This window comes from Sphingomonas lenta (genome assembly GCF_002288825.1).
GTDB lineage: Bacteria > Pseudomonadota > Alphaproteobacteria > Sphingomonadales > Sphingomonadaceae > Sphingomonas > Sphingomonas lenta.
Window position 1 is genome coordinate 443523 of sequence record NZ_NSLI01000002.1, and the last position, 57671, is coordinate 501193.

Annotated in this window: 48 protein-coding genes and 1 pseudogene (1 of these 49 only partly in view); 25 read left to right on the plus strand and 24 right to left on the minus strand. The window is 68.9% G+C overall.

The features are described 5' to 3' along the window. The first annotated feature begins 123 nt into the window (after positions 1-123). Positions 124-1083 (plus strand): glutathione synthase, encoded by a 960-nt coding sequence (gene gshB, locus CKY28_RS05375; RefSeq protein WP_095997302.1) that lies wholly within the window; start codon positions 124-126, stop codon positions 1081-1083. A 37-nt stretch (positions 1084-1120) separates the two neighbouring features. Then, positions 1121-1729 carry a DedA family protein gene (locus CKY28_RS05380; protein ID WP_095997303.1) on the plus strand — a complete coding sequence of 203 codons (609 nt, stop codon included), beginning with the start codon at positions 1121-1123 and terminating at the stop codon, positions 1727-1729. Here the strand turns inward: CKY28_RS05380 and CKY28_RS05385 are convergent. Further along, complete coding sequence (locus CKY28_RS05385; protein ID WP_095997304.1) at positions 1714-2598, minus strand: tyrosine recombinase XerC; 885 nt, start codon at positions 2596-2598, stop codon at positions 1714-1716. The genes CKY28_RS05380 and CKY28_RS05385 overlap by 16 nt on opposite strands. Positions 2599-2837: 239 nt before the next feature. Between CKY28_RS05385 and CKY28_RS05390 the strand changes: the two genes are divergently transcribed. Further along, positions 2838-5006 (plus strand): primosomal protein N', encoded by a 2169-nt coding sequence (locus CKY28_RS05390; RefSeq protein ID WP_095997305.1) that lies wholly within the window; start codon positions 2838-2840, stop codon positions 5004-5006. Between the two features lie 142 nt (positions 5007-5148). On the opposite strand, the gene CKY28_RS05395 is transcribed toward CKY28_RS05390, so the two are convergent. The 8 genes from CKY28_RS05395 to CKY28_RS05430 form a co-directional block, all read right to left on the minus strand. Beyond that, positions 5149-5400: an ATP synthase F1 subunit epsilon gene (locus CKY28_RS05395; RefSeq protein ID WP_095997306.1), complete on the minus strand. Its 252-nt coding sequence runs from the start codon at positions 5398-5400 to the stop codon at positions 5149-5151. A gap of 5 nt (positions 5401-5405) precedes the next feature. Next, a complete protein-coding gene (locus tag CKY28_RS05400; RefSeq protein WP_095997307.1) occupies positions 5406-5687 on the minus strand; it encodes a hypothetical protein in 282 nt (93 codons plus the stop codon). Positions 5688-5723: 36 nt separating this feature from the next. After that, positions 5724-7196: a F0F1 ATP synthase subunit beta gene (gene atpD, locus CKY28_RS05405; RefSeq protein ID WP_095997308.1), complete on the minus strand. Its 1473-nt coding sequence runs from the start codon at positions 7194-7196 to the stop codon at positions 5724-5726. Between the two features lie 60 nt (positions 7197-7256). Further along, complete coding sequence (locus CKY28_RS05410; RefSeq protein WP_176472964.1) at positions 7257-7532, minus strand: DUF2442 domain-containing protein; 276 nt, start codon at positions 7530-7532, stop codon at positions 7257-7259. Then, positions 7532-7792: a DUF4160 domain-containing protein gene (locus tag CKY28_RS05415; protein WP_095997309.1), complete on the minus strand. Its 261-nt coding sequence runs from the start codon at positions 7790-7792 to the stop codon at positions 7532-7534. Before CKY28_RS05415 ends, CKY28_RS05410 begins: the two co-directional genes overlap by 1 nt. Positions 7793-7799: 7 nt before the next feature. Beyond that, positions 7800-8681: a F0F1 ATP synthase subunit gamma gene (locus CKY28_RS05420; protein ID WP_095997310.1), complete on the minus strand. Its 882-nt coding sequence runs from the start codon at positions 8679-8681 to the stop codon at positions 7800-7802. Between the two features lie 372 nt (positions 8682-9053). Beyond that, positions 9054-10583: a F0F1 ATP synthase subunit alpha gene (gene atpA, locus CKY28_RS05425; protein ID WP_095997311.1), complete on the minus strand. Its 1530-nt coding sequence runs from the start codon at positions 10581-10583 to the stop codon at positions 9054-9056. A gap of 2 nt (positions 10584-10585) precedes the next feature. Continuing rightward, complete coding sequence (locus CKY28_RS05430) at positions 10586-11167, minus strand: F0F1 ATP synthase subunit delta (protein WP_245841613.1); 582 nt, start codon at positions 11165-11167, stop codon at positions 10586-10588. A gap of 191 nt (positions 11168-11358) precedes the next feature. Here CKY28_RS05430 and CKY28_RS05435 point away from each other — a divergent pair, with 191 nt between their 5' ends. Both CKY28_RS05435 and CKY28_RS05440 read left to right on the plus strand, forming a co-directional pair. Continuing rightward, positions 11359-12387, plus strand: coding sequence for a bifunctional transcriptional activator/DNA repair enzyme AdaA (locus CKY28_RS05435; protein ID WP_095997312.1), 1029 nt, complete (start codon positions 11359-11361; stop codon positions 12385-12387). 54 nt (positions 12388-12441) lie between these two features. Then, positions 12442-14058: a hypothetical protein gene (locus CKY28_RS05440; protein ID WP_095997313.1), complete on the plus strand. Its 1617-nt coding sequence runs from the start codon at positions 12442-12444 to the stop codon at positions 14056-14058. 10 nt (positions 14059-14068) lie between these two features. On the opposite strand, the gene CKY28_RS05445 is transcribed toward CKY28_RS05440, so the two are convergent. After that, positions 14069-15580 carry a gluzincin family metallopeptidase gene (locus CKY28_RS05445; RefSeq protein ID WP_095997314.1) on the minus strand — a complete coding sequence of 504 codons (1512 nt, stop codon included), beginning with the start codon at positions 15578-15580 and terminating at the stop codon, positions 14069-14071. 123 nt (positions 15581-15703) lie between these two features. Here CKY28_RS05445 and CKY28_RS05450 point away from each other — a divergent pair, with 123 nt between their 5' ends. The 3 genes from CKY28_RS05450 (at position 15704) to CKY28_RS05460 (ending at position 19330) form a co-directional block, all read left to right on the plus strand. Then, a complete protein-coding gene (locus tag CKY28_RS05450) occupies positions 15704-17230 on the plus strand; it encodes a TadA family conjugal transfer-associated ATPase (RefSeq protein WP_176472965.1) in 1527 nt (508 codons plus the stop codon). Between the two features lie 47 nt (positions 17231-17277). After that, positions 17278-18462 carry an aspartyl protease family protein gene (locus tag CKY28_RS05455; RefSeq protein WP_095997316.1) on the plus strand — a complete coding sequence of 395 codons (1185 nt, stop codon included), beginning with the start codon at positions 17278-17280 and terminating at the stop codon, positions 18460-18462. A 67-nt stretch (positions 18463-18529) separates the two neighbouring features. After that, complete coding sequence (locus CKY28_RS05460) at positions 18530-19330, plus strand: class I SAM-dependent methyltransferase (protein WP_095997317.1); 801 nt, start codon at positions 18530-18532, stop codon at positions 19328-19330. 45 nt (positions 19331-19375) lie between these two features. Here CKY28_RS05460 and phaR read toward each other — a convergent pair whose 3' ends face one another. Further along, a complete protein-coding gene (gene phaR / locus CKY28_RS05465) occupies positions 19376-19915 on the minus strand; it encodes a polyhydroxyalkanoate synthesis repressor PhaR (protein ID WP_095997318.1) in 540 nt (179 codons plus the stop codon). Positions 19916-19928: 13 nt separating this feature from the next. Here phaR and CKY28_RS05470 point away from each other — a divergent pair, with 13 nt between their 5' ends. Both CKY28_RS05470 and CKY28_RS05475 read left to right on the plus strand, forming a co-directional pair. Next, a complete protein-coding gene (locus CKY28_RS05470; protein ID WP_425442485.1) occupies positions 19929-21014 on the plus strand; it encodes an alpha/beta fold hydrolase in 1086 nt (361 codons plus the stop codon). A 176-nt stretch (positions 21015-21190) separates the two neighbouring features. Continuing rightward, a complete protein-coding gene (locus CKY28_RS05475) occupies positions 21191-25120 on the plus strand; it encodes a TonB-dependent receptor domain-containing protein (protein WP_095997320.1) in 3930 nt (1309 codons plus the stop codon). Positions 25121-25168: 48 nt separating this feature from the next. Here CKY28_RS05475 and alr read toward each other — a convergent pair whose 3' ends face one another. Then, a complete protein-coding gene (alr, locus tag CKY28_RS05480) occupies positions 25169-26200 on the minus strand; it encodes an alanine racemase (RefSeq protein WP_095997321.1) in 1032 nt (343 codons plus the stop codon). A gap of 28 nt (positions 26201-26228) precedes the next feature. Then, positions 26229-27836 carry an MFS transporter gene (locus tag CKY28_RS05485; protein WP_095997322.1) on the minus strand — a complete coding sequence of 536 codons (1608 nt, stop codon included), beginning with the start codon at positions 27834-27836 and terminating at the stop codon, positions 26229-26231. Positions 27837-28007: 171 nt separating this feature from the next. Here CKY28_RS05485 and CKY28_RS05490 point away from each other — a divergent pair, with 171 nt between their 5' ends. Genes CKY28_RS05490 through CKY28_RS05515 form a run of 6 tightly spaced genes read left to right on the plus strand, consistent with a single transcriptional unit; the run spans position 28008 to position 34245 of the window. Then, positions 28008-28493, plus strand: coding sequence for a (2Fe-2S)-binding protein (locus CKY28_RS05490; protein WP_095997323.1), 486 nt, complete (start codon positions 28008-28010; stop codon positions 28491-28493). Continuing rightward, a complete protein-coding gene (locus tag CKY28_RS05495; protein WP_095997324.1) occupies positions 28490-29482 on the plus strand; it encodes an FAD binding domain-containing protein in 993 nt (330 codons plus the stop codon). Before CKY28_RS05490 ends, CKY28_RS05495 begins: the two co-directional genes overlap by 4 nt. Continuing rightward, positions 29482-31758 (plus strand): xanthine dehydrogenase family protein molybdopterin-binding subunit, encoded by a 2277-nt coding sequence (locus CKY28_RS05500; RefSeq protein WP_095997325.1) that lies wholly within the window; start codon positions 29482-29484, stop codon positions 31756-31758. The genes CKY28_RS05495 and CKY28_RS05500 overlap by 1 nt, the downstream gene beginning before the upstream one ends. 14 nt (positions 31759-31772) lie before the next feature. After that, complete coding sequence (locus CKY28_RS05505) at positions 31773-32726, plus strand: alpha/beta fold hydrolase (protein WP_176472966.1); 954 nt, start codon at positions 31773-31775, stop codon at positions 32724-32726. Continuing rightward, a complete protein-coding gene (locus tag CKY28_RS05510; RefSeq protein ID WP_095997327.1) occupies positions 32723-33316 on the plus strand; it encodes a hypothetical protein in 594 nt (197 codons plus the stop codon). The genes CKY28_RS05505 and CKY28_RS05510 overlap by 4 nt, the downstream gene beginning before the upstream one ends. Then, complete coding sequence (locus CKY28_RS05515; RefSeq protein WP_141243854.1) at positions 33316-34245, plus strand: EamA family transporter; 930 nt, start codon at positions 33316-33318, stop codon at positions 34243-34245. Before CKY28_RS05510 ends, CKY28_RS05515 begins: the two co-directional genes overlap by 1 nt. 1 nt (position 34246) lies before the next feature. On the opposite strand, the gene CKY28_RS05520 is transcribed toward CKY28_RS05515, so the two are convergent. Genes CKY28_RS05520 through CKY28_RS05530 form a run of 3 tightly spaced genes read right to left on the minus strand, consistent with a single transcriptional unit; the run spans position 34247 to position 35156 of the window. Then, positions 34247-34510 carry a DUF5985 family protein gene (locus CKY28_RS05520; protein WP_095997329.1) on the minus strand — a complete coding sequence of 88 codons (264 nt, stop codon included), beginning with the start codon at positions 34508-34510 and terminating at the stop codon, positions 34247-34249. After that, entirely contained in the window at positions 34504-34779 is a 276-nt protein-coding gene (locus CKY28_RS05525; RefSeq protein ID WP_217989543.1) for a DUF5985 family protein, read from the minus strand. Before CKY28_RS05525 ends, CKY28_RS05520 begins: the two co-directional genes overlap by 7 nt. Then, positions 34779-35156, minus strand: coding sequence for a hypothetical protein (locus CKY28_RS05530; protein WP_095997330.1), 378 nt, complete (start codon positions 35154-35156; stop codon positions 34779-34781). Before CKY28_RS05530 ends, CKY28_RS05525 begins: the two co-directional genes overlap by 1 nt. A 201-nt stretch (positions 35157-35357) precedes the next feature. Here CKY28_RS05530 and CKY28_RS05535 point away from each other — a divergent pair, with 201 nt between their 5' ends. Together CKY28_RS05535 and CKY28_RS05540 are read left to right on the plus strand one after the other, a co-directional pair. Continuing rightward, positions 35358-40748 (plus strand): HAMP domain-containing protein, encoded by a 5391-nt coding sequence (locus CKY28_RS05535; protein WP_095997331.1) that lies wholly within the window; start codon positions 35358-35360, stop codon positions 40746-40748. Positions 40749-40775: 27 nt separating this feature from the next. Continuing rightward, complete coding sequence (locus CKY28_RS05540; protein ID WP_095997332.1) at positions 40776-42803, plus strand: response regulator; 2028 nt, start codon at positions 40776-40778, stop codon at positions 42801-42803. A gap of 565 nt (positions 42804-43368) precedes the next feature. Here CKY28_RS05540 and CKY28_RS05545 read toward each other — a convergent pair. Together CKY28_RS05545 and CKY28_RS05550 are read right to left on the minus strand one after the other, a co-directional pair. After that, complete coding sequence (locus CKY28_RS05545; protein ID WP_095997333.1) at positions 43369-44253, minus strand: NYN domain-containing protein; 885 nt, start codon at positions 44251-44253, stop codon at positions 43369-43371. A 433-nt stretch (positions 44254-44686) separates the two neighbouring features. Then, entirely contained in the window at positions 44687-45493 is an 807-nt protein-coding gene (locus CKY28_RS05550; RefSeq protein WP_245841615.1) for a response regulator transcription factor, read from the minus strand. 502 nt (positions 45494-45995) lie between these two features. On the opposite strand from CKY28_RS05550, the gene CKY28_RS05555 reads away from it, so the two are divergent. After that, positions 45996-47027 (plus strand): sensor histidine kinase, encoded by a 1032-nt coding sequence (locus CKY28_RS05555; protein ID WP_095997335.1) that lies wholly within the window; start codon positions 45996-45998, stop codon positions 47025-47027. A 183-nt stretch (positions 47028-47210) separates the two neighbouring features. On the opposite strand, the gene CKY28_RS05560 is transcribed toward CKY28_RS05555, so the two are convergent. Together CKY28_RS05560 and CKY28_RS05565 are read right to left on the minus strand one after the other, a co-directional pair. Further along, on the minus strand, positions 47211-47657 hold the full coding sequence (locus CKY28_RS05560; protein ID WP_095997336.1) for a hemerythrin domain-containing protein: 447 nt from the start codon (positions 47655-47657) through the stop codon (positions 47211-47213). A gap of 324 nt (positions 47658-47981) precedes the next feature. Next, entirely contained in the window at positions 47982-48368 is a 387-nt protein-coding gene (locus CKY28_RS05565) for a response regulator (RefSeq protein WP_095997337.1), read from the minus strand. A 488-nt stretch (positions 48369-48856) separates the two neighbouring features. On the opposite strand from CKY28_RS05565, the pseudogene CKY28_RS05570 reads away from it, so the two are divergent. Together CKY28_RS05570 and CKY28_RS05575 are read left to right on the plus strand one after the other, a co-directional pair. Next, positions 48857-49207: pseudogene (locus tag CKY28_RS05570) on the plus strand (YciI family protein); the annotation flags it as partial. A gap of 122 nt (positions 49208-49329) precedes the next feature. Then, on the plus strand, positions 49330-50592 hold the full coding sequence (locus CKY28_RS05575; protein WP_095997338.1) for an RNA polymerase sigma factor: 1263 nt from the start codon (positions 49330-49332) through the stop codon (positions 50590-50592). 263 nt (positions 50593-50855) lie between these two features. On the opposite strand, the gene CKY28_RS05580 is transcribed toward CKY28_RS05575, so the two are convergent. Further along, a complete protein-coding gene (locus tag CKY28_RS05580; protein ID WP_095997339.1) occupies positions 50856-51767 on the minus strand; it encodes an alpha/beta fold hydrolase in 912 nt (303 codons plus the stop codon). A gap of 149 nt (positions 51768-51916) precedes the next feature. Between CKY28_RS05580 and CKY28_RS05585 the strand changes: the two genes are divergently transcribed. The 4 genes from CKY28_RS05585 to CKY28_RS05600 are packed head-to-tail and all read left to right on the plus strand — an operon-like array spanning position 51917 to position 55290. Next, entirely contained in the window at positions 51917-52825 is a 909-nt protein-coding gene (locus tag CKY28_RS05585) for an ABC transporter ATP-binding protein (RefSeq protein ID WP_095997340.1), read from the plus strand. Then, positions 52822-53574, plus strand: coding sequence for an ABC transporter permease (locus CKY28_RS05590; RefSeq protein WP_095997341.1), 753 nt, complete (start codon positions 52822-52824; stop codon positions 53572-53574). Before CKY28_RS05585 ends, CKY28_RS05590 begins: the two co-directional genes overlap by 4 nt. 32 nt (positions 53575-53606) lie before the next feature. Further along, positions 53607-54674 carry a sensor histidine kinase gene (locus CKY28_RS05595; RefSeq protein WP_095997650.1) on the plus strand — a complete coding sequence of 356 codons (1068 nt, stop codon included), beginning with the start codon at positions 53607-53609 and terminating at the stop codon, positions 54672-54674. A gap of 10 nt (positions 54675-54684) precedes the next feature. Further along, positions 54685-55290 carry a response regulator transcription factor gene (locus CKY28_RS05600; RefSeq protein ID WP_095997342.1) on the plus strand — a complete coding sequence of 202 codons (606 nt, stop codon included), beginning with the start codon at positions 54685-54687 and terminating at the stop codon, positions 55288-55290. A 153-nt stretch (positions 55291-55443) separates the two neighbouring features. On the opposite strand, the gene CKY28_RS05605 is transcribed toward CKY28_RS05600, so the two are convergent. The 3 genes from CKY28_RS05605 to CKY28_RS05615 all read right to left on the minus strand — a co-directional run. Further along, positions 55444-55836, minus strand: a complete 393-nt coding sequence (locus CKY28_RS05605) for a hypothetical protein (protein WP_095997343.1) — start codon at positions 55834-55836, stop codon at positions 55444-55446. 83 nt (positions 55837-55919) lie between these two features. Further along, on the minus strand, positions 55920-56435 hold the full coding sequence (locus tag CKY28_RS05610) for a hypothetical protein (protein WP_141243855.1): 516 nt from the start codon (positions 56433-56435) through the stop codon (positions 55920-55922). Between the two features lie 171 nt (positions 56436-56606). Next, on the minus strand, positions 56607-57671 hold the 3' portion of the coding sequence (locus CKY28_RS05615) for a hypothetical protein (RefSeq protein ID WP_095997345.1). The gene runs 111 nt beyond the window's last position; 1065 of the gene's 1176 nt are visible here — the last part of the coding sequence; the start codon falls outside the window, past its right edge; the stop codon is at positions 56607-56609.

Here is a 57671-nt window from a genome sequence, read left to right on the forward strand (position 1 = left end):
CGCCCTTCCCGCCTACGTGACCCTCGTCACCCCAGCGGAAGCTGGGGTCGCTGGCCGAGAGCGCACCCGGTCCGAACCACGCGATCCCAGCTTGCGCTGGGATGACGAGAGAAGGAGAAGCTCGTGCCCCTCACCGTCGCCGTGCAGATGGACCCGCTGGAGGGAATCAACATCGCGGGCGACTCCACATTCGCGCTGATGGTGTCGGCGCAGGCGCGGGGGCATCGGCTGTTCCACTATACGGCGGACCGGTTGAACTACTCGGCCGGGCGGGTCTGGGCGCGGGCGAACCCGGTGACCGTCGAGCCGGTGCAGGGCGCGCATTTCCGGTTCGGGAAGGCGGTCGGCCTCGACCTGGGCGAGGACGCGGACGTGGTGCTGATGCGTCAGGACCCGCCGTTCGACCTGGGCTACATCACCGCCACGCACCTATTGGAGCGGATCGCCGACCGCACGCTGGTGGTGAACGACCCGGCGAGCGTCAGGAACGCGCCGGAGAAGCTGTGGGTGCTCGACTACGCCCGCTTCATGCCGCCGACGCTGATCACCCGCGAGCTGGACGAGGCGCGCGCCTTCCTGCGCGAGCACGGGGAGATCGTCGTCAAGCCGCTGCACGGAAACGGCGGCAAGGCGATCTTTCACGTCCGGGCCGACGGGGAGAACCTGTCGGCGCTCATGGAAGTGTTCAACGTCCAGTATCGCGAGCCGCACATGGTGCAGGCGTTTCTTCCCGCGGTGGCGAAGGGCGACAAGCGCATCGTGTTGGTCGACGGCGAGGTCGCGGGGGCGATCAACCGCATGCCGGGCGCGGGCGAGATCCGGTCCAACCTGGCGGTCGGGGGCTCGGCGGAGAAGACTGAGCTGACAGCGCGCGAGCGGGAGATCTGCGACGCGCTCGCGCCGGAGCTGAAACGGCGCGGGCTCCTGTTCGTCGGCATCGACGTGATCGGGGGCGAGTGGCTCACCGAGATCAACGTTACTTCGCCCACCGGCATCGTCGCGATCGAGCGGTTCGACGGGACGGACGTGGCGGGCATGATCTGGGATGCCATAGAGCGCGGAGTCGCCGAGCGGCGGGGTTGACGGAACCTCCCCCGCCCTCCCCGCGCTCTCACCTCCCGTGACCGACTTCATCATCCGCGCGATCGCCTGGGGCGGGTATTTCGGCATTTTCCTGCTCATGGCCGCCGAGAACGTCGTGCCGCCCATCCCGTCCGAGGTGATCATGGGCCTGGGCGGCATGGCGGTCGCGCGGGGGCATATGGACCTGTGGCCGCTGGTGCTGATCGGCAGCGCGGGCACGACGATCGGCAATTACTTCTGGTACTGGGTCGGGCGGAAATACGGCTACCGGGGGCTCCAGCCCTTCATCGACCGGCACGGGCGCTGGCTGACGCTGGAATGGGAGGACGTGGAGCGGCTGGTGCGCTTCTTCCGGCGCAAGGGGCACTGGGTCGTGTTCGTGTTCCGCTTCCTGCCCGCGTTCCGGACGATGGTGTCGCTGCCCGCGGGCATGGCGGCGATGCCGCGGATCAAGTTCTTCGCCTGGACCTTCGCGGGGTCGGTGATCTGGAACCTCATCCTGGCGCAGGCGGGGGTCATCCTTGGCACCGAGTTCCGCGAGCTCGACCGCTATGTCGGCCCGGTAGCAGTGGGGACGACGGTGCTCATCGTCGCGGTGTACGTGTACCGCGTGGTGACGTGGAAGCCGCGTCAGGCGCGGGGGTGAGCATTACGATAAACATCTATAAGGTGCGCGGCGTCGACGGCGGTGTAGATCTGCGTGGAGCTGAGGCTGGCATGGCCCAGCAGCTCCTGGAGCGCGCGGAGGTCGGCGCCGCGGCCTAGCAGGTGGGTGGCGAAGCTGTGGCGGAGCGCGTGGGGGGTGGTGCGGTCGGACAGGCCCAGCTTGGCGCGGGCGCGGCGGACGCCCAGGCGGATCGCGCCGGGCGATAGCGGGCCGCCTCGCACACCGCGGAACAGGGGTGCGTCCTTCGAGACGGGCCAGGGGCATGCCTGCGCATAGGCCTCCACCGCTTCGCGAACCTGGGGCAGCAGCGGGACGATGCGCGTCTTGTCGCGCTTGCCGGTGACGGACAGCGTTTCGCCCAGCGGGAGGACGGCGCCGGTCAGCCCCATCGCTTCGCCGATGCGCAGGCCCGCGCCGTAGAGGAGCATGAGCACCGCCCAGTCGCGCGCGGCCATCCAAGGTTCGCGCGCGTCCTCGGCGACCTCCTCGGCGAGCGCCAGCGCTTCGTTCGGTGCGATCGGGCGGGGGACGCCGGGCTTGACGCGCGGGCCCCGGAGGCGGGGTGCGGGCGTGCCCTCCCCCACCCAGGCGAGGAAGGCGCGCACGGCGGATAGCTCGCGGGCGGCGGACGCGTTACCCAGGCCGTCGCCGCGGCGGCGGGCGAGGTACGCGCGCAGGTCGGCGGCGGCGACGTCGCGCAGGCGCTCGCGGGCGACCGGGCCACCCCAGTGGTGCTGGAGGAAGTCGAGTAGGCGTTCGGCGGTGGCCTGGTAGGCGCGGACGGTGTGGATCGAGCGGCGGCGGTCGCGGAGGAGGTGGGCGGCGAAGGCGGCGGGGAGGTCGGTCACGGGTTCACCCTACCTGCCATCCACTTCCCTCGTCACCCCGGACTTGTTCCGGGGTCCACCGTCGTGCGTGCACTCCCGTTGACGAGCGCGCGCCATTGTCCGTCCAATGCTCATACACGGTTCGCCCGGACTACGATGGGTCCCGGAACAAGTCCGGGGTGACGGGTTTGGTTGTGGCAAGCACCGGAACAAAACAAAAACAGTTCACCTTCCGGCGCTTACGCCCCATATAGCGCCGCATGTCGCGCGTCCGCGTCCTCGTGCTGAACTCGGCCCTCGGCCCCCTCGACTATCGCGTGCCGCACGGGCTCGCCGTCGAGCCGGGGTCGATCGTCGTCGCGCCGCTAGGGCCGCGGCAGCTGCTGGGCGTGGTGTGGGAGCCCGACCGGCTGCCGTCCGAGAACGAGGTGGGCGACAACCGCCTGCGAAACATCCTGGCGGTCGCCGACGCGCCGCCCGTGGGCGAGCCGCTGCGTCGCCTGATCGAGTGGACGTCGGACTATTACCTCGCCCCGCCCGCGTCGGTAATGCGCATGACGCTCGCCTCCACCTCCGCTCTGGAGGGGACGCGCATGGTGGTCGAGTACCGCGCGACGGGCGCGACGCCGCCCCGCCTGACGCCGCAGCGCAGCCAAGCGCTGGAGCGGATCGGCACGCGCCAGGGGCTGATCCGCGAGCTCGCCGCCGTCGCCGACGTGTCGGAGGCGGTGATCCGCGGGCTGGTCAAGTCGGGCGCGATCGAGGCCGTCGAGGTCGACGTCGACAGCCCATATCCCGTTCCCGACCCGGAGCACGCGCCGCCCGAGCTGTCGCCGGAGCAGCGCGAGGCCGCCGACACGCTGGTCGCGGGCGTCGCGGCGCAGGCGTTCGAGCCGACCTTGCTCGACGGCGTCACGGGGTCGGGCAAGACCGAGGTCTATTTCGAGGCGGTCGCGGAGGCGGTGCGCGCGGGCAAGCAGACGCTGGTGCTGCTGCCCGAGATCGCGCTGACCGAGCCGTTCCTCAAGCGCTTCCACGACCGGTTCGGCTGCGAGCCGGTGGCGTGGCACTCCGGCCTGCGCTCGACGCAGCGCAGACGGGCCTGGCGCGCGATCGCGAGCGGCGAGGCGCGCGTGGTGGTCGGCGCGCGCTCGGCCTTGTTCCTGCCCTATGCGAACCTGGGCCTGATCGTCGTCGACGAGGCGCACGAGACGAGCTTCAAGCAGGAGGACGGCGTCCATTACCACGCGCGCGACGTGGCGGTGATGCGCGGGCGGTTCGAGGGCTGCCCGGTGATCCTGGCGTCCGCCACGCCCGCGATCGAGACGCGCCAACAGGTCGTGCTCGGCCGCTACAAGGAGGTGCGGCTCCCCGCGCGCTTCGGCGGGGCGGAGCTGCCGGAGATCGAGGCGATCGACCTGCTCGCCGAGCCGCCGGAGCGCGGGCGTTGGCTGGCACCGCGGCTCATCCAGGCGCTGGAGGACCGGATCGAGAAGCGCGAGCAGTCGCTCCTGTTCCTCAACCGCCGCGGTTACGCGCCGCTGACGCTATGCCGGACGTGCGGGCATCGGTTCCAGTGCCCCAACTGCACCGCCTGGATGGTCGAGCATCGCCTGACGCGCCGGCTCGCGTGCCACCATTGCGGGCATATCGAGCCCGTGCCGCGCGTGTGCCCGGAATGCCAAGCGGAGGATACGCTCGTCCCCTGCGGGCCGGGCGTGGAGCGCATCGCCGACGAGGTCGCGGCGCGATGGCCGGAGGCGCGGGTCGCGATCGTCACCTCCGACACGATCTGGTCGCCCGCCAAGGCCGCCGAGTTCGTAGGCCGCATGGAGGCGGGCGACATCGACATTGTGGTCGGCACGCAGCTCGTCACCAAGGGCTATCACTTTCCCAACCTGACGCTGGTGGGCGTGGTCGACGCGGACTTGGGCCTGGAAGGCGGCGACCTGCGCGCCGCGGAGCGGACGTTCCAGCAGATCCGCCAGGTGTCGGGCCGCGCGGGCCGCGGGGCCAAGCCGGGCCAGGTCTACGTCCAGACTCACAGCCCCAAGGCGGGCGTGATGCAAGCGCTGGTCACGGGCGACGCGGAGGCGTTCTACGACGCGGAGACGGAGAGCCGCCGCGAGGCGGGCGCGCCGCCCTTCGGCCGCTACGCCGCGATCATCGTGTCGTCGGAGGAGCAGGCTGCGGCGGCCGAGATCGCCGGGCTGATCGGGCGGAGTGCACCGCACGAGGAGGGCATGCACGTCTATGGCCCCGCGCCCGCTCCGCTGGCGATGCTGCGGGGACGGCACCGCTACCGGCTGCTGGTGCACGCCAGGCGGGCGCTGGACGTGCAGGACGTGATCCGGGAGTGGCTCGGCAACCTGGTGTGGCCGGCCAAGGTGCGGGTGACGGTGGACGTGGACCCGTACAGTTTTCTGTAGCTAGGCCGTCCTACCTAGGATCAACCCTGCCCCGGCGAAGGCCGGGGTCCAGCTACGGTGCGCTCCGAGAAATGCGTACCCACATCGGTCGCCGTGACTGGGCCCCGGCCTTCGCCGGGGAAAGAGGGGCCTTGCGAGCGCGTCAGTCCACCCGCTCGGCGAGCACGGTCAAACCGCGGGCGTTCACCTCCGCAAAGCCGCCGGAGATCGCCACCGTCTCGGGTTGGGCGTTGGGCGCGCGGTACACGGACAGCGCGCCGTCGCGAATCGTGGACATGAAAGGCGCATGGCCCTCAAGCACGCCGAAGTCGCCGTCCGTCCCGGGGACCACGACCATGTGCACCTCCTCCGAGCGGACGAGGCGTTCGGGGGTGACGAGTTCGAAGTGGAGCATTGGACCTACAGCTTGAGAATGGCGAGCACGATGCCAGCGATCGCGACCTGACTACCGACCAGTGAGAGCGTCAGCTGACTACGGAGTTTTTCCAAGTCGCTCCGCAATTCATGCTTCACGGCGTCGAGTTTGACATCAATCGACGTACGAAGGCTTTCCAGGTCCGCTTTGGACGCTGCACCCTCGTTGACCGAACGGCCGATCGCGGCGGCGATGGCCTCGGCGTGTTCCGGGGAGAGTTCGGCGGCGCGCAGGTCGCGCGCGATCGAGAGCGTGTCGATGTGCACGACCGCAGCTCTAGCCGAACTCCCGCCCTGAGTCGATCAAGCCTGCTGCGCCAGCTTCTCGGCCTTGGCGACCGCCTCGTCGATGCCGCCGACCATGTAGAAGGCGGCCTCGGGCAGGTGGTCGTATTCGCCGTTCACGACCGCCTTGAACGAGCGGACCGTGTCCTCGAGCTGGACGAACTTGCCGGGGATGCCGGTGAAGACCTCGGCGACGTGGAAGGGCTGCGACAGGAAGCGCTGGATCTTGCGCGCGCGGCTGACGGTCAGCTTGTCCTCTTCGGACAGCTCGTCCATGCCCAGGATGGCGATGATGTCCTGGAGCGACTTGTAGCGCTGGAGGATCGACTGGACGGCGCGCGCCGTCTCGTAATGCTCCTGGCCCACGGTGCGCGGCTCGAGCACGCGGCTGGTGGAGTCGAGCGGGTCGACGGCCGGGTAGATGCCGAGCTCCGAGATGGCGCGCGACAGCACGGTGGTGGCGTCGAGGTGCGCGAACGAGGTCGCCGGCGCGGGGTCGGTCAGGTCGTCGGCGGGCACGTACACGGCCTGCACGCTCGTGATCGAGCCCTTGTTGGTCGACGTGATGCGCTCCTGCAGGCCGCCCATGTCGGTCGACAGCGTCGGCTGGTAGCCCACGGCCGACGGGATGCGGCCGAGCAGCGCCGACACCTCCGCGCCCGCCTGGGTGAAGCGGAAGATGTTGTCGACGAAGAAGAGCACGTCCTGGCCCTCTTGGTCGCGGAAATATTCGGCGATCGTCAGGCCCGAGAGCGCCACGCGGGCGCGGGCACCCGGCGGCTCGTTCATCTGACCGAAGACGAGCGCCACCTTGGACCCTTCGGAGATCGCCTCGCCCGCCTCGTTCTTGGCGATCACGCCCGCGTCGAGGAACTCGTGGTAGAGGTCGTTGCCCTCGCGGGTGCGCTCGCCGACGCCGGCGAACACCGACGTGCCGCCGTGACCCTTGGCGATGTTGTTGATCAGCTCCTGGATGAGCACGGTCTTGCCGACGCCCGCGCCGCCGAACAGGCCGATCTTGCCGCCCTTGGCGTAGGGCGCGAGCAGGTCGATGACCTTGATGCCGGTGACCAGGATCGCGTTCTCGGTCGACTGGTCGACGAACTCCGGCGCCGCGGCATGGATCGGGGCGCGCATGGTGGTGCCCACGGGACCGCGCTCGTCGATCGGCTCGCCGACGACGTTCATGATGCGCCCCAGCGTCGCCGGGCCGACGGGCACCGAGATCTGCGCGCCGGTGTCGTTCACGGTCTGGCCGCGGGTCAGGCCCTCCGTCGAGTCCATCGCGATGGTGCGCACCGTGTTCTCGCCCAGGTGCTGCGCGACCTCGAGCACGAGGCGATTGCCGTTATTGTCCGTCTCCAGGGCGGAGAGGATCGGCGGCAGGTGGTTGTCGAAGTGCACGTCCACGACCGCGCCGATGACCTGCGCGATGCGGCCTACATTGTTGGTGCCCGTCTGCGGGCGGATCATTTCAGCGGCGGTCGCCATCGGTTCTACCTTCTCGTTCAGTCGTTCACGCTACCTGGGAAAATGGTAGCAGGATGTTGATCAGCCCAGCACGCATTCCCCGTGCGTGACGATGTCGTCGTGCATCCGGTCGGGCGCGAGGTCGAGTTCACCGGGCCAAGTGATCGCCCCCATCTCGACCCTGGCCTCCGCGAAATGAGCAGGCTCAGCCAAGTGGGTGAAAACGCCGCGGAAGAAACCGGAGCCGAACCGCACCACTCCCTCCACGCCGTCCACGAACCGCACCCTCATCGCGCGCTGGTCGACCCATTCCATGTCGGTGACGCGCCAAGGGGCGCCGCTTTGAAGCGCCGGCATCACGGCAGCGGAGCGATCTTCACGGGTGTCGCGCCCGCGCTCGCCGCCTCCCATGCCGCCATGAGCTCCGCCTGATGCTCGCGCGTCCATTCAAGCACCATAGCCAAGGCGCGCTTGGGAAGCGACCCGTTCAGAACCGAAGCCGACATGATCTCGATCTGCGCCTCGTGCTCCGCGTAGCGCGCGTGGAAGTGCGGCGGCGCATGATCGAACCAGTAGACCTGGACTACGATGCCGTAGAATATGCTGAGCGTGGGCATGCACGGCTCAGAGCGCCTCCGCGCCCGAGATGATCTCGACCAGCTCGGTCGTGATCGCGGCTTGGCGGGTGCGGTTATACTGGATGGAGAGGCGGTTGATCATATCGCCCGCGTTGCGGGTCGCGTTGTCCATCGCGTTCATGCGCGACCCCTGCTCGGACGCGGCGTTCTCCTGGAGCGCGCGGAAGAGCTGGACGGCGATGTTGCGAGGGAGCAGCTCGGCGAGGATCGCCTCTTCGGACGGCTCGTACTCGACGACCGCATCGGATGCGGCCGCGCCGGCCGCGCCGGCCGACGCGAGCGGGACCGGGATGATCTGCCGCTCGGTCGGTTCCTGGACGAGGGCGGACACGAACTTGGAGAAGAACAGGTGGGCGACGTCGAACTCGCCCGCCTCGTAGCGCGCGATCAGGTCGGTCGCGATCGCCTGGGCATCGCCGAAGCCCACCGTCTTGACCTGGCTCAGGTCGTGATCGCCCATCACCGCGTCGGGGTAGAAGCGGCGCAGCACGCGGCCCTTCTTGCCGGCGAAGTAGAAGCGCACGGTCTTGCCCTGCGCGCGCAGCTCCTCGGCGGTGCGGCGGGCGGCGCGGACGATGTTGGTGTTGAACGCGCCCGCCAGCCCGCGCTCGGAGGTGGCGACGACGAGCAGGTGCACCTGGTCGCGGCCGGTGCCCGCGAGGAGGCGCGGCGCGGTGGACGACGCGCCGACGCGGCTCGCGAGGCTCGCCATGACGCCCTCCAGCCGCTCGGCATAGGGGCGGCCGGCCTGGGCGGCCTCCTGCGCGCGGCGCAGCTTGGCGGCGGCGACCATCTTCATCGCCTTGGTGATCTTCTGCGTCGACTTCACGGAGCCGATGCGGAGCTTGAGCGCCTTGAGGCTGGCCATCTTAGTTCCTTGTACCGCTTCGTGAGCGGGCATTCTTCGCTTCTAATCGAGCTTCGAGTATAGCTGCGACCGCCTGCTCCCGGATTTCACGTCGGGCGCTTTCGACTGCCTTGTCCACGTACTCGGGCATAAATCCGTGAGTACCGTCTATGGTAAGCTGCTGAAACGCTCGCTTGAACTCAGCTTCCGGGCCAGAACATTTCCCGAAAGCACCAGCTAAGATCAGATCAGCAGCCTCATCCGTACCCGCATAATAGTTTGCATGAACGGCTACACACGTTCCCCATGCCGATCGTGTTTCGAAGCTACGCTGCAGAGCTTCTGGCGGTCCAAGCTGTGCTTGCTGTGACAGTAGCAGGACCGCCATAAAAATCATGCAAACGTCTTCGCGAACTGGTCGAGCGCGCTCTTCAGCTGACCCTTAACCTCGTCGCCCAGGTCGCGGCTGTCGCGGATCGCGGCGAGTACGCCCGGATGGTTCGCGCGCATGTCGGCGAGCATCGCCGCCTCGTAGCGCGTGACCTGCTGGACGGGCACGTTGTCGAGATAACCGTTGGTGCCGGCGAAGATCGACACCGTCTGCTCCTCGAAGGGCATCGGGTTGAACTGCGGCTGCTTGAGCAACTCCGTCAGGCGCGCGCCGCGGTTGAGGAGGCGCTGCGTGGAGGCGTCGAGGTCCGAGCCGAACTGCGCGAACGCGGCCATCTCGCGATATTGCGCGAGCTCGAGCTTGATTGAGCCGGACACCTTCTTCATCGCCTTGGTCTGCGCCGCGGAACCCACGCGAGAGACCGAGAGACCGACATTGATCGCCGGACGGATGCCCGCGAAGAACAGGTCGGTCTCAAGGAAGATCTGGCCGTCGGTGATCGAGATGACGTTGGTCGGGATGTAGGCCGACACGTCGCCCGCCTGCGTTTCGATGATCGGCAGTGCCGTCAGGCTACCGTTGCCGTTCTCGTCGTTCATCTTCGCCGCGCGCTCGAGCAGGCGCGAGTGGAGATAGAACACGTCGCCCGGATACGCCTCGCGGCCCGGCGGGCGGCGGAGCAGGAGCGACATCTGGCGATAGGCGACGGCCTGCTTCGACAAGTCGTCGTACACGATCACGGCGTGCATGCCGTTGTCGCGAAAATACTCGCCCATCGCGCAGCCCGTATACGGTGCCAGGAACTGAAGCGGCGCCGGCTCGGAGGCGGTGGCGGCGACGACGATGGAGTATTCCATCGCGCCGTTCTCCTCCAACGCGCGGACGATCTGCGCGACGGTGGAGCGCTTCTGACCCACGGCGACGTAGATGCAGTAGAGCTTCTTCGACTCGTCGTCGCCTGCGTTCACGGTGCGCTGGTTGATGAAGGCGTCGAGCGCGACGGCGGTCTTGCCGGTCTGGCGGTCGCCGATGATCAGCTCGCGTTGGCCGCGGCCGACGGGCACCAGCGCGTCGATCGCCTTGAGGCCGGTCTGCACGGGCTCGTGCACCGACTTGCGCGGGATGATGCCGGGCGCCTTCACCTCGACGCGGCGGCGCTCGGCGCCGACGATCGGGCCCTTGCCGTCGATCGGGTTGCCGAGGCCGTCGACCACGCGGCCGAGCAGGCCGCGGCCGACGGGCACGTCCACGATCGTGCCGGTGCGGCGCACGGTGTCGCCCTCGCGGATCTCGGCGTCCGAACCGAAGATCACCGCGCCGACGTTGTCGGCCTCGAGGTTCAGGGCCATGCCCTGCACGCCGTTGGCGAACTCGACCATCTCGCCCGCCTGGACGTTGTCGAGGCCGTAGATGCGCGCGATGCCGTCGCCGACCGACAGCACCTGCCCCGTCTCGGAGACCTGCGCCTCCGTGCCGAAATCGGCGATCTGTTGCTTGATGACGGCCGAGATCTCGGCGGCGCGGATATCCATGTTCAACCTTTCATCGCGTGGGCGAGAGTGTTCAGACGGGTGCGGATCGAGCTGTCGATCATCGTGGAGCCGATGCGGACGACGAGCCCGCCCAGGAGCTCGGGGTCGACGGAGAGGTCGACGCTGACCTCGCGGCCGAGACGTGCACGGAGCTGCTGCTTCAGCTCGACGACCTGGTCCTCGGTCAGCGGGTGCGCGGAGGTGACCTCCGCCGTGGTCTCGCCGCGATGGCGGCTGGCGAGCAGACGGAAGGCACGGACGATGGCGGGGAGCTGGCCCAGCCGGCGGTTCTCCGCGAGCACGCCCAGGAAGTTTGCTGTCGTCTGGTCGAGGCCGAGCGGGCCGGCGGCGGCCTGGACGGCGCGGCGCGCCTCCGTGCGGCTGACGAGCGGGCTGGTGGTCAGGCGGCGGAAGTCGTCCGACTGCTGCACGGCGTCACGGACGCGGGTGAGGCCCGCCTCGACGGAGTCGATGGTGCGGGCGTCGCGCGCGATCTCGAACAGCGCGGAAGCGTAGCGCCCCGCCAAGCTGGCCTGGATATCGCCGCCTACGCTGCCGCCAATGCTACCGCCGGATGCCTCCACGCGATCGGTTTCCTCGCAAGAACAATGGATAGGCCCGCCGGGCCCTGCGCGGGCGCAGGTCAGGGGCTCGGATTGGCGCGGCGGCTAGCATGGGGGCGGCGGCGATGCAACGGGGTGGTCGGCCCCGCCCTCCCCGCTTTGGCCGCAAGCCGCGGGATGCGGTCGGCGACGACTCCCGCCATAACGGCCGCATGACCAGCATCGACCTCGACGCCGCATGGGCGGCCTTCGACGCCCGCGACCGTTCCGCCGACGGGCGGTTCGTCGTCGCGGTCAGGACCACGCGCATCTACTGCAAGCCGTCCTGCCCGGCCCGGCGGCCCAGGCGGGAGAATGTGGAGATGCTGGCGGACGGTGCGGCGGCGCGGGCGGCGGGGTACCGCGCGTGCCTGCGCTGCCGCCCGGATGAGGCGGGGCGTGATAGCGTCGCCGTGGCCAGGGCCGTCGCGCTGATCGAGGCGGCGGAGGAGGTGGTGCCGCTGGCCGAATTGGCCGCGCAAGTCGGCTATGCGCCGCACCATTTCCAGCGCGTCTTCACCCGCGCGCTGGGCGTGAGCCCCGCGGCCTATGCGCGCGGGCTCCGGGCGAAGCGCGCCGAGACGGCGCTGGACGAGGAGGCGAGCGTGACGGACGCGATCTACGAGGCGGGCTATTCGGGCCCGAGCCGCTTCTACGAGGGCGTGGGATCCCGGCTCGGGATGACGCCGGGCGTCAGGCGCAAGGGAGCCGAGGGCGTGGCGATCCGGTGGACGGTGACGCCGACCAGCCTGGGGCCGCTGCTCGTGGCGGCGACGGACAAAGGGCTGTGCCGCGTGGCGTTCGAGGACGGCCCCGACGAGCTCGCCCGCCGCTTCCCCGGCGCGGACATCAGTTCGGACGAGGGCGGGCTCGCGCAGCTCGTCGCGGAGGTTGTCGACATGGTGGAGCGGCCCGGGCGCGACGCGGCGCTGCCGCTCGACGTGCGCGGCACCGCGTTCCAGGAAGCGGTCTGGGCGGCGCTCAAGGCGATCCCGCCGGGCGAGACCCGCACCTACGCCGAGCTGGCCGCGGCGGCCGGCAACCCCAGCGCGGTGCGCGCGGCGGGAACGGCGTGCGGCGCGAACCAGCTCGCAGTCGTGATTCCCTGCCACCGCGCGCTCAGGACGGGCGGCGGGCTCGGCGGCTACGCCTACGGCCTGGAACGCAAGCGGGCGCTGCTCGATCGGGAAAGGCGTGGTTAGCGGTTTCTAAAGCACGCGGGCCTATGCCGACACCCCTAGGAGGAGCGGCGTAGGATGAAGCACTGGCGACCCGACGAAGGCGGCGAGCCGATCGCGCTCGGGGACTCGAGCGTCCTGGAGGGCGGGGTCGCCGACGCGGCGATCCGGCGCGGAGCAACGCCCTGGTGGCGCTCGCCGCGCGCGCAGCTGGCGCTGCTGGCGGTCGCGACCTGGTGGTGGCTACGCGACGCCGCGGTGTCGCACGACGTGGTGTGGCAGTTCTGGATCGCCCGGCAGATGCTCGGCGGGTGGCGGCTCTACACCGACATACTCGAGCTTAATCCGCCGCTCTGGTTCTGGTCCGCCGTCCCCGTCCAATATGCGGCGGAGCTCGCCGGCGTTCCGCCCGTCAGGCTGCTGATCGGCGCGATCGTGGCCGGAGGCGCGGCCGGTGCGTTGCTGTTCGACGCCGTGTCGGGCGCGACCGACGCCGCCCGCCGACGCGACATGATGGTCGCGATCTTCCTGATCGGCGTCGTCATGCCGTTGTACAACCTAGGCCAGCGCGAGCCGTTGGCGCTGATCTGCGCCATCCCCTATGTCGGGCTGGCGGCGGCGCGGCGCGAGGGCCGGACGGTGGCGACCTCCGTCGCGCTCGCCATCGGCTTGTTCGCCGCTTACGGGTTCGCCCTTAAACACTATTTCATCGCGGTTCCCGCGCTGCTGGAACTCTGGATCCTGGCGGGGAGGCGCGGCGCTTGGCGGCCCCTCCGCCTCGAAACGGCCGCCCTGCTCGGCTGCGCGATCGCGTACGGCGCGTCGGTGCCGGTGTTCGCGCCCGACTTCCTGCGGGTCATGGTGCCGATGGTCGGGCTCGCCTATCACGGGTACGAGGTCCAGCCGTTCCAGATGTTCGACGAGCTGCCGCAGCTGGTCTGGCTGGCGGCCCTGGGTGCGCTGCTCCTCTATCGCCCCCGGCGGGGCGAGCCGTCGCAATCGATGTCGACCGCGTTCCTGCTCGCCGGGATCGGCTTCGCGGTCGCCTACTTCGCGCAGCGGAAGGGCTGGCACTATCACGCCGTTCCGGTGACGGGCATGCTGCTGCTCGCCGTGGTGGCGCGGCTGGCGCATGCGGGCGAAAAGCGGCGTCCGCTGGGTGCGGTGGCGCTCGCGCTGGGCGCGCTCGCCTCCTGGCACCTCGGCGCCTACCGAAACATGATCCGCCACGACAGCGACCCGCTTCTCCGGACCGTTCCGCGCGGCGAGGCGGTCACCTTCTGGGCGAGCGACCCGTCCTGGGCTTGGCCCATGGTCGAGGAGTACGGGCTTGTCTGGACGTCGGGCTACTACGCCCACTGGATGCTTCCCGCTATCGCCAGCGCCGAGATGGTCGGCCCGCGCAGCCCTGCGCTGGACGCGCTCGGCCGCGAGGTCCGCGACCGGACCTATCGCGAGATGCGCTGCCGTCCGCCCGCGGCGATCTTCTCGGAACGGGGAACGCCCTATTACTCCGTCCGTCCCGCCGGATTCGACACGACGGCCTTTTTCCTGCGCGATCCCCGCATGGCCGAGTTCGTCGAACGGCACTATGTCCGCGAGCGTTCGACCAGGTGGTTCGACGTGTTCCGGCTGAGGAGCGCGCCTCGGCCGGCGGGCGCGTCGTGCCTGCGCACGCGTCCCCCGTCCGGCTGAGCGGCCCCGCTCACTCCTTTTTCGCCCGGTCCTCCTTCGCGATCGCGTCGAGCGCGGCCGGGCCGGCCACGCCCGAGTCGAGCATCGCGATGAGCCGCGCGGCCGGGTTGTCCGCGGGCGCGTGCGGATTGTAGGCGAGCGGGCGCAGCGCGCGCTTCGCCTCGGCGACCTTGCCGTCGGCGAGATGCTGGCGGACCGAGCGGAAGCGGAGCCCCGGGTCCTGGGGCGCGAGCTCCAGCGCGCGGTGCAGGCCCGCGACCGCGGACGCGCTCGGCTTGACCTTCGCCATGTCGAAGCTGTCGTAGAAGAGCTGAAGCGCCGCCGCGCCGTCCGGGTTCACGCGGTTCGCCTTGACGATCCAGGAGCGCGCCTCTGCCCAGACCTTGGGATCGGTCGCCGCCGCATCCGCGGCGCGGCGAAGGCGTACCTGCGCCTTGTAGAGCAGCGCCTGCACCGATCGGGGATCCGCCGCCAGCGCACGGTCGGCGGCCGCCTCCGCCTCGTCCAGCCGCCCGGTGTCGTACGCCATCTCGGCGAGCCAGCCTTGCGCGACCGGGTCGGCCGCGTAAGGCCTCGCCGCCTTTTCGGCGCGCGCGTAGAGCGCCTTCGCCTCCTTCTCGGTGACGCCGCGGGTCGAGACCATGCGCATCTCGACCAGCGCCGCCTCGCCGGGCGTGAGCGGGCGCAGGTCGACCTTCACCGGCGCGAGCCGGGAGCGGAGGATGCTGAAGCCGGACAGCTTGCCGCGAACGTATTTCTCCAGCGTGCGGTCGAGCGCCGACAGGTCGCCGAAACTGTCCTGCGCCGCCTTGACCGACGGCACCCCGGAGTTGAACTTGATGAGATAGTTCTGGAGCTGCTTACGACGCTCCGAGTCGGTCAGGAGGTAGTGGGTGAACGCCCAACCGCGCCCGTAGATCTGGTTCATGAGGTCGTAGCCGGTACGCCGGCCGGGATCGAACAGCGCGATCATGGGAGCGCCCATCGCCGCGCCGATGCTGTAGGCGCGATGGTTGGCGGCATGCCCGACCAGCACCGCTTCCCCGTCGATCGAGGCGGTGGAGTAGAACTCCGCAAGGCCCTCCGACAGCCAAGCCGGGTAGGCGACCGACGAGTTCGACAGGGTGAAGTGGTGCGCATATTCGTGGAAGAGCACGATCTGCGGCGTCAGCGCGAACTTGCCCCCGCCGTCGCCGCGGCGCGGCGTGAAGGCCACCGCGCCCGCCGCCCGCGGGATGTAGAAGCCGGCGGTACTGGAGTCCCGCGCTAAGCGATGGATGTCGGACAGGTCGTCCACGACATAGACGGTGACGGGATTGGCCGCGCTCTCCGGCGTGTCGGGGATGCCGGTCAGGAAGCGCATGGTTCCGTCCAGCGTCTCCAGCCGGTTGGCGAGCTCGGCCACCGCGGCCGGCGTGCCTTCCGAGTAGACGGTGAAATGGCGCGAGCTGGCCTTGTGCCAGTCGGCGTGCGCCGGCGCGGCGGCCGCCAGCAGCGCCAGCGATGCGAGTGCTGACCTCATGCGATCCCTCCTGTTCCGCCCTGGGTAGCACCGACGCGCCGCGCCCGCCAACGGCGGGGTGGTTAGGGGAATGTAAAGCCTTCTCGCCTACCTCCTGCGTCGATCGGGAGGAATGTGTCTGCGATGAGTGCGTTCGGGCGTCGTGGCGGAATGAGTGGCGGCGGCGGGGCTCGCGCCTTCGGCGTGGCCAAGCCGATGCAGGGCGCCGGTCCGGCGCGCCCGGAGCCGGACGCCGGCGACCAGTTTCCCGCGATCGAGTCGATCCCGCTGCCGGGCGAGGCCGCCGCGCCCGCGCCCAGCATGCCCGGCATGCCGATGGACGCGATGCAGCGGCTGGCCGAGCGGCAGGCCGCGTCCGGCGACGCGGCGAACAGCCGCGCCGAGGGGTTCGAGTCCTCGATCCACCGCATCAAGGAGCAGGTGCTCCCCCGCCTGCTCGAGCGCGTCGATCCGGAAGCCGCGGCGACGCTGGGCAAGGACGAGCTGGCCGAGGAGTTCCGGCCGATCATCGGCGAGGTGCTCGCCGAGCTCAAACTGACGCTCAACCGGCGCGAGCAGTTCGCGCTGGAGAAGGTGCTCGTCGACGAGCTGTTGGGCCTGGGGCCGCTCGAGGAGCTGCTGGCCGACCCCAACGTGTCCGACATCATGGTCAACGGCCCCGAGCAGACCTATGTCGAGCGCAAGGGCAAGCTCGAGCTCGCCAACGTCCAGTTCCGCGACGAGGAGCATCTATTCCAGATCGCGCAGCGCATCTGCAACTCGGTCGGCCGCCGCGTCGACCAGACCACGCCTTTGGCCGACGCGCGCCTAAAGGACGGGTCCCGCGTCAACGTGATCGTGCCGCCGTTGTCGCTCCGCGGCACGGCGATCTCCATTCGTAAGTTCTCCGCCAAGCCGATCACGCTCGACATGATGGCGGGCTTCGGATCGATGTCGCCGAAGATGGCGACCGCGCTCAAGATCGCGGGCGCGAGCCGGTTCAACGTCGTGATCTCCGGCGGCACCGGTTCCGGTAAGACGACGATGCTCAACGCCCTGTCGAAGATGATCGACCCGGGCGAGCGCGTGCTCACGATCGAGGACGCGGCCGAGCTCCGGCTGCAGCAGCCGCACTGGCTGCCGCTCGAGACCCGGCCCGCGAACCTGGAGGGCCAGGGCGAGATCAGCATCCGCGACCTCGTCAAGAACGCGCTGCGTATGCGCCCCGACCGCATCATCCTGGGCGAGATCCGCGGCGCCGAGTGTTTCGACATGCTCGCCGCCATGAACACGGGCCATGACGGCTCCATGTGCACGCTCCACTCGAACAGCCCCCGCGAGGCGCTGGCGCGTATGGAGAACATGGTGATGATGTCGGACATCAAGGTGCCCAAGGAGGCGATCAGCCGCCAGATCGCCGATTCGGTCGACATGATCATCCAGGTGAAGCGCCTGCGCGACGGCTCGCGCCGCGTCACCAACGTGACGGAGGTGATCGGCATGGAAGGGCCGGTCATCGTCACGCAGGAGCTGTTCAAGTTCGAGTATCTGGACGAGTCGGCCGACGGCAAGATCATCGGCGAATACCGCTCGATGGGCCTGCGCCCCTACACGCTCGACAAGGCCAAGCAGTTCGGCTTCGACCAGGCGTTCCTGGAGTCGTGCCTCTAGGCGGGCGGGTTCCGGAGACGACGGCGCTGGCCTAGGCTGGCGCGACGATGCGCCGTCTTCCGCTCCTCGCGCCGCTGCTCCTCGCCGCCGCGGTCCCATCGCAGACCGCGCCGCGCCCGGCTGGCCAATACGCGCTCGCGCCGGATGCGGAGGCGCGCTGGGTGCCGTTCGAGCTCACACCCGCCAACCAGATCCGCTTCGACGCCGCCGTGGACGGCAGGCCCGCCTCCGCGATCCTCGACACGGGCGTCAGCTCGTCCGTGCTGTCGCGGAGCTTCGCCGGCCTCGACCCCAAGCGCGTGCGGGCCGACGGCAAGGCGACCGCGATCGGCGGGGCGGTGGCGGTCGGCTGGACGCCGACGGCGCGCGTCGAGATCGGGCCGCTGACGCGCACGGGCGGCGGGCTGACGGTGGCGACGCTGCCCGCGATCGCCACGGGAAGCGAGCGGCGGGTGGACCTGCTGGTGGGCGCGGACATGCTCCGGGCGCACGCCCTGGAGATCGACGGCGAGCGCCGGCGCTTCCGCCTGCTTCCGTCGGGCCGCCTGCCCTTCACCGGCCCGACCGCGCCGCTGACGGTGTCGCCGTCGCGGGGCGTGTACGAGAGCGAGATCCGGCTGAACGGCCGGCGCGTGCGGCCGATGATCGTCGACACCGGCGACGGATCGGCGATGACCGTCACGCGCCCCGAATGGCAGGCGGCGCGCACCGGCGCGCTGCCGATGACGAGCGCGGTGTCGTACGGGCTGGCCGGACCGGCGGTTAGCGGCCTGGCGGTCATGCCGCGGCTCGAGCTGGGGGAACTTGCGGCGCGCGACGTCGAGATGCGGATCGAGGAACCGGGCGGCTTCTCGCAGCGCGTCGGCGCGGCCGGGCGGATCGGGGCCGGGTTCCTGGGGCGCTACCGCGTGCTGCTCGATCCCGGCGCGGGGCGCATGGTGCTCGTCCCCGGCCCGAACTCGGGCGCGCCGCCCGTCCGTTCAACGAGCGGGCTGCTCTTGGGCGTGCTGCCCGACCGGCTGCGCGTGCTCCACGTGATGCGTGGCGGGCCGGCGGCGGCCTCGGGCTGGAAGGACGGCGAGACGATCTGCTCGGTCGACGGGGTGCGGGTCGCGCCCGGCTACGCCGCCCTGCCGCTCGCGCGGTGGACGGCGGGCGAGCCGGGCCGCGTCGTGCGGCTCGTCACCTGCGGCGGTGCGGAGCGGACGTTGACGCTCCGGCGCTTCTACTGACGGGCGGTTGCGCGAGCGGAACGGCGCGGGCATGGTTCCGGTCGTCTGACTTCAGGAGCCGGCAGCCATGAACCGCCTGCCTCTCGCACTCGCCTCGGTCGCCGTCATCGCCTCGGCGGCCTGGGCGCAGCAGGTCCGCGTGCCCAAGGAGATCGCCGCCGTCGTGGCGTCGCCGACGCGCACGCCCGCCAACGTCCAGCGCGACCGTCACCGCCATCCGGCGGAGACGCTCGCCTTTTTCGGCGTGCGGCCGAACCAGACGGTGGTCGAGTTCAGCCCCGGCAGCGGCTGGTACACCGAGATCCTCGCGCCCATGGTCAATAAGGGCCGCGGCCAATATGTCGCGCTGGTCTCGACCGCGGGCGCGGATCGCGCGCGCAAGCTGATGGCGGACAAGGCGGCCGTGTTCGGTCCGACGCGCGTCGAGACGGTCGATTTCGCCACGGGGGCTTCAACGATGTCGGCGGGGACCGCGGACGTGATCCTGACGTTCCGCAACGTCCATAACCTGCTGATGCAGGCCGATCCGGCGGTCGCGGGCAACGCGTTCAAGGCGTTCCATGCGGCGCTGAAGCCAGGCGGCGTGCTGGGCGTGGTCGACCATCGACTGCCGGAGGAGATGGACACCGCCAAGGAGAAGACGAGCGGCTACATCAAGCGCTCCACGGTGGTGCGCCTGGCCGAGCAGGCCGGCTTCCGGCTCGCGGGCGAGTCGAACGTCAACAGGAACCCGCGCGACACGCACGACCATCCGGAAGGCGTGTGGACGCTGCCGCCGACGCTCCGGCTGAAGGACGTGGACCGGGCGAAGTACGAGGCGATCGGCGAGAGCGACCGCTTCACGCTGAAGTTCGTGAAGCCGCGGTAAGTTTTCCCACCCCTCTCCCGCTTTCGCGGGAGAGGGCAGAGGAGTTCACCCCGCCAGCTTGTCGACCTTCTCGCGCAGCTGTGCCAGCTCCGCCTTCAGCGCCGCGATCTCCTCGTCCTTGGACGGCGTCGGCTTGGCCGGCGCGGGCTTGAACGCGGCGGTGGCGGCCTCCAGCATCGCCATGTTGCGCTTGGCGAGCTCAGCGAAGGGCGATCCCGCCCAGGCGCCCTCGACGGCCGAGCGGAACTGTTCCTGGTTGCGGCGGAACGTATCCATCGACGCTTCCAGATAGCCCGGCACCACCGCCTGCATCGAATCGCCGTACATCGCGATCAGCTGGCGCAGGAAGGGGACGGGCAGCATGGTCTGGCCGCGGCTCTCCTCCTCCATGATGATCTGGGTCAGCACGTTGTGCGTGATGTCCTCGTCCGTTTTGGCGTCCACGACCTTGAAGTCGCGGCCCGCGCGCGTCATCGCCGCCAAGTGGTCGAGCGTGACATAGGACGACGACTCGGTATTGTAGAGGCGGCGGTTCGCGTATTTCTTGATCACGACGACGCCGTCGCCGGTGCTGTTCTTTGGCATGGACGCTGCCCCTATGGACTCGAGCGACCCTAGGCCGAACCACGTTGCGCCGCAACATGGACCCGATCGCGGGCCGCGGCCGCTGCCCTTGTTCCTGGAGATGCTGGCGCGCGAGACGGACGGCGCGCCCGAGCGGCGGTCCGCGGCGCTGGCGGGACTGCGCGCGTACCAAAACGCGCAGCGGCCCGCACCGCCGCCTCCCCTGCCCGTCGCGCGCCGGATCGGGCGGACGACGCTGTACCAGGCCGGGACGGGCGAGCCGCCGCTGCTGTTCGTGCCGTCGCTGATCAACCCGTCGAGCATCCTCGACCTGGACGAGGAACGCTCGCTCGTCCGCTGGGCGGCGGCCCAGGGCCATGCCGCGCACCTGCTCGACTGGGGCTATCCGGACGCGGACGAGCGCGACCTGGACGTGGGCGGGCATGTCGAGCGCTACCTGCTGCCGACCATCGCCGGGTTCGAGCGCCCGCCCGTGCTCGTCGGCTACTGCCTGGGCGGCACGATGGCGATCGCCGCGGCGGTGCGGGCCCAGGTCGCGGGGCTCGTCACGATCGCCGCGCCCTGGCGCTTCTCCGGCTACGGCGCGGATGCGCGCGCGGTGATGGCGGAACTCTGGGCCGCCGCGAAGCCCGCCTGCAAGCGGCTGGGGTCGGTGCCGACGGAGGTGCTGCAGGCGGGCTTCTGGCGGCTCGACCCTGCGCGCACGGTCGCGAAGTACGAGGCGTTCGGACGCGTGGCGTCCGGCTCTGCCGAGGCGGCGCGCTTCGTCCGGCTGGAGGACTGGGCCAACGCCGGCGCGCCCCTGACCTACGCGGCGGGCCGGCAGCTGTTCGAACGCTTCGTCGGCGTGGACGAGCCTGGGATGGGGGACTGGCGCGTCGCGGGCGGAGTGGTCGCGCCCGACCGCCTAGGCTGCCCGGTCCTGGAGATCGTGTCGACGAACGACCGGATCGTGCCTGCCGCCACCGCCGCGCATTTAGCCGACCGCCGCGAGTTGGCCACGGGTCATGTCGGTATGGTCGTGGGTGGTGCGCGGGAGCAACTGCGGCGCGCAATAGCGGACTGGCTGGACGAGTGTATCACGTCAGCAACACGGTAACCTGCGGTAATCGCGAAGAAAGTTTCCGCTCGATTCTGTGTCGCCGAGGCAACAGTCGCAAACGAAACCATCTGTAGTCGAGCATGGACTTGCAGAAAGCCGTTGCGTGGTTCCGGTAACAAATCTTTCACGCAGCTTAACGGGCATTCCGCCCGTCCCGAGGGAAGCCAACAAGAATGAACGTGAATCGCTTGCTGGGCGCGACCGCGCTCGCCGGGTCGCTATTCGTCGCTCCGACCGTCTGGGCGCAGGCCGCGCCCAACGTGCCCAACCCGACCCGATCGACCGAGGTTACGCAAGAGACCACGGAGGCCGAAGAGGCCGCCCAAGAGAGCGCGGACGGCGAGGAGCGCGCGGGCAACGAGGTCATCGTCACCGGTTCGCGCATCCCGCGGCCGGAAACGAGTGGCGTCCTGCCCGGCGTGCAGGTGGACTCGGTGCAGATCCAGACGCGCGGCTTCACCAACGCGCTGGAGGTGGTAAACGACATCCCGCTCGTCGGTCCCGGCGCGAGCCCGCTCACCGGCAACAACGGTGGTCAGGCGGCGTCGCTCGGCGCGGGCTTTATCGACCTGCTCGACCTCGGCACCTCGCGTACGCTGGTGCTGGTCAACAACCGCCGCTTCGTGTCCGGCAACGCGGCGTCGCTGTTCGTGGCGGACAACGCCACCGGCAGCCAGGTGGACGTGAACGGCATTCCCACGTCCCTTATCGAGCGCGTGGACGTGCTAACGGTGGGCGGCGCGGCCGCCTACGGCTCGGACGCGATCGCGGGCGTGGTGAACTATATTCTCCGCGACGACTTCGACGGCTTCGAGGTCGGCACGTTGAGCGGCCTGAGCGACCGCGGCGATGCGGCGCAGTACCAGCTGCGCGCGCTCGCCGGCCGCAACTTCGCGGACGGGCGCGGCAACGTGACGGTCTCGGCCGAGTACAGCCGCAACGACGGTGTCCAGGCCGACGCGCGCGAGTTCCGGTTGCGGCGCGCGTCGACGCTCGCCAACGCCTTCCAAGGCGGCATACGCAACAACGCGTTCGCGGCCGGCATCATCGACGTGCAGGGGCAGAACAACGGCGCCTTTCTGCGAAACACGGACGACCTGCAGCCCGGCACGGTGCTGGGCGAGAACTTGATCAACCAGAGCCTCAGCTTCAACGGCACGATCCTGAACACCCTGGCGGGGCCGCCGGCCTACTACACGCCGCTGACCCAGACGGTGGGCGGCGTCACGCGCACGAGCAACTTCATCGCGCTCCGCAACGGGCTTGGTGCGACCCAGGGCCAAACGGTGCCGGCGACGACGCCGACCGGCGCGGCGACCACCGTGGGTTTGACCAACCAATTCTTCTTCAACACGTCGGCGCAGCTGGTCCAGGGCACGCCCGGCGCCACGCTGATCGCGGGCAACGGCCTGAATGGCCGTGCGACCCCGGCCACCGGCCTGCCGATCACGACGTTCGCGCCGACGACCCTGCCGACGGGCGTCACGCCGGCGCAGGTGTTCACGCAGTTCGGCGTGACGCCGCCCGCGGGCGCTACCGATGCGCAGCTCAGCACGCTCGCCATCAACGTCCTGCAGGCCAACAGGCCGACCGCGCGCGAGTTCTTCGCGGCCAATCCGAACGTGAACGCGAACGCGTTCATCGGCACCTTCTTCCCCGGCGTTCCCCGCATCGCGAACACCGACACGACCCCGGTCACCGTGCGTTCGAGCCAGACCGGCGGGACGGTGCAGGTGCCGCTGAACCAGGTCCTGCCCTTCGTGGCCGTGCCGCTGGAGTTCACGCCCGAAGGCAACATCCGCACCTACACCGCGGCCACGCTGACCCCGACCACCCCCGGCACCTTCGCGCAGTCGCCGGGGTCGAACGGCGGCTTCAGCCGCTCGATCGAGAACATCGTCCTGCGCACGCAGCAGGACCGCTTCATCACCAACTTCATCGGCAAGTTCGACCTGACGGACGAGGTGACGTTCTTCACGGAGAACCAGTATTCGAACACGCGGAACGTGTCGCTCCGCAACAGCCCCAGCCAGAACTTCGTGTCGACGGGTGCGGAGAACGCGGCGCTGGTGCTCACCCTCGACAACCCGTTCCTTGACGCGAACGACCGCGCGGTGCTGGCGTCCGTCGGCATCACGCCGCAGCGGAACGGCGGCACCTTCGCCCTGACGAGGCAGAACCAGGACATCTTCGGCGACAACCCGGTCAGGAACACGTCGGAGGTGTATCGCCTGGTCGGCGGCGCGCGCTCCAACTTCGAATTGCTGGGCCAGCGCTGGAACGCCGAGGTGTCGGCGACCTACGGCCGGGCCAAGCAGAAGACGCGCACAACCCAGATCGGCGACCTCGAATATCAGTTGGCGCTCGACGCGGTGGATCAGGGCGTGGCCACGACGGGCGTGGCGAACGGCAATATCGTCTGCCGCTCGCAGCTTTTCCCCCAGCAGTATCTCGGCCGTACGCCGATCGGAACGGTCGCCAACCTCACGCGCCGACCGGGCGCTGACGGCCTTCCGACCGAGGTGGTGTTCACCCCCGTCATCACCCAGGATCTGATCGACCGCTGCCGGCCGCTCAACCCGTTCGGCTTCAATCAGATGTCGGAGGAGTCGAAGCGCTACGTCCGTCAGGACAACCTGTTCACCAATATCGGCGAACAGCTGTTCCTTCAGGCGACGGTGGGCGGCGGCTTGTTCGATCTGCCGGGCGGGGTCGTCCAGGTGGCGGCCTTCGGCGAATACCGCAAGGAGAAGCTCGACTTCCGCACCGACGAGCTCAACCAGCTCGGACGCGGTCGCGCCGCCCCGTCGGCGCAGACGCAGGGTCAGATCGAAATCTACGAGGTCGGCGGCGAGGCGCGCATCCCGATTTTCGGCGACGGTTTCGGGCTGGGCGACCTGGAGTTCAACCCGTCAGTCCGCATCTCCAAGCAGGACGGGCGCGCCGCCTCGTTCCGCAACCTCGCCGGTCAGGTCGTGACGCCGCGTTCGGAGGGCGATCCCGCCACCATCTACTCGCTGGCGGGCAGCTTCCGGCCGGTGCCGGACATCACCATCCGCGGCAACTACACCAAGTCGATCCGTCAGCCGTCGGTGGTGGAGCTGTTCCTGGGCGGTCAGCCGGCCTTCGCCGCACCGACCGATCCCTGCGGCCCGACGCAGATCGGCACCGGCACGAGCGCCGCGACCCGCCGGGCCAACTGCGTGGCGGACGTGATCTCCCGCGGTTTGGCGTCCACTCCGGAGCAGGCCAACGCGTTCCTGCAGAATTTCGTGCCCAATCCGGCGTCGCTGCCGGGGAGCTTCGCGGGCGCACCAGGCCTCAAGCCCGAACGCGGCACGAGCTGGACGGCCGGCGCGATCCTGGCCCCGCGCTTCGTTCCGGGCCTGTCGCTCTCGGCCGACTACATCAACCTGGACCTGAAGGACATCATCCAGCCCACCTCGCTCGTCCAGGCGCTCCGGTTCTGCTACGACAGCCCGACTTTCCCGGACTCGTCCGGGCAGACGGGCGCGAACGCCTGCACCTTCTTCAATCGTCAGGCTGACTTCCAGGTCGCACCCGGCTTCGCGTCGGGCTTCATCAACTTGGCGGCCACCAAACTCCGGGCGATCAACATGTCGGGCCGGTACTCGTTCGAGATCCCCGGCGAGCTCGGGCAGCTCACGCTACGCGGCAACGCGTATCACCTGATCTCGTTCGAAGAGTCGGCCTCGGGCAACTTCTCGGACACTCTGGAGTCGGCAGGAACGTTCAATCGGCCGCGTTGGGAGGCGCAGGCTTCTGGCCGCTATGAAAAGGGCGCTTTCTACTCGCAGCTGACCTGGAACTGGCAAGATCGGACGCGCTTGTTCGTCGGCAGCGGGTTGACCTTCGGCGGCGGCACTCCCGCCACGGCTGAAGACTTCCCCAACATCTACTTCCCGAGCGTGAGCCGTTTCGACCTCGCGGTCGGCGCCAACCTGAACGACAATTTCCGCCTGCAACTCACGGTCATCAATCTGACCGATGAGAATTTCGCCGGCGAGAACGGCTTATTCCAGGGCGCGTTCATCGACCAGATCGGTCGCCGCTTCCAGGTCGCGACCAACATCCGGTTCTGAGCCGCATCGGTATATACTCAGGGGGCCGCCCTTCGGGGCGGCCCTTTTTTACGACCACAACCGATCGTAACGCGCGCCCAGGCCCGTCAGCAGCTCGTACTGCGACAGCCCGGACGCCGCGCTCTGGCCGGGCAGGTCGAACGCGATCGCGACCCAGTCGCCCTCGCGCAAGCCCGGCGCGATGCTCGCGTCGACCGCTATCAGGTCCATGGAAACCCGCCCGATCACGGGGAGCGTGCTGCCCTCCCATTCGATGCTACCGCGGTCGGAAAAGGCGCGAAGATAGCCGTCGGCGTAGCCGATGTTGAGGATCGCGACCTCCGTGTCCCGCGGAGCGCGCCAGGTCGCGTTGTAGCCTAAGCTGTCGCCCGCGGGGACGCGGCGGCGCTGGAGGACCTGCGCCTGCGGTCGGACTACCTGGCGCAAGCGCGCGCCCATGTCGGGCCGGGGCACGCCGCCATAGAGCGCGAGACCCGGTCGGGTAAGGTCGAAGTGATAGTCGGGCCCGAGCGCGATGCCGGCGGAGTTGGCCAGGCTCATGCGCCGCGCGTTCGTGCGCCCGGCGAGCCCTGCGAGCGCGTCGCGCTGGCGGCGGTTCATCTCGACCGGCTCCTCGGCGCAGGCGAGGTGGCTCATCAGCGTCTCGATCTCGAGTCCGTCGAGCGCGCCGGCTTCAACGTCGGTTACGGACAGGCCGAGGCGGTTCATGCCCGTGTCGACCATCACGTCGCACGCGCGCCCTCCCCCCACCCGCCAGCGCTCGACCTGTTCGGGGGTGTTGAGCACCGGGCGCGCGAAGCCGGCCAGCGCGGCGGGCATGTCCTCGTCACGAACGCCGTGGAGCACGGAAAGCTGAAGGCCGAGCGGCGCGAGGTGCTCCGCCTCACGCCAGTTGGAGACGAAGAAGTCGCGACAGCCCGCCTCCGCCAGACGCGTCGCGACCTCGCGCGCACCCAGGCCGTAGCCATCGGCCTTGACCGCCGCGCCGCACGCCGCGCGCCCGCTCATCGCGGCGAGCGTACGCCAGTTGTGTTGCAAGGCGGCGGTGTCGAGGAGGAGGCGTAGGGGCGAAGGCGTCACGCGCCTGCCCCTAGCCGCCGCCGGCGGCTCACGCCACCGCGCGCGTCTTCGGGTCTTCGTAGAGGAAGAACAGCGTGACCACGAGCGCCATCGCGACCACCGCGAAGGTGTACCAGAGCCCGGCGTACGGGTCGCCGGTGCGCGCGATGATGTACTGGCTGATCACGGGTAGGAAGCCGCCGAAATAGCCCGTGCCGATATGATAAGGGATCGACATGGAGCTATAGCGGATGCGCGGCGGGAACAGCTCGGACAGCAGCGCCGCGACCGGGCCGTAGGTGATGCCCGACAGCGCGGAGAGCGCCAGGATGCCGAACAGTATCACCGCGATGCCGCCCGCGTCGGGGCGGACGCGATCGAGATTATAGCGCGCCGCCTTGAGCGCGCCCTCGACCGTAGCAGGCCGGGTGTCGGGCAGCGGCTCGCCGCCGACGATCACCGCCAGCGCGGGCGCGGGGCGCGTCGTGTAGCTGACGCCGAGCTTGGAAAGCTGGTCGAGCACGCGGCCGCACGCGCTCGCCTGCGTCTTGGCGAACGGGTCGTAGCCGCAATCCTGGCCCGCCACCACGATGGACGCACGCCGCGACGCCTCGCTCAGGCCCGGATTGGCCGCGCCGCCGATCATCTGGAAAATGGGGAAGAGCAGCAGGAGCGTCAGCGCGTAGCCGATGACGATCGGCTTCTTGCGGCCGACCTTGTCGCTGAGCCAGCCAAACAGCACGAACCAGAACAGCCCGGAGGCCGCGCCCACGCCGACGAGGAGCTGCGCCGTCTGCTCCTCCACCTTGAGCGCGTTCTGGAGGAAGTAGAGGACCTGGAACATGGCGGTGTACCAGATTACCGTCAGCCCCGCGGCGATGCCGAACAGCGCCACGAACAGGCGGCGGCCGTTGCCCGGGTAGGTGAAGGTCTCCTTCAAGGGATTGCGCGCGACCTCGCCCGCTTCCTTCATCGCCTTGAACACGGGGCTCTCGGAGAGCTTGAGGCGCATCCAGAGCGAGATGGCGAGGAGCAGGAGCGAGAAGATGAAGGGGATGCGCCAGCCCCAGGCCTGCCAATCCTCCTGCCCCACGATCGCCTGCGTCGTCAGCACGACCGCGAGGCTGAGGATGAAGCCGCCCGCGACGCTGGCCTGGATGAAGCTGGTATAGAAGCCGCGCTTCTCGGGCGCGGCGTGCTCGGCGACGTAGATCGCGGCGCCGCCATACTCCCCGCCCAGCGCCAGGCCCTGGACGACGCGGAGTAGCAGAACGATCGCGGGCGCCCACAGCCCGATCGACGCCGCCGAGGGCACGAAGCCGATCGCTGCGGTCGCCACGCCCATCAGCGTAATCGTAACGAGGAAGGTATACTTTCGCCCGAGCTTGTCGCCGAAATAGCCGAACAGCACCGCACCCAGCGGCCGGAAGCCGAAGCCGATCGCGAAGCCCAGGAGCGACAGGATCAGCTCGATCGTGGGATTGCCCGAGGGGAAGAAGGTGCGCCCGACGATCGCGGCCAACGTGCCGTAGATGAAGAAGTCGTACCACTCGAACACCGTGCCGAGCGACGAGGCGGTGATCACGAGCTTGATGTCTGACGCGGACGGTTCGGCCGCCCCCGGCTGCATGTCATGCTCAAGTGCTTCTGCGGTCATGTCCTCTCCCCGGCTCCCGTGTAGCGGGGCCACGCGCGCGCTGGCAATCGCTTGGCCGTTTGCGACGAACCGATCGGGGCACGTGCAACAAAGGTCCGGAACGAGTATTACCTTGATCAACAGATCAATCGTTTGCGTAACACCCGTCCACTCCGGCTTCAGGGAGCCCCTATGGACCTGCGCTTGCTGATCAACGGCGCCGAGCACCGGCTCGACGTCGAACCGCGCGTGACCTTGCTCGACGCGCTGCGCGAACGCCTTCAGCTCACCGGCACCAAGAAAGGGTGCGATCAGGGCCAGTGCGGCGCGTGCACCGTGCATCTGGACGGCCGCCGCGTGCTCGCCTGCCTGACGCTGGCGGTGCAGGCGGAAGGACGCGAGGTCACGACGGTGGAGGGCTTGGCGGAGGCCGACGGTACGCTCCACCCCGTGCAGCGCGCCTTCATCCGGCACGACGCTTTCCAGTGCGGCTACTGCACGCCCGGGCAGATCATGTCGGCGGTGGCCTGCATCGAGGAGGGCCACGCGACCGACGACCACTCCATCCGCGAGTTCATGAGCGGCAATCTGTGCCGCTGCGGCGCCTACCCGCACATCGTCGCCGCCGTGCGCGAGGCCGCCGCCGAGATGGCGCCGATGCGGGAGGCGGCGGAATGAATAACTTCGAGTACAGCCGGCCCGAGACGGCGGAGGCGGCGATCGCGGCCGTCGCGGGCGACGCAAAGGCGCGCTTCCTGGCGGGCGGGACCACCTTGATCGATCTGATGAAGTGCGACGTGGAGGCACCCACGCACTTGGTGGACGTGTCACGCCTTCCGGGCCTCGACGCGATCGAGGTTGGACCGGGCGGTATCCGCATCGGCGCGGCGGCGAAGATGACGGACGTCGCCGAGCATCCGGCAGTCGCGCGCGACTATCCAGGGATGCGCGAGGCGCTGCTGCTCGGCGCGTCGACGCAGCTCAGGAACATGGCGTCGATCGGCGGCAACCTCATGCAGCGCACGCGCTGCTCCTACTTCCGCGACCCCAGCTACGCGCAATGCAACAAGCGCAAGCCCGGATCGGGCTGCGCGGCGATCGACGGCGTCAATCGGGGCCACGCGATCCTGGGCACGTCCGAGCTGTGCATCGCCACCTATCCCGGCGATTTCGCGGTGTCGCTGATGGCGCTCGACGCGACGGTGCACGTCCAGAACGGCCGCGCGACCGCTTTTCCCATCGACGACTTCTTCCTGCCCTATGGGCCAAGTCCCCACATCGAGCATCCGATCGGGCGCGACGAGCTGATCGTCGCGGTCGAGGTTCCCGCCTCGGCCGCGGCGCGCCGGTCGCACTACCTCAAGGTACGCGACCGCGAGTCGTACGAGTTCGCCGCCTGCTCCGCCGCGGTCGGCCTGGAGCTGGAGCCGGACGGACGCACGGTAAGAGACGTTCGCGTCGCCTTGGGCGGCGTGGCGAGCAAGCCCTGGCGCGCGCGCCAAGTCGAGGCCGCGCTCCGGGGCAAGACGTTCGACGAGCCCACGATCCGCCGGGCGTGCGAGCTGGCGGTCGAGGGCGCGAAGGACTGGGGGCATAACGGTTTCAAGATCACGCTCGCGCCGCGCGTCGCGGCCAGGGCGCTGATGCAGGTCGGAGGGCTGGAGTAATGGCGACCGCGTTTACCCCCACCCGCGCCGGATCGCCGCTCGGCCGGCCCACCGACCGGATCGACGGGCCGCGTAAGGTAGGCGGCCATGCCGACTACGCCGCCGAGCATTTCCCGCCGGGCGTGGTCCACGCTGTACTCGTCCAGAGCACGGTCGGTAACGGCCGCGTCGCACGAGTCGACCATGCGTCCGTCGAGAGCATGCCCGGCGTTCTGGCGGTGATCAGCCACCGGAACGCGCCGAAGATCGCGACGCCCAAGGTCTTTCCCATGGGCGCGGCCGCGTCGAGCTTCGTGCCCTTCCAGGACGACCGAGTCCGCTACAACGGCCAGCATGTCGCGTTGGTGGTCGCCGACACGCTGGAGCACGCCACCGCCGCGGGCCGCGCGCTCGCGGTCGAGTACGCGCCCGAGCCCGCCGTGTCGGGCATCGCCGATCCCAAGGCCGAGCCCAAGCCCGCAGCGGATTTCGGCGGCCAAGCGCCCGATGCGGAATGGGGCGATCCCGACGCCGCGCTGGCAGACGCGCCGGTACGGCTCGACCTGCGCTACACGACGCCGCGCGAGTACAACGCGCCCATCGAGCCGCACGCCACCGTCGCGCAATGGGGCGAGGACGGCTCGCTCACCGTCTGGGAGCCCAGCCAGTGGGTCGAGGGCGCGCGCCAGGTGTTCAGCGAGTGGTTCGGGCTGCCGCTCGAGAAGATCAGGGTCATCAGCCCGTTCATCGGCGGCGGCTTCGGCTGCAAGGCCTGCCCGCAGCCGCACGCCGCCGCCGCGGTGCTCGCGGCCAAGATGGTGGGCCGCCCCGTCAAGCTCGCCGTCACCCGGCCGCAGATGTTCACCAGCCACGGCGGCCGCGCCGCGACGCGCCAGACGCTGTCGATCGGCGCGGATCGGGACGGCAAGCTCCAGGCGATCGTGCAGGAGAGCGTCAACGAGACCTCGCTCGACGACGCGTTCGTGGAGCCCGGCGGGTCGGTAACGGCGCTGATGTACGGCGTCCCGAACCTGCGCACGACGCACAAGCTGGTGCGCTGCAACGTCGTCACCCCTGGCTGGATGCGCGCGCCGGGCGAGGCGGTCAGCAGCTTCGCGCTCGAATGCGCGATGGACGAGCTCGCGCATGAGCTTGGGCTCGACCCGATCGAGCTGCGCCTGCGCAACTGGACCGACACCGATCCCCACGGCGGCAAACCCTGGTCAACGCGGCGCCTGCGTGAGGCGTACGAGGCCGGCGTGCGCGCGATCGGCTGGGAACGGCGCAGCACCACGCCCCGCTCGGTCCGTGAGGGCCGCAAGCTGGTCGGCATCGGCATGGCGGCGGGCACCTACCCCGTCATGCGCACGCCGTCCGAGGCGCTGGTGCGCGTGACCGCCGACGGCGAGGTGCAGGTCGAGTCGGGCGGCACCGACATCGGCACCGGTCTCTACACCATCTGCGCGCAGACCGCCGCCGAGGTGCTCGGCGTCGACGCGGCGGACGTGCGCGTGCGGCTGGGCGACACGGAGCTCGCCCGCGCGCCGCTGGCCGGGGGATCGCAGCTGTCGGGCGACCTGCTGCCCGTGATCCACGGCGCGGCCGAGCGGGTGCGCGACGAACTTCTTCAGATCGCCGCGCGTGAGCTTCAAGCGAACGACTTGGCCGTCGAGGGCGGTCGGGTGATCGTGCCCGGCGACCCATCGCGCGCGGTCGGCTTCGCCGACCTCGTCCGCCGCTCGGGGAAGAACGCGATCGAGGTGCTGCACGACAATCTGCCGCCCGACGCCAACTCGGAGGAGGATCGCCGCCTGACGTTCAACGGCGTGTCCAAGCTCGATTTCGACCCCTCCCCCAACTACGCCATGCACAGCTGGCAGGCGAGCTTCGTCGAGGTCCATGTCGACGAGGATTTCGGCACGGTGCGCGTCAAGCGGATCGTCTCCGCCGTCGATTGCGGACGGCTCTACAATCCCAAGACCGCCGAGAGCCAAATCCAGGGCGGCGTCATCATGGGACTCGGCATGGCGCTGCTGGAGGCGGCCGAGGTCGATCCCACCTCCGCGCGCATCACCAACAACAACCTCGCCGAGTACATGCTGCCCGTCCACGCCGACGTGCCCGACATCGAGGTGATCTCGGTCGGCGAGCCTGATTACGAGGCGAATCCGCTGGGCGGGAAATGCGTGGGCGAGCTCGGCATCACCGGCATCGCGGCCGCGATCGCCAACGCCGTGTTCAACGCGACCGGCAAGCGCGTGCGCGACCTTCCGATCACCTTGGAGAAGCTGATCTAACCGGGAGGACACGCATGGGCGTGAAGCGGCCGAGCACGGATCCCGGCGACCTTTATTATCGCGACCGGCTGGCCGCCGTCGCGCCGTTCGACCCGGTGGCGTTCGCCCGCACCTTCGAGCACCGCCGCGCGCGGATCGGCGGGGTGAACCTGCACTACGTGATCGGCGGGACCGGCCCCGTGATCCTGTTCGGCCATGGGTGGCCCGCATCCTGGTACGAGTGGCGCAAGGTCATGCCCATGCTGGCGGACCGCTTTACCTGCGTCGCGTTCGACATGCCGGGCATCGGCGACTCCTCCGCCCCGCCCGCCTTCGATAAGGTCACGGTCGGCGACATCATCCGCGACTTCGTCCGCGACGAGCTGGACGAGCGCGAGCTGTTCGTCGTCGGCCACGACGTCTCCGGCCCGCCGCTCGCGGCGATGGCGGCCTATAATCCCGGCTTGGTGAAGCGGCTCCTCTTCACCGAGACGTCGCTGCTGGACGAGGAGATGGGCCCCATCCTCCTCGCGCACCTGAACGAGATCTGGCATTTCCCCGTCAACGCGGCGCGCCTGTCGCCCTCTTTCGCGAGCGGGCGGGAGGACCAGTTCATCCCGCAATTCTTCACCGACTGGGTCTACAATGTCGGCGCGATCGGCCCCGAGGACGTCGCCGAATACATCCGCGTCAACAAGCGGCCGGGTGCGCTGGAGTGCGGGGCGTCATACTACAACGCCCGGCCCACGCCGGCCGACGGCGGCGGCGAGCTGCCCGCCGCCTCGCTCAGCATGCCGCTCCTCTTCATCGGCGCGGAGCTGGGGTTCGGCGGCCATCTCGGCGGCGACGAACGCCTCGCCTTCCGCACGATCGAGAAGTACGCGACGCAGGCGCGATATGAGGTGGTCGACCGGTGCAGCCACTGGGTCTCGGAGGACCGGCCCGTGTTCCTGGCCGAACGCATCGCGTCGTTCTTCGGCGAAGCATGATCCGGGCGATGCCGCTGGCGGCGATCGCCGCGCTCTGGCCGTCGCCGGTCACCCCACGACCCATGCCCTTCACCAACGACGATCTTGTCGGCGAGTGGTGGTCCGGCGGATGCCGCCGGACGCAGCTGGCCGAAACCGGTGCGCCCGTGTTCCTGGAGCGACGCTACCAGTACAGCCGGACCAATTACGTCGTGCGCTATTCCTTCTTCGAGGACGAGGGCTGTCGGAGCCCCCTCTACAGCTTCGTCGCGACCGGCCCTTATGAGCTGGGCCGCGTCCATCCCACGCTGCCCGACACGCGAGAGGCGACGATCTTCATCGACTCCATGTTCTACGTCGCGGAGAGCGAAGCGGGCCGTCGCGCGCTCGGCGCGTGCGGCCGGCGCCTCGCGATCGGGGCCTATAAGGACGTGACGGAGACCGGGTGCGGCGATTTTCCGCCGCGGCGCGACTGCATCGGCGACTATGAGCTGTTCCGCGTCGAGGCGGGCGTCTTTTACCCCGGCCTGCGGACCGCGGACATGTGCCGGCCGGAGGGGCGTCCGCGGGCGACGCAGACGGTCGGCGCGGCGAAGCAGGCCGCGCGCTGATGGCGACCGCTTCCCCGGCCGCACCCGCGACGCGGGCGACCTGGGCCGTCCCGCTCGCGCTCGGCGTGGTGTGGTTCTCGTCGGGCGCGAACTTCCTGGCATTTAAGGTGGCGGTCGGGACGATCCCGCCCTTCCTGATGATCGCGGTGCGGCTGCTCGTCGCGGGCGTGCTGCTGCTGCCGATCAGCCTGTGTGTCGAGCGCGGCGGCTGGCCGAGCGGGACGCAGTGGCGCAACGTGGCGGTCATGGCGGTGCTGCTGCTGGTGATCGGCCAGGGCGCGGTGGTGTGGGGCGTGCAGTATCTGCCCGCGGGCACGACGGCGGTGTTCGTCTCCTCGACGCCGCTCTGGCTCGCGCTGTTCGAGCGGCTGCGCGGGCACCCGCTCACGCGGCGGGCGCTGATCGGACTCGGACTGGGCTTCGCGGGGCTGGTGGTGCTCTCGACCGCCGGTGGCGGCGAGGGCTCGGTCGATCCGGTCGCGGTCGCCGCGGTGCTCGCGGGCGCCGCTGCCTGGGCGGCGGGGTCGCTGGTCGGGCACGACGCCGACGTGCCGCCCGCCTTCACGGGCACCGCGCTCCAAATGCTGATCGCGGGCGCGGTGCTGGCGGCGGTGGCGTTCGGATCGGGCGAGGTCGCCGGGTTCGAGCCCGAGCAGGTCTCACGCCGCAGCATCCATGCGCTCGGCTACCTGATTGTGGTGGGCTCGATGATCGGTTTCGGCGGCTTCGTCTGGCTGACCCACGCGGCGTCGCCGACGTTGACCGGCACCTTCGCCTATGTGGGGCCGGTGGTCGCGCTCGCCCTCAGCGCCTGGCTGCTCGACGAGCCGCTCACCGCGCCCAAGCTCGGCGCGGCCGCGCTGGCGCTGGCGGGCGTGGCGCTGATGGCGACGGGCGCTCGGCCCAAGCAGCGCCCTTGCGGGCAGTAGGTCAGCGGTTCTTGCGCACGATCGCGATGATGAGGACCAGGAACGCGAAAAGCCGGATCAGGTAGAGCCCGCTCCGCTCCTCCACGGGGATGTCGGTGAGCGCGAGCAGCGCCTGCGTCAGCCCGAGCAGCCAGAAGCAGGCGGCGAAGGCCAGGAATAACCCGTCGCGCGTCCGCCGCCAGAAGCGCAGGAAGAACAACCCCGCGACGAGGAAGCCCATCACCGCCGCGCCGGCGATGAAGTCGTAGGTCACGGCGCTCAGCATTCCTCCAGGTCCCAGATGCAGCCGAACAGCAGCACGCCCACCGCCGCCAGCGCGAGCAGCACGCGGGGCGAGCGGAAGTCGCTCGCGGTGAGCACCAGCAGGTCGATCACGAGCAGCAGGTTCTGCGCGGCCAGGAGCACGAAACAGAGCGCGCTCCACAGCAGCAGCCGCGCGCCGGTCCGGCGGAAGCTGCGGCCGAGCAGCCAGGCGCACGCCGTGCTGGTGGCGAAGCACAGCACGTACACCGCCGCAGGCAGGAATTCCCCCATCAGTCCTTCCTCAGCTTGAACGCGTCGGCGAAGGCGGCGAGGTCGCCGCCCCGATTCGCGCCCGCGATGATGGCGCGGCGCACCCGGTCGGGGCGACGCGCATATTCCAGCTCCACCTCCTCGATGAGTTGGTCGAGCGCGGGCGTGGCGGGCTGATACCGCGCCGAGCCGTCCTCGCCCAGGTCGATCAGCCCGGCCGCGAACAGCGCCTGCGCGCTGCGGGCGACGAGCAGGTCGCTGCCGCGCAACGACGCCACCATCTCCGCGGGCGACCAGCTCCGGTCGCGGTGCGTCTTCAGGAACAGCAGGAGCTCGAGCGACCAGATGCTGCTGAAGGTCGAACCGATGAAGCTCGAAAGTTCCTGCTTCGAGGTCATTCGTCCCGACCCGGTCCTCGCCTGCGCCCCCACCTGCGGACGTCGAGGACGACCGCGGCCGCCCTGATAACGTCGGGCCTCGCCCTGACAACCCCTTGCGGCGGCTCGTCGCATGGGCCAATTTCCCACGCGCATGGGGGAGCATAACCTGCTATAGCGGCGGAACTTTCCTCAACATCGCCAAGCAGTTGGAGCACAGCGTTGCAGACCGAAACCTCGCGTGAGATCATCGACCGCCGTCAGCTCGTCTCCGCGTTGCGTAGTTTCAGGAGGGGAGACTTCGCGGTCCGCCTGCCCGAGGACATGCCGGGGATCGACGGCGAGATCGCGACGCTGTTCAACGAGGTCGTCTCCATGAACCAGGAGATGACGCGCGAGATCCAGCGGCTTTCCGTCGTCGTCGGTAAGGAAGGCAAGATCACGCAGCGCGGCCGCGTGCCGGGTGCGACGGGCGGCTGGGAGGCCAAGCTCAACGCCGTCAACGAGCTGATCGAGGACATGGTGCAGCCGACCGCCGAGGTCAGCCGCGTCATCGGCGCGGTGGCGAAGGGCGACCTGTCGCAGTCGATGACCGTCGAGATTGACGGCCGACCGTTGCGCGGCGAGTTCCTGCGCATCGGCAACGTCGTGAACACCATGGTGGAGCAGCTCGCCTCGTTCGCCTCCGAGGTGACTCGCGTGGCGCGCGAGGTGGGCACGGAGGGCAAGCTGGGTGGGCAGGCGACCGTGAAGGGCGTGGCCGGCACCTGGAAGGACCTGACGGACAACGTGAACGCGATGGCGACCAACCTGACGGGTCAGGTGCGCAACATCGCCGAGGTGACGACCGCGGTGGCGAGCGGCGACTTGTCCAAGAAGATCACCGTGGAGGTGAAGGGCGAGATCCTGGAGCTGAAGAACACCATCAACGTCATGGTGGACCAGCTCAACTCGTTCGCGTCGGAGGTGACGCGCGTGGCGCGCGAGGTGGGTACGGAAGGCAAGCTCGGCGGCCAGGCGCGCGTGGAGGGCGTCGCCGGCACCTGGAAGGACCTCACGGACAACGTGAACCTGATGGCCGACAATCTGACCGGCCAGGTCCGCAACATCGCCGAGGTGACGACGGCGGTGGCGTCGGGCGACTTGTCCAAGAAGATCACGGTGGACGTGAAGGGCGAGATCCTGGAGCTGAAGAACACCATCAACGTCATGGTGGACCAGCTGAACGGCTTCGCGTCCGAGGTGACGCGCGTGGCGCGCGAGGTGGGTACGGAGGGCAAGCTGGGCGGCCAGGCGCAGGTGCCCGGCGTCGCGGGTACCTGGAAGGACCTCACCGACAATGTGAACCTGATGGCCGACAATCTGACCGGCCAGGTGCGCAACATCGCGGAAGTTACCACCGCCGTGGCGTCGGGCGACTTGTCCAAGAAGATCACGGTGGACGTGAAGGGCGAGATCCTGGAGCTGAAGAACACCATCAACACCATGGTGGACCAGCTGAACGGCTTCGCGTCGGAGGTGACGCGCGTGGCGCGCGAGGTGGGCACGGAAGGCAAGCTCGGCGGCCAGGCGCAGGTGCACGGCGTCGCGGGCACGTGGGCGAACCTGACGGACAACGTGAACCTGATGGCGGCCAACCTGACGGGTCAGGTGCGCAACATCGCCGACGTGACCACCGCCGTCGCCAAGGGCGACCTTTCCAAGAAGATCACCGTGGAGGTGAAGGGCGAGATCCTGGAGCTGAAGAACACCATCAACACCATGGTGGACCAGCTGAACGGCTTCGCGTCGGAGGTGACGCGCGTGGCCCGCGAGGTGGGCTCAGAAGGCAAGCTCGGCGGCCAGGCCAAGGTGGAGGGCGTCGCCGGCACCTGGGCCGACTTGACGGACTCGGTGAACCTGATGGCGGGCAACCTGACGGGTCAGGTGCGCAACATCGCCGAGGTTACCACCGCCGTGGCGCGCGGCGACTTGTCCAAGAAGATCACCGTGGACGTGAAGGGCGAGATCCTGGAGCTGAAGGACACCATCAACGTCATGGTGGACCAGCTGAACTCGTTCGCGTCGGAGGTGACGCGCGTGGCGCGCGAGGTGGGCTCGGAGGGCAAGCTCGGCGGTCAGGCGCAGGTCGTCGGCGTGGGCGGTACCTGGAAGGACCTGACCGAGAACGTGAACGCCATGGCGGCGAACCTGACGGGTCAGGTGCGCAACATCGCCGAGGTGACGACCGCGGTGGCTTTGGGCGACCTGTCCAAGAAGATCACGGTGGACGTGAAGGGCGAAATCCTGGAGCTGAAGAACACCATCAACACGATGGTGGACCAGCTGAACTCGTTCGCGTCGGAGGTGACGCGCGTGGCGCGCGAGGTGGGTACCGAGGGCAAGCTGGGCGGCCAGGCGCAGGTGCGCGGCGTCGCGGGCACCTGGGCCGACCTCACCGACAACGTGAACCTGATGGCCGCGAACCTGACGGGTCAGGTACGCAACATCGCCGACGTGACCACCGCCGTCGCGAAGGGCGACCTGTCCAAGAAGATCACCGTGGACGTGAAGGGCGAGATCCTCGCGCTCAAGGACACGATCAACGTCATGGTGGACCAGCTGAACGGCTTCGCCAGCGAGGTGACCCGCGTGGCCCGCGAGGTGGGTACGGAAGGTAAGCTGGGCGGTCAGGCGCAGGTACCGGGCGTGGGCGGCACCTGGAAGGACCTGACCGACAACGTGAACCTGATGGCGACCAACCTGACCAACCAGGTGCGCGGCATCGCCAGCGTCGTGACCGCGGTGGCGCAGGGCGACCTCCGCAAAAAGCTGACGCTCGACGCCAAGGGCGAGATCGCGGCGCTCGCCGAGACGATCAACTTCATGATCGAGACGCTGGCGACGTTCGCGGACCAGGTGACCAACATGGCTCGCGAGGTAGGCATCGAGGGCAAGCTGGGCGGCCAGGCGCGCGTGCCGGGCGCGGCGGGCCTGTGGCGCGACCTCACCGACAACGTGAACCAGCTCGCCGCCAACCTGACCAACCAGGTGCGCTCGATCGCCGACGTGGCGACCGCCGTGACCAAGGGCGACCTCACCCGCTCGATCGCCGTGGAGGCGTCGGGCGAGATGGCGGCGCTCAAGGACAACATCAACGAGATGATCCGCAACCTCGCGGAGCAGACGCTGAAGAACGCCGAGCAGGACTGGCTCAAGACCAACCTCGCCCGCTTCAGCCGCATGCTCCAGGGCGAGCGCGACCTGGCGACCGTGTCGAACCTGATCATGTCCGAGCTCGCGCCGCTCGTGAACGCGCAGTACGGCGTGTTCTACGTCGCCAAGCGCGAGGAGGACGAGACCAAGCTGGAGCTCGTCGCCAGCTACGGCGCGGAGAGCCCGGCGGAGCTCAAGCACGAGTTCCGCCTGCGCGAGGGGCTGGTCGGCCAGGCCGCCGCCGACAAGCGCCCGATCATCCTGGAGAACGCGCCCGCGGGCTTCGTCCGCATCGGCTCCGGCCTCGGCCACGCCGCGCCGTCCACCATCGCCATCCTCCCCGCCCTGTTCGAGGACGAGGTGAAGGCGGTGATCGAGCTCGCCTCGTTCAGCGAGTTGAACGAGACGCACCGGACCTTCCTCGACCAGCTCATGGAGTCGGTCGGCATCGTGCTCAACACGATCGCCGCGACCATGCGCACCGAGGGCCTGCTCAAGCAGTCGCAGCTGCTCACCACCGAGCTCCAGGCGCGCCAGACGGAGCTGACGACCAAGCAGGAGGAGCTGCACGCCACCAACGAGGAGCTGGGCGAGAAGGCGCAGCTGCTCGAGAACGAGAAGAAGCAGGTCGAAGCCAAGAACGTCGAGATCGAGATGGCGCGCCGCGCCGTCGAGGAGAAGGCCGAGCAGCTGGCGCTGACCTCCAAGTACAAGTCCGAGTTCCTCGCGAACATGAGCCACGAGCTCCGGACGCCGCTCAACTCGCTGCTGATCCTGTCCAAGCTGCTGGCCGACAACCCGCAGGGCAACCTCAACGAGAAGCAGACGGAGTTCGCCCGCACCATCCACGGCGCGGGGTCGGACCTGCTCTCGCTCATCAACGACATCCTCGACCTGTCGAAGATCGAGTCGGGCACGGTGTCGATCGAGCTGGGCGACATGCCCCTGGTCGGTCTGAAGCAGCACATGGAGCGCACTTTCCGCCAGCTCGCGGCGGACAAGAGCCTCGACTTCAACGTCGAGTTCGACACGCGCCTGCCGTCGACGATCCGCACGGACGAGAAGCGGTTGCAGCAGGTCGTGCTCAACCTGCTCTCCAATGCGTTCAAGTTCACCGCCCATGGATCAGTCACGCTGGCCGTGCGCGCCGCGTCGTCGGGCTGGTCGACCAACCACCCCGTGCTGCGTGGCGCGAACCAGGCGATCGAGATCGCGGTGACCGACACGGGCATCGGCATCCCCGAGGACAAGCAGAAGCTGATCTTCGAGGCGTTCCAGCAGGCGGACGGCACCACCAGCCGCAAATATGGCGGCACGGGCCTGGGCCTGTCGATCAGCCGCGAGATCGCGCGCCTGCTCGGCGGCGAGCTGCAGGTGCGGTCCAAGCCGGGCGAAGGCTCGACCTTCACGCTCTTCGTGCCGCTTCAGGCGGCCGCCCCCGTCGTAGCCGCGACCGGCGGCACGCCGGCCCGCTACGACAACTCCGGCGCGCTCGTGCCCTCGGCGCTGCCGACCGAATATGAGCTGACCGACGACCGCGACCAGTTGGGCGACGACCCGTTCGTGCTCATCGTCGAGGACGATCCGACCTTCGCGTCGATCCTGCTCGACCTGGCGCGCGAGGCGGGGCTGAAGGGCGTGGTGTCCACCGCGGGCGCGGGCACGCTGCAGATGGCGCGCAAGCTCCAGCCGGACGCGATCACGCTCGATCTGGGCCTGAGCGACATCGACGGCTTCGTGCTCCTCGACCTCCTGAAGCACGACCCGCAGACCGCGCACATGCCGATCCACGTCATCTCCGGCGCGGATAAGATGTCGAAGGTGCTCGACATGGGCGCGTTCGGTGTCACCGCGAAGCCGGCGGAGCAGGCCGCGCTCACGGCCGTGTTCCAGACGTTCGCCGACCTGGTGCGCGACAAGGGCCCGCGTGAAGCGCCCGTCGTGCCGAAGCTGGGGAGCTACACGCCCCTGAGCTCGCGTCAGGTGCCCGAGCTCGCGGGCGCGAAGATCCTCATCGTCGACGACGACATCCGCAACATCTACTCGCTGACCAGCGTGCTGGAGAGCTACGACGTCGAGGTGCTCCACGCCGAGCGCGGCCGCGACGGCATCCTCATCCTCGAGCAGACGCCGGACATAGACATCGGCCTCATCGACATCATGATGCCGGAGATGGACGGCTACGAGACGATGCAGGAGATCCGGAAGCGGCCGAGCCTCGCCGACGTGCCGCTGGTGGCGGTCACCGCCAAGGCGATGAAGGGTGACCGGCAGAAGTGCCTGGACGCGGGCGCGTCCGACTATATCGCCAAGCCCGTCGACATCGACCTGCTGCTCGCCCTACTCCGCGTCTGGATCGCGCGCTCGCGCGAGCGTAAGCCGGTGGAGATGACGATCACGCCGGTAATCCAAGGCTAAGGGTTGAGCGTGTCTAGCGTAGTACGCATGAAACCGGCCATTCGAAGCCTGACCGACGCACTCGCGCCGGGTAGCGACGAGCGCGCGCGCGTGCTCGTCGTCGATGACGACGACCGCAACCTCCTCGCCATCCAGACAGTCATCGAGGACATCGCCGACGTCGTCGTCGCGCGCTCGGGCGAGGAGGCGCTCCGGCACCTGCTCCGCGGCGACTTCGCGGTGATCCTCTTGGACGTCTACATGCCGGGTATGGACGGCTACGAGACCGCCCAGATCATCCGCTCGCGCGAGCAGACCAAACGCATCCCGATCGTGTTCCTGTCGGCCGTCAACAAGGAAACCGAGCATCTGATGCGCGGTTACTCGATGGGCGCGGTCGACTATGTCTTCAAACCCGTCGAGCCGGTGGTGATCCGGTCCAAGGTCACCGTGTTCGTCGACCTTTTCACGATGCGCCGCGAGATCCAGCGCAAGGCGGCGCAGGAACAGCAATTGCTCGACGAGAACCTCCGCGCCAACGCGGAGCGCCTGCGCGCCGAGCAGGAGCTGCGCCTGGCCGAGCAGCGTCAGAACGCGATCATCGCATCGCTGCCGATCATACTCTACCTCGAGAGCCTGGACGATGGGCCGCGCGTGCCGCGCTTCGTCAGCGGCAACTTCTCAGGGGTCACCGGCTACGACTTCGCCGAGCTCGCGCGCACGCCCGACCTCTGGGCGGACCGCCTCCATCCCGAGGACCGCGGCCGCGCGCTCGCCGCGCTCGCCGCGCGCAAGCACGGCGGCACGCTGTCGGTCGAGTATCGCTGGCGATGCGCCGACGGCGAGTACAAGCACTTCCTCGACCAGGCCGTGCTGCTCCGCGACGCGGGCGGCGAGCCCGTCGAATATGCCGGCACGCTGCTCGACGTCACCGACCGGCGCGAGCTGGAGAACCAGCTGGCGCACGCGCGCAAGATGGACGCGATCGGCCAGCTGACGGGCGGCATCGCGCACGATTTCAACAATCTGCTCGCCGCCATTCTGGGCGGCGTCGGGATGATCGAGCGGCGCATCCCGCTCGACGAGAAGCAGGCGCGCATCGTCGAGATGATGCGCCACGCGGCCGAGCAGGGCACCGAACTCGTCCGCCGCCTCCTCGCCTTTGCGCGCCGCCAGACGCTGGAGCCGGCGGCGGTGCCCGTCGACCAGCTCGCGCGCGCCGTCAGCGATCTCCTCGCCCATACGCTGGGCGGGCTGGTGCAGCTCGAATGGGACGCGGCCGAGGACGTGGGCCAGGTCTACGCCGACGCCAGCCAGCTGGAGCTGGCGCTGATGAACCTCATCATCAACGCGCGCGACGCCATGCCCGACGGCGGCCTGATCACGGTATCCGCCGAGAACCGCGCGATCGCGGACGACGGCGACCTGCCTGCCGGGCGCTACGTCGTACTCACCGTCGCCGACACGGGCTGCGGCATCCCGGCCGAAATGGTCGAGCAGGTGCTGGAGCCGTTCTTCACGACCAAGGAGGTCGGCAAGGGCACGGGGCTCGGCCTCTCCATGGTCTACGGCTTCGTGAAGCAGTCGGGCGGCTCCATGCGCATCGACAGCGAGGTCGGCCGCGGCACGCGCGTCGAGATCTGGCTGCCCATGGTCGGCGAGGCGCCGATGCTCGCCGAGGAGATCGTGGGTCCAGTCGACCAAGCGCCGCAGCGACCCTTGCGCATCCTCCTCATCGACGACCACGACGGCGTGCGCGCCACCACCGCGGCGCTGCTGGAAGATTTGGGCCACGAGGTCGCGCAGGCCGAGTGCGGCGCGAGCGGCCTGGAGCTGCTGACGGCGCGCGCGGGCGCCTTCGACCTCGTCGTCAGCGACTACGCCATGCCGCGCCAATCGGGCGTCGACGTGCTGGAGCGCGCCCGCGCGGTCACGCCCGGCCTGCCCGGCATCATCATCACCGGCTACGCCGACGCGCAGTCGGTCGCGAGGCGGCCGGACGACGTGGTGATCCTGGGCAAGCCCTTCACCAGCGACCAGCTCGCGGCGGCGGTGCGGCTGGCGGGCGCGGCCTAGGCCGCGCGCGAGCCGCCCCGCCGCCCGGCCGCCCGGCCGGCGGGGCCACGGCCCCGTTCGACGACGCGGGACTTGCTCCCGTGTCGGCCTCCTCGCGCCTTTTTCCGTCACCCCGAGTGACGTGGAAGGGACGGTTGCCGAACGGCAAAAACCCCGGAAGCGTCGCCGCTTCCGGGGTTTTTAGATGGTGGGCGTGGCAAGGATTGAACTTGCGACCCCTGCGATGTCAACGAACATTTTAGTACTGTTTTCCTGTATTTTCATCCGCTTAGCGGTCACCCAAGAACGGAACATACCAAAAACGAAGGGCGAGTTTCGACTGCTTTCACCCAAAACTCACCCAACGTAGATTCGCGGATTTTTGGGCTCGCAAAGGTCCTCGAGATGGAGCGGCTAGCAATCTTCACAGCGACGTATCGACCTTCCGCCAGATGCAATCTGTCCGATGGTCTGCTCCTCGCCAACCGCTCTGACCCACTTGCAGACGCTCAACGCGCCCGAGCCGCTTCCCACAATCAGACATCCATTCATCTCGGCTCGGACCAGAGCGCCAGATGAATGAATTTCAGCTATCGGTCGACGCCGCGTCACTCTTCGTGTCGGAGACGGGAATTGGTGCGGGCGGCTGATGTCGACGTTCATCCCATAGATGATGCTGGGCAAATCGCACGTCCGACAGGGAAAGTCGGTCGAGCGCCTTCCGGAAAGTGCCGTTCCCGAACCAGTCGCTGGACTTCGCGCCGGGGATCTCACGGACGACCTCGCTGGAAAGAGAGGACAGATTCAGCGGCGCACGCGCATCGTCATAGCGGCGGCGGACGAGTGACGCGAAAGCCTGTTCGTCAGCCGAGGCATCGTTTTCCGGCTCTGACACTTCCACGTCCGCAGCTTTGACCAGTTCACCGCTTGTGCTTCCGAGCAGCGTCCCGATCCGATCGAATCCCAAGACCCGATCTGCTACGGCAGAGTACGCCGATGATAGACGGCCAGGCGCGACAATCGCTGTCCTGCGATCCTCGGCTCGCAGCCGATACAGCAACGGCGTGAAGTCGGAGTCGCCGGAAATGAACACCAACTCTCCTAAGCGGGTACGATGGCCAAGCAGGTCGAGCGCGTCGATGACGATGCGGATGTCCGCCGCGTTCTTCGCCCCGCGCGTGAGCGTCGGGCAGTCCAGCACTTCGAAGCCCGCCTTCACGAAATCCGCGCGAAACCTGGAAAACCAGAGCCGATCATTCTGCTCTCCCGGTGCACTGACCCAGCCGGACGGATTCATGTAGCAGCGTGCCACCAGCCATCGCCGCGGTCCGTCCACCGCATCCATCTCCGCCAGACCCGTTAGCCAACTCGCCGGGTCGGAAGCGAACCGGATCGCGAGCCCGCCATCAATGGCCCACAATGCGGAAAAGACGTTGTCGAAATCTACGAAGACCACGCTGCCATCGTGCATTCAACTCACCCCCCAAGCGCTTTTCGACTCACGTATGTGAAGATCGCGTTGTGAGCGACTTTCATGTCGACTTTCTACGAGGGCCAGCACCAGCTTGAACCGCTATTCAGTCGATGTAACTGGCGCGAACCGGGGCGATCAGCGACGGATCTAGGCGCGCCCGATATTGCGGCCCTTGGCTTCCGCAATCGTCACTCGGAAAGATAGACCCAGACGCGGACATCCACGTTTCCTTTCAGCTGCCCAACTTCGAGCGTTCATTCAGGTTCGACTTTGCCTTCAGGTAAGCGGTGCTGAGCAGCCAGTGTCCGCAACGATTTGGTAGCAGAGCCGCCGCGAGTGTTGGCTGAGAGCCGAGAGCGGATCTCGGTTAGTGGCCGGTCAGATAGGGTCGGGAAGCGCCTCCCCCTTATGATCGCCGATGCAGCCTACGCTAGCTTTCCTCCGAAGGTGACCCGAGGGCGTATCCAGGCCCAAGCAGATCCCGCACGGCGAGGATGGCCTGCGTCCGGTTGAGCACGCCGAGCTTCCTGAAGATGGCTGACATGTGCGCCTTGATGGTGGCTTCGGTCACGTCGAGCTCGCGCGCGATCTGCTTGTTCACCCGTCCGTTTACGAGGGCGAATAGCACACGCCGCTGAGCCGGCGACAGGCTCCGAATGCGGTCCCGCATGGCGCTGAGCGCCGGGTTTGCTCCTGCCTCACATTCGAAGAGGATTCCGCCCTGCGCCAAGCTCGCGAGCTGTCTAGCCAAGGTATCAAGCGTTGAGCGCTTGGACAGGAACCCGCATGCACCGAGCAGGCGCGCGGTCTCGGTGAGCTTGGGATCGACTTTGGCGCTGATCAGCACGATGGGCACGCCAGGCAGCGCGTGCTGTAGCCGGAACAGCCCCGAGAACCCGCAGGCGTCAGGCAGGAGGTAGTCGAGCAGCACCAGCCGGAAGTTGCGCCGCTGGGCGGCAATTGCCTCGGCCGCGCTGATGCTCTCTGCACAGTCGACCGTCGCGCCGGGCATCGCTGCGCGTACTGCGATCGCCAGCCCCTCGAACATCAGCGGGTGATCATCGACGATCAGAACACGACCGGTGCGCCCGAGCGCGCCGGCACCTTCTCGACCCCTCATGATTGGCACAGCTCTCCCGGCTGATGACCAACATGGGTTACTATCGCGGCTAACCTGGATCAATGGAAAAGGCGTGAGCAGCGCCGTTTTATCGATCAAGAACTGGAGCTTAGCCAATCTCCGGTCCTCACCTCGACAGGCTGGTTGCGACCATCACCTCCGTGGCGCTCGCGACAACCCGGCGAGGGATCAGTTTGTGCAGTGCTCCCGCAGCTTCGCCGAAAGCTCAAGCAAGGGCGTCACATCTCATCGCCGGAGGCGAGAACCTGCACCATCATGGCGTGCAGGTGCGTAAGCGCCTGCTCGCATTTCGGATCAACCAGCACCACCAGCGCCTCAATCACGTCGAAAGCTCCCCAGCGCGAGCACTGACATAGGTTTAGGGCTGTAAAGGAACTGTGTAGTTGGGCAGCAACCTAGATTTGCGCTGCACAACGAGCTCGTCACCGCTCGGTCAGGACCGATTGTCGATAAGCACAGCCACGGCTCTCAGCACGCGCGGGGCGAAAAAGAGGAACCGGACGGGGCTGTAGCGCAATCTCCGTCCTGCTTTCCCTTACCCGCTAACGCGCTACATAGCGCGAACGGTCAGCCTTTTCGGCTGCGAGCCGGGAGGAGCATGACCAAGCTGATAGGATCCGACGCGGCGTTCCGCCGCGACCCTTGGCTTGGTCATGGGCTCGCGCTGGCGGCGTTCCTCGTCGCGCTCGGGTTGCGGCATCAGCTCGCGTCCGTGCTGCCGCCCGGCTACCCATACATCACCTTCTTTCCCGCCGTGATCCTGACCGGCTTTCTTGCCGGTCTACGCCCTGGGCTCGTCTGCGCCGCATTGTCGGGCTTGGCGTCGTGGTACTACTTTCTTCCGCCCGCAAACTCGTTCGTCCTGGACGGTCCGGCGGCGATCGCGCTCGCCTTTTACGTATTCGTCGCCGGTGTCGACCTCGCGCTTATTCACGTCATGCAGCGATCAACCGACCGGCTGGCTGCGGAGCGCGAGGCGCTGGCTCGCGAACGCGAGGTGACAGCGGGGCTCTACGAGCAGCAGCGAACCATGTTCCAGGAACTGCAACACCGCGTGGCCAACAACATGGCATTCGTGGCGTCACTCCTCCACCTCCAGCGTCGCAAGGTGGTCGCCGACCCGACCACGGCAGCCGAGGCACTGGACGAGGCGGGACGCCGCATCGAGGTAATGTCGCGCATCCACCGACGGCTATACGATCCTGCCGCCGTGGAGATGCCGCTGGGCGAATACTTTCAGGAGGTCGCCCGCGATCTCCTGGACGCGACAGGCGCGCACAGCATCGTGGTGCTCGTCGACATGCCTGCGATCAAGCTCGACGTTGCGCGGCTCATGGTGCTCTCGCTGCTTGCGACCGAGGTTGTCACTAACAGCCTCAAGCACGCGTTTGAAGATCGTGGTGAAGGCACCATCACGCTCAGGCTCGAACGATTGGACTCTGATCGCCTGTCGTTCACGATCCGGGACGACGGTCGGGGCTTCACCGTTGACCGTGCGTCCGTGCCTGCCCGTTCGGCCGGGCTGGGCACGCGCATCTGCCAGGGCTTGGCGGCCCAGCTCGCCGGTGAGCTCACCGTGACGAGCGAGCCTGGGCGAGGTACCACGACGTCGCTCGCATTCATCGGCTAGCGATTGCGTGATCGGCGCTGCATTGAACGCCTTCCCGCCCTGCTAAGCTATCTTCTCAGAGGTCGCAGGCATTATACGCTTTCCATCGTTCGGCATCACGGCAGTAGCTACCCAGTACCTGCTCGCGGTTGCATCGACTGCCAGCATTCGCCGGGGGTAAGAAGCCGGGCGCGCAGCACGCGCCTATACCCAGACCGTCTCCGGACTGCGAAGCGGGATGATACTCCGCTGCAGGGCGACAGGATAGAGCAAGTCATTCTCCGCCTGTAAGCGCGCGCGAATACGCTTCAGCATTGCGTGCCCCTCGTCGAGAAAAATGGGCCAGTCGTCTCGGATCGCCTCGTCCGACCACTCGATCCGGAATGCCTGCCAATCCTGCTTAAGCGCGGCCAGCTCAGCGTTGAATCGCTCGGCTGTAGCCGCGGCACCGGGATCCGCGGCCGTGATCAGGCGCGGGTAGATCGCGCTGTCCTCGATCGCCAGGTGCTCGTGCAGCTCCGTCGCCAGCACGCGGAATGCGGCGGCGGTCGCTTCCGGATCCGGCTCGGGCAGGTCGAGCATGTCGACCAGCCCGGCGGCGAGTTGCTCGATCGCGCCATGTTCTTTCGCAAGTTGCTCATAACTCGCCATACTTAGGCCCCGCCTCCAGGCCGCAGCTCAATCAGTACGGGCGCAGGACTTATAAACTCCTAAGTCGAACATATTCGGCGCGCCCTTGGCCGCTTCAGCCCCGCTGCCGCTGAACCTCTGTAGCCATGCCCCGCTGAAGTGATGCTCGGTCGGGCCGTACGGGCACTCGCCCGCCCTCTGGGCGGACCACCTAGAGGACATCCGTAGCGATACGCCGCTTCGGTTTCCGCCGCTTCCCTTATCGGCGGCGGAATGAGTGAAACTGCCGGCTACGCCACTCCTCAGGTTAAGGCGCGGGACGATCCGGCGTCCCTGCCGGAGCTGCTACGCCGTGGGTGCGAGGAGCCGGTCGACCGTGGCGACGATTTCGCGCGTGTCGTACGGCTTTGCCATGAACGCCGCGTCGGCTGCTAGCTCCTGCGCGCTGGGCAGCGCACGGCCGGAGACCACGACGATCGCGCAGTCCGGGCACCGTTCCCGAAACGCGCGAGCCAGCCCCAATCCGTCCGGGTCGCCAGGCATCTGCACGTCGGTGACGACCGCGCGCACGTCGCTGCGGGTGTTCAGCAGAACCAAGGCCTCCGGCCCGCTCGCTGCCGCAATCACCTCATATCCTGCATCCTCGAATATGTCGGCCGCGAGCATGCGAAGCGGTGCCTCGTCATCCACGACGAGGATCAGGGGTGGTCGCGATCGGCGCCGTTCCGTCATTCACGGTGAACGCAGATCACCTAAGTTAGTTCGTCCGCCCCCAGGATGAGGGCGCTGGTCGGGTGAGCACAGCAGCGGTGGTGCGCTAGGCGGCCGACGTGGGCCCCTCGTACGGGTGCAGTGCTCTGGCCAATTTCGACCCGTCTTCGGATTCATGCCGCCGTCGCGACGACCCCAGTGCGGACGCGCAGCGAACGCTGAGCTGTCTCCGAAATCGGAACCCAACCAACCGGCGGCAAGGAGCCCTTCCGCTTTTCTACTTAGCGAACCAGCGTACCCGCCTAGGTATCCTCTCCACACGCAAACCGCGGCAGCGCTGCGGCCGTTGGCGCACTTACGAACGGAGCGCGCAAGATTACACCGACTACTCCTCACGGTTCGCCAGGCGGCAGTGCAGAAGATTCTGCTAGGACGATGTCGAATCCTGAGGGCCTCGTTCGTCGTAGGAGCGGCCCGACGGCAATGGCGGCCTCGCAAGGAGAATGATGATGCGCGTGATGGTGTTCGTGAAGGCGACCGAGGACAGCGAGGCTGGCATGAAGCCCTCGCCCGAGCTCAGCCAGATGTTCGTGGACATGGGCAGGTTCAACGAGGAGCTGGTCGCTGCCGGCATCATGGTTGCCGGCGATGGGCTCAGGCCCTCGTCGAGCGGAAAGCGCGTGGCGTTCGACGGTCCGAGCCGCACGGTGATCGACGGCCCGTTCGCCGAAACTCGCGAGCTCGTGGCGGGCTACTGGCTCTGGGAGGTCAGGGACATGGACGAGGCGGTCGAGTGGGTGAAGAGGTGTCCCAACCCGATGTTCGGGCCGAGCGAGATCGAGATCCGCCCCCTCTACGAGGCCGAGGACTTCGCCGATCTCATCCCGCCCGAGGCCGCCGCAATCCACGACGGCGTGGGCGAGACGCTGGCGAGGCGCTGACGAGCTTGCCCGCCGCGGCCATGGTCTCGTAACCTTCGCCCATGGCGGCGGATGCAATACAGCGCGCGATCGAGACGGTGTTCCGGATGGAACGGCCCCGCCTCGTCGCGAGCCTCGCCCGCATGATCCGCGACGTCGATCAGGCCGAGGAGCTGGCCCAGGAGGCGCTTCTGGCAGCACTCGCCGAATGGCCCGGGAGCGGCGTTCCGCGCTCTCCCGTAGCCTGGCTGACCGCCGTGGCCAAGCGCCGCGCCATCGACAAGATGCGACGCGAGCAGATGCTGGAACGAAAGCATGCCGACATGGCCCGCGAACTCGGTGAGGAGCAGGAAGGCTTCGGCGAGCGGATGGAGGCGGCGCTCGACGACGAGATCGGCGACGAGTTGCTCGCGCTCATCTTCACGGCCTGCCATCCGGTGATCCCGTCGGACGCGCGCGTGGCGCTCACGTTGCGCCTCGTGGGCGGGCTGACGACGCAGGAGATCGCGCGCGCGTTCCTCTCGTCGGAGCCGACGGTCGCGCAGCGGATCGTGCGCGCCAAGAAGGCGATAGGGAAAGCGGGTCTCGCGTTCGAGGTGCCGCGTGGTGCCGAACGTACCCGCCGGCTGAACTCGGTACTCGAGGTGGTCTACCTCATCTTCAACGAGGGCTACGCAGCGACGGCGGGCGATGCGCTGGTGCGGCCGGTGCTTTGCGCCGAGGCCCAGCGGCTGGGACGCATTCTCGCCGGCCTGTTGCCCGACGAGCCCGAGGTGTTCGGGCTGCTTGCGCTGATGGAGCTGCAGGCCTCGCGCCTGACGGCACGAGCGGGGCCGAACGGCGCCTTCGTGCCGATCACCGAGCAGAACCGCGCGCGTTGGGACCAGTTGCTGGTCCGGCGTGGGCTGCAGGCGCTAGCCCGGGCTGAAGCTCTGGGCGGTGCCGATGGTCCGTACGCCCTGCAGGCGGCGCTCGCCGCATGTCATGCGCGGGCGTTGAGGGCCGACGATACCGACTGGCCGCGGATCGCCGACCTCTATGATCGACTGAAGGAGGTCGCACCATCGCCGATCGTGGATCTCAACCGCGCTGTCGCCTACGGGATGGCCTTCGGACCGGAAGCAGGTCTGCAGCTTGTCGAGGAAGTCGCCGGAGAGGCGCTCCTCCGAAACTACCCGCCCTTGCCCGCGGTGAGGGGTGACCTACTCTTTCGGGCAGGTCGCCGGTCGGAGGCGCGCCCGCACTTCGAGGCTGCGGCCCGACTGACCCGCAACACGCGGGAGGCATTGTTCCTTCTCACCCGGGCCCAAGCCTGCGAAGCTTAGAGCTGTGGCCTGGGCACCAGTGAGCTGATGCGGACGTTCATCGACTTATGCCAAGCTCAGCTGCCCAGCGGCGCAGCCCTCATATCAGACCGTCGTGCGCGCCAAAGAAAGCGGCTGTCCGGACCCGATTTCGGGCGTCCAAAGCGGCTCTAGCGCTCCCCAGAATCGGACATCTTCTGATCATATCCGATCCCGGCAGCCTTGCGCCCTAACTACCGAGTTGAAGCAGCTAGGTGGGACGGCCGCTGTGAGATCGACGTCCGCTATTTGGCAGCTAGGAAGCCGCGCAGCTCCCGACCGAATCGCGCCGGTGCGTCGATCTGCAGGAAGTGCGCGGCGTCGGGCACGCGGACGAGCGAGGCTCCTTTCAGGTTGGCGTAGTAGTTCCGGTACAGCGCATCCATCTGCGCCTCGGTGATCGGCACCGCCGCGGGCCTGACATAGAGGACAGTTGTCGGGACTGTGATGCGGCCCAGCTCCGGCCGCAGGTCGGTGGTCATCAGCTCGTGGTAGCTGTTGGCGACCGTGGTCCGGTCGCTCGTCCGGCTGTCGTTCAGGATGCCGGGCCGCGCGCTCTCGGTGTTCGCCATGCCGTTGACCATCTGTGTCATCATCGCCTCGCCCTGCGGCGTCGGCGGCGCCAGCATCTGCTCGCGCATGCGGTCGGCCATCGGCCGCATCTGCTCCGCCGTGGCGTTCGGCATGCCGAAGAACGCGCCCATGAACGGCGTCATGTCGACCACCATCAGCCGCGCGATCACCTCCGGATGGCGCGCCGCCAGCATCATGCCGATCGTCCCGCCCATGGAGTGCCCGACCACCGCCGGCCGCTTCAGGCGCGCTTCCCGGATGTAGCGCGCGATCTCCTCCGCCACAGGCGCGGCCACCGGGCCGTTCGCGTTGGCCCCCGCCGGCACGCCGCTGAAGCCCCTCACCTGCACGAGGTAGTAGCGGTAGCCCGGCACCGCGTCGACCGTGCCGGCCCATGCCCGCGCCGGAGAGGAGGTGAGGCCCGGGATCAGAATGACGTCCGGGCCCTTGCCTACCACGCTGACCTCGATCCGGTCGGATTGGAACTGGGCAGGCTTCGCGGTGGCGAAGGTGGCGGCGCCCTGCCGCGCGTGAACCGGCGCGGCCAAGGCCAGCGCCGACAGGCCGATGATCAGTGAACGCATGCTCAAGCTCCCCCGTGCAGATGATGGCATGGCTGTAGATCGGATTCCGCGTCGCCGGAGGTGACACTTGTCACCCCGGCGACGTGACGCTCCGCACTGCCGCGATCCCTTCCCGCGCGGCAGGTTGCTCTTCGTTCAAGGAGATCCTGATGCGCGAAGACCTGTCCGCGGCGGCGACGCTGGCCGCCATTTCCAAGAAGCTCGGCGGCAAGCCCGTCCTGGACGGGCTCGACCTGGCGGTCGGGGCCGGCGAGGTGACCGCGCTGCTCGGCCCGAACGGCGCCGGCAAGACCACGGCGGTCGGCCTCATCACCGGCCGCCTCCTGCCCAACGCGGGCGAGGCGCGGCTGTTCGGGCTCGACCCGCGTCGGCCGGCGGCGCGGGGGCGCATGGGCGTGATGCTGCAGGCGGCGGGGCTGCCCGACGTGCTCACGGTCGCCGAGCTGGTCGGGCTCCACGCCGGCTACTACCGCGACCCGCGGCCCTTGCACGAGACGCTGGCGCTGGCAGGCATCGCCGACCTGGGCCGGCGGCGCTGCGGCGCATTGTCGGGCGGGCAGGCCCGGCGCGTCCAATACGCGCTCGCCATCTGCGGCCGGCCCGACCTCCTCGTGCTGGACGAGCCCACCGCGGCCATGGACCGCGACGCGACGCGCGCGCTCTGGGCGACGGTGCGCGACGCTGCCGACCGGGGGGCGGCCGTGCTGCTGACCACCCACGACCTCCACGAGGCGGACGCGCTCGCCGACCGGGTGGTCGTGCTCGACCGGGGCCGGATCGTCGCTGACGGCGGCCCCGCCGCGATCCGTAGCCTGGCGGGCGGCTCCGTGGTGCGCTGCCGGACCGAGCTGCCCCTGGGGCGGCTGCTCATGCTGCCCGGCGTGAGGCGGGCCGAGCGGGAAGGCGCGGACACGCGGATCGCGACGGGCGACGCGGTCGCCACCGTGCGCGCGCTGCTCGCGGTGGACGGCGCGCTCGCCGACCTGCGCGTGGCCGACGCAGCCCTGGAGGACGCCATGGCGACGCTCCTCGCCGACGGGCGGAGGGCCGCGGCATGAGCGCCTACGCGCAACCGGCCGGCCTGTGGCGCCGCGAGTGCCTGGTCGAACTCAAGCGCTCCTGGCGGCTGCCGCAATTCATGGTGCCGACCGTGGTCACGCCCGCCGCCTTCTACGCGCTGTTCACGCTGGCGCTGGCGCGCACGCCCTCGCTGTCCGGTGCCGCGGCGTCGCTCGCGTGCTACGGCGTGTTCGCGGCGATCGGCCCTTCGCTGTTCGGCTTCGGCGCGGGCGTCGCGATGGAGCGCGAGCAGGGGCTGATCGAGCTCAAGCGCGTGTCGCCGATGCCGACGGGAGCGTATCTCGCGGGCAAGCTCGCCGCGGCCGTCGCCGCGACCGCGGCGGCCGTGGCGCTGATCTACGCGCTGGGCGTGATCGCTGGCGTGCGGCTGTCGGCCGGCCAGTGGCTCGCGCTCGCGGCCCTCCATCTGCTCTCCACCGTCCCCTTCGCGCTCCTCGGCTTCGGCTTGGGCATGCGCATGGGCGGCAAGGGCGCGGTGGCGGCCGCCAACGCCTTGTTCCTCGGCGCCTCGGTCGTGGGCGGGTTGTGGGCGCCGTCCGCGATCCTGCCCGGCTGGATGCGGCTCGTGGGCGAACTCGTGCCGTCCTATCACCTAGGCCAGCTGGCACTCGGGATCGTCGGCGCCGACACGATCGGATCGCCGGTCGCGCACGTCGCCGCCATCGTCGCCATGACCGCGCTCGCAGGCTGGTGGGCCTGGAGCGGTTGGCGGCGGAGCGCGGCTTGACGGGCGCGGCAGCCGGGGGGAACGTCGCGTCCATGACCGGGCGCGAGGGGAAGAGCTGGATCGACGGGCCGCTACCCTGGCTCGTCTGGCTGCCCTTCTACGCGCTGCCCTGGCTGTGGCGGACACCGAGCGCGACCGAGCTGCTGGCGTCGGCGGTCGGGGTTGCGCTGTTCCTGCCAACTTATCTGCTCGGCTACGGAATGGGTGGCGTGCGGCTGATCGCCGCGGCGACTATTGTGCTGGCGGTGGCGCTCGCGCTGGCCCCTTTCGGCGTCAACTGGACGGTGTTCGCGATCTATGCGTCCGCTATGTTGGGCGTGCTCCGGCCGGCACGCCGCGCGACCGTCGCGATCGCGGGCGTGGCGTTCGCCGTGGCGACCGCCGGGCTGCTGCTAGGCCAGCCGCTGCTCTGGTGGCTGCCAGGCCTGTTGCTGGTGATCATGACCGGCTTCGCCACGCTGTCGCGCGAGACGCTGTACGACCGCAACGCGGCGCTGCTGGCCACACAGGAGGAGGTGCGCCGGCTGGCGGGTGCGGCCGAGCGCGAACGCATCGCGCGCGACCTCCACGACCTGGTCGGCCGCACGCTGACGCTGTCGGCGCTCAAGGCCGACTTGGCCGCCAAGCTCATCGCACGCGACGTGCAGGGGGCCGAGGCCGAGATGCGCGAGGTGGCGCGGATAGCGCGCGAGGGCCTGGGCGAGGTCCGCGCCGCGCTCGCCGGCATGGGCGGCGGCGGCTTGGCGCGGGAGGCGGCGGCGTCTGCCCAGGCGCTGGAGGCCGCAGGCGTAGAGGCCCGGCTAGCGGGTGACCCCGCAGTGATCCCCGCCGACGCGGGGGCGGTCCTCGCGATGACGCTTCGAGAGGCGGTAACCAACGTGATCCGGCACGCGGACGCCGCCCGCTGCATCGTCGAGCTCGGCTTGGACGGCGGCGCGGCGCGATTAGAGGTGGCCGATGACGGCCGCGGCGGCTCTTTCCGCGAAGGCAACGGGCTCGCCGGCATGCGCCAGCGGCTCGCCGCCGCGGGCGGGACACTCCTGATCGAGGCGAACGACTGCGGCACCCGACTGGTCGCGAGCGTCCCGGCCGCCGCGTGACCTGCCGACCATGATCCGGCTCGTCATCGCGGAGGATCAGGCCATGGTGCTGGGCGCGCTCGCCACGCTGCTCGGCTTCGAGCCCGACCTGGAGGTCGTGGGCCGCGCGACCGACGGCGACGCCGCGCTCGCGCTCGTGCGCGAGCTGCGGCCCGATATCCTCCTCACCGACATCGAAATGCCGGGCATGACGGGCATCGACGTCGCCCGCGCGCTCGCGTCGGAGGGCTCGTCCACGCGCGTCGTGATCGTCACTACCTTCGCGCGGGCGGGCTACCTCGCCCGGGCGCGGGCGGCGGACGTGCGCGGCTACCTGCTCAAGGACGCACCCGTCGAGGAGGTCGCGGGTGCGGTCCGCGCGGTCGCCGCCGGGCGGCGCGCGATCGCGCCTGCCCTCGCGGCGATGGCGTGGGACGCGGGCGCGGATCCGCTCACCGACCGCGAGCGCGACGCGCTCAGGCTGGCGGAGCAGGGCCTGTCCAACAAGGAGATCGCCCGCCGGATAGGGCTATCACCGGGTACGGTGCGCAACTACCTGTCCGAAGCGGCGGCCAAGCTGGGGGCGGGAAACCGTGTGGGGGCGGGGCGTGTCGCTCGGCTGAACGGCTGGCTTTGAATGCTCGGCTCCGGCCGGAAGCTGAGAGGCGACTTCGAGTGCGTGCTTGCGGTGAGCCAAACGAGGTGGCCGGTGTAATGGCCGTTCGACTTTGATGCCCAAGCCAGAATGACGGCGAAGCACCGGGCTATCCGCGTGCCGATCCACGCTGGATCAGGAGCGTCGCGCCGCACGGCGGTCCGCAAGCGTCTCCACGAGTTCGTCGTGCCGTTGCTCGACACAGGTCGCCAGACGCCGGCTGATCTCCGTGTTCACCCGGTTCCGGACCGCCTTGTCGCGCGTAGTCGAGAGCACCGCCTTGAACTCGCCCTCGAAGCGCGGGAAGCACGTGACCATCGCGTCGCAGCCGATTTGGTCGACCTCGCGGTCACCGGTCGACTTCCTGGTGACGCAGCGGACCGTTCCGTTCCTGGTCTTCAGCGAGCCGCGCCAATCCCGGAGCTTTCTGCCGATGACGGTGATCTCTTCCTGGACGGCGGGTTCGGCGATCGGAGCTTGCACGCCGGCGGCCTGTACGCCCGCGAGCAACGCAATGGTGGTGAGCATGGCGATCCCTTGTCGTTATGGGGCGATGCTGCCGTCCCGGAGTACCAGATGCAAGACGCGCGGGCCGACCCAGATGGCCGGCGTCACCGGTCGCCGATCATACCAGTGGATTGAGTGTGGGCGTCTCTCGACCGGCGCGGATCATTGCAGCGGATCAGGGCGTAGGTGAACACCAGCCCGGCGGCCGCGCCGCCCGCTACGTAGAGAGGCAGAACCGCAGGGTCGAAGCGAGCGCCCGTCAGTCCGACCCCGAAGCCGCGGGAGTAGGCGGCAGGGATCAGCAGAAGCGTTCCGAACATAGCGAGCACCCCCGCAGCCATGTTGCCGGCATACCGGACCGGCGTCGCCCTGGGCATGAACCGTTCGGCTGCGACGAACAGGAGCGCGAGCAGGCCACCCAGCAGGAGCTTCGCCGCGGGACCCACGTCATCCGCGACCTTCCAGGTCGCAGCGGGCAGATCACCGAGTTCCGCGCCGAGCAGCGCCGCCGACGGCGCCAAACCGAACCAGGCGACAAGAAGACTGGGCAGGAATATGGCCGTCGCCCAACCAACCAGCCAAGCCGGGCCGCTGCAACGAAGCGCGGTTGCTTTGAACATCGGCACCTCCCGCACGCCTTCTGCACGAACTCGGAACGGCACGCTTGAGAAATCGTGAGCCGGTTGCGATCACCGGGTTGATTCGGGCGCGATGAGAGGCAAGGAGCAGAACCGTTCGGTTCCGATACCGGCAGGCCATCACGAACTGCTGGCGTCCCGCCGTTCCTGTGCTTAGATCAGGCCCGCAACACGCAGCTCCGGCATGGACCGATCGGTGCTCCGATCAGTGACCGGCTGCGATCCGGACGCGTTCGCACCGCTGGTTCCACGAACGCCGTTGGGCAGCAGCGCGACGCTCAACAGGTAGCCCAGCACCGCGCTTCCGCCGTAGCCGACCAGCGGCGTGGGATGATTGTCGAGCGCGGCCGCGACCACCACGCCGAACCAGCACCCGCCGAAGGCCAGCAGAGCCGGCCGCTCTCCTCCTCCGCGCAACGTGCCGATCACGGCAGGCATCACGAGGGCGACCGCTCCGATCACCACGGCCAAACCGGCGAGCGGATGCACGTCGAATGCGGTGTAGAAGACCTGATCGACGAAAGGCGAAGCGGGGAGCGTATCCGGCTTCAGCAAGGTCCAGCCGAAGGCCAGTGTCGCCGCCACCGCGGCCGTGATCGCATGACGGCTCGGCGCCACGCACAGGAGAGCGACGAGCGCCGCCAGCAGCACGCCCGCCATCGCGCGGTCGGGTTGAGCCGCCAACGCCAGAGCGGCGACGACCATGCCGATCGTCCCGATTGCGTCCGGCCTTCTAGCATACAGGACGATCATGACCGGAAGGACGATGAGGCTGACCTGGAGACTTATCGGCCCGACGCTCACCCATCTCCACGCTCCGTCGGCGGCGACGCCGAACAGAGCCGTCAGCAGGATCGGCAAGGCGAGCGCAAGCGCCGCCGCTCCCGCCCAGGCGGGACGTGCACGCGCCGTCCGGGTAAGCACGAGCCATGCGGTCGCCCCGATCACCAGCGCAGCCAGGTTGACGAGGAGGTAGCGGGACGGTGCTCCAGCCGCGAGCATGTACGCCAGTCCCGACGCAACGGCGCCAGCGCCGCAGATGAGGCCGAGCAAGCGAGGTCGCGCCGAAATGCCGTTCATCGTTGTGGAGCTCCAAGCCAGAGGTGCGGACGGAAACAGGAGGTCGCGGGCCGACCGCAGCCTTGCGGCGATCACCAGCGTGAGGGTCGCGCGTAGGCAGCCGACCGCGAACGCCAGGGCGGCGCGATCATCGGGTAT

Coding starts and splice junctions, on each gene's coding strand:
- CKY28_RS05525 (WP_217989543.1), bottom strand. CDS start 34,779: ATGGGGGAATTCCTGCCTGCGGCGGTGTACGTGCTGTGCTTCGCCACC.
- CKY28_RS05580 (WP_095997339.1), bottom strand. CDS start 51,767: ATGCGTTCACTGATCATCGGCCTGTCGGCGCTGGCCTTGGCCGCGCCG.
- CKY28_RS05460 (WP_095997317.1), top strand. CDS start 18,530: ATGAACCGCCTGCCTCTCGCACTCGCCTCGGTCGCCGTCATCGCCTCG.
- CKY28_RS05395 (WP_095997306.1), bottom strand. CDS start 5,400: ATGCTCCACTTCGAACTCGTCACCCCCGAACGCCTCGTCCGCTCGGAG.
- CKY28_RS05410 (WP_176472964.1), bottom strand. CDS start 7,532: ATGCCGGCGCTTCAAAGCGGCGCCCCTTGGCGCGTCACCGACATGGAA.
- CKY28_RS05500 (WP_095997325.1), top strand. CDS start 29,482: ATGGCGACCGCGTTTACCCCCACCCGCGCCGGATCGCCGCTCGGCCGG.
- CKY28_RS05420 (WP_095997310.1), bottom strand. CDS start 8,681: ATGGCCAGCCTCAAGGCGCTCAAGCTCCGCATCGGCTCCGTGAAGTCG.
- CKY28_RS05450 (WP_176472965.1), top strand. CDS start 15,704: ATGAGTGCGTTCGGGCGTCGTGGCGGAATGAGTGGCGGCGGCGGGGCT.
- CKY28_RS05515 (WP_141243854.1), top strand. CDS start 33,316: ATGGCGACCGCTTCCCCGGCCGCACCCGCGACGCGGGCGACCTGGGCC.
- CKY28_RS05590 (WP_095997341.1), top strand. CDS start 52,822: ATGAGCGCCTACGCGCAACCGGCCGGCCTGTGGCGCCGCGAGTGCCTG.
- CKY28_RS05545 (WP_095997333.1), bottom strand. CDS start 44,253: ATGCACGATGGCAGCGTGGTCTTCGTAGATTTCGACAACGTCTTTTCC.
- atpD (WP_095997308.1), bottom strand. CDS start 7,196: ATGGCGACCGCCGCTGAAATGATCCGCCCGCAGACGGGCACCAACAAT.
- CKY28_RS05510 (WP_095997327.1), top strand. CDS start 32,723: ATGATCCGGGCGATGCCGCTGGCGGCGATCGCCGCGCTCTGGCCGTCG.
- CKY28_RS05585 (WP_095997340.1), top strand. CDS start 51,917: ATGCGCGAAGACCTGTCCGCGGCGGCGACGCTGGCCGCCATTTCCAAG.
- CKY28_RS05390 (WP_095997305.1), top strand. CDS start 2,838: ATGTCGCGCGTCCGCGTCCTCGTGCTGAACTCGGCCCTCGGCCCCCTC.
- phaR (WP_095997318.1), bottom strand. CDS start 19,915: ATGCCAAAGAACAGCACCGGCGACGGCGTCGTCGTGATCAAGAAATAC.
- CKY28_RS05470 (WP_425442485.1), top strand. CDS start 19,929: ATGGACTCGAGCGACCCTAGGCCGAACCACGTTGCGCCGCAACATGGA.
- CKY28_RS05455 (WP_095997316.1), top strand. CDS start 17,278: ATGCGCCGTCTTCCGCTCCTCGCGCCGCTGCTCCTCGCCGCCGCGGTC.
- CKY28_RS05415 (WP_095997309.1), bottom strand. CDS start 7,792: ATGCCCACGCTCAGCATATTCTACGGCATCGTAGTCCAGGTCTACTGG.
- CKY28_RS05605 (WP_095997343.1), bottom strand. CDS start 55,836: ATGCTCACCACCATTGCGTTGCTCGCGGGCGTACAGGCCGCCGGCGTG.
- CKY28_RS05445 (WP_095997314.1), bottom strand. CDS start 15,580: ATGAGGTCAGCACTCGCATCGCTGGCGCTGCTGGCGGCCGCCGCGCCG.
- CKY28_RS05530 (WP_095997330.1), bottom strand. CDS start 35,156: ATGACCTCGAAGCAGGAACTTTCGAGCTTCATCGGTTCGACCTTCAGC.
- CKY28_RS05495 (WP_095997324.1), top strand. CDS start 28,490: ATGAATAACTTCGAGTACAGCCGGCCCGAGACGGCGGAGGCGGCGATC.
- CKY28_RS05475 (WP_095997320.1), top strand. CDS start 21,191: ATGAACGTGAATCGCTTGCTGGGCGCGACCGCGCTCGCCGGGTCGCTA.
- CKY28_RS05555 (WP_095997335.1), top strand. CDS start 45,996: ATGACCAAGCTGATAGGATCCGACGCGGCGTTCCGCCGCGACCCTTGG.
- CKY28_RS05560 (WP_095997336.1), bottom strand. CDS start 47,657: ATGGCGAGTTATGAGCAACTTGCGAAAGAACATGGCGCGATCGAGCAA.
- CKY28_RS05595 (WP_095997650.1), top strand. CDS start 53,607: ATGACCGGGCGCGAGGGGAAGAGCTGGATCGACGGGCCGCTACCCTGG.
- CKY28_RS05440 (WP_095997313.1), top strand. CDS start 12,442: ATGAAGCACTGGCGACCCGACGAAGGCGGCGAGCCGATCGCGCTCGGG.
- CKY28_RS05600 (WP_095997342.1), top strand. CDS start 54,685: ATGATCCGGCTCGTCATCGCGGAGGATCAGGCCATGGTGCTGGGCGCG.
- CKY28_RS05540 (WP_095997332.1), top strand. CDS start 40,776: ATGAAACCGGCCATTCGAAGCCTGACCGACGCACTCGCGCCGGGTAGC.
- CKY28_RS05485 (WP_095997322.1), bottom strand. CDS start 27,836: ATGACCGCAGAAGCACTTGAGCATGACATGCAGCCGGGGGCGGCCGAA.
- CKY28_RS05490 (WP_095997323.1), top strand. CDS start 28,008: ATGGACCTGCGCTTGCTGATCAACGGCGCCGAGCACCGGCTCGACGTC.
- CKY28_RS05505 (WP_176472966.1), top strand. CDS start 31,773: ATGGGCGTGAAGCGGCCGAGCACGGATCCCGGCGACCTTTATTATCGC.
- atpA (WP_095997311.1), bottom strand. CDS start 10,583: ATGGATATCCGCGCCGCCGAGATCTCGGCCGTCATCAAGCAACAGATC.
- CKY28_RS05435 (WP_095997312.1), top strand. CDS start 11,359: ATGACCAGCATCGACCTCGACGCCGCATGGGCGGCCTTCGACGCCCGC.
- CKY28_RS05575 (WP_095997338.1), top strand. CDS start 49,330: ATGGCGGCGGATGCAATACAGCGCGCGATCGAGACGGTGTTCCGGATG.
- CKY28_RS05520 (WP_095997329.1), bottom strand. CDS start 34,510: ATGCTGAGCGCCGTGACCTACGACTTCATCGCCGGCGCGGCGGTGATG.
- CKY28_RS05610 (WP_141243855.1), bottom strand. CDS start 56,435: ATGTTCAAAGCAACCGCGCTTCGTTGCAGCGGCCCGGCTTGGCTGGTT.
- CKY28_RS05565 (WP_095997337.1), bottom strand. CDS start 48,368: ATGACGGAACGGCGCCGATCGCGACCACCCCTGATCCTCGTCGTGGAT.